Here is a 55514-nt window from a genome sequence, read left to right as displayed (position 1 = left end):
TATCGCGTTCGGAGTTTTTTTGGTATAACCTTCGACGCGCACCCGCATAGCGGGTGGTTTTTTGTCTCACACCTAACGGAGCGAGACGGACTAATAGTCACATAATAAAATAATCCCATCTAGCATGAGCTGGATGGGATTATGAGAAATTATGGGAGTAATCTCCTAAATCAACTGTTTTTGATTTACTTCTTTAACTACTTGATAAAAGTTATAGAAGTAGACCAAACTTGAGATGATGGTTACGACTAGGAATATTGGAAATTTCCATTGGATGGAGTTTCTTGATGGTCTTGATTTAAGACTGAAAAATCGTATAGTGTAGTCATTGATTGCTTTTCTCCTTCTGTTTGGTATTTTTAGGAGTCTTCTCCTCTTGTAGTGATAGAAATCCGTAGGTCAGGGTTCCAAAAATGCTGCCGATAATCAGGCCATACATCAGGAAAGGAACACTTTTGTCGAATTGCGTGAGTAACTTCACAAAATCTGAAAAGGACATCTGCTGAACGAAGACCTTATGAAAGAGGAGTAGGGTAAAGAGGACAATCTGAAGACCGATAAACACAACCCAGCTTCGAAATTTGATTTGGCCTTTGCTGTAGGTTTTGAGGATGATTTCTGACTTGTCATCTTTTTCCAGATGGAGTTCTTTGACGGCTCTTTGAGTTTTTAAAGTAATGAAAAAAATGAGTCCAGAGTAAACGTAGGGCATGGCATAGCGAACGGCCTCTATGAAGCGTCCAAATAACAGATAAAACAAGAAGAGGAAGAAGGAAGAATAAACGATTTGGACCATGGAACGGGCACAGGCTTTGTAGATAATTTCTTGCCGGCATTCATCAAAAGGGCCTTGGATATGAAAGAGATTTCGAAGTAGGCGAGTGGTTAAGTCATCTTTTTTCATACTAGTAACCTCCTAAATGAGCAGTTTTACTGATTTTCTTTTACGAATTGATAGAGATAATAAAGATAAGTGATAGAAGAAAGGATAGCGATAGTGAACAGTAAATAATATTTCCAACCGCTTGAGGCGAGCATCAGTTGTGGAAAAGATAGAATTATAAAGTATAGTGCTAAGTTAAGTGTGCGCGTTTTTGGGGAGTTAATCTTTAGATAAGTTAGTACTTTATTAAGTGCTGGAAAAAAGACTAGCACGAGGAATATCTCTCTGATTGGTAAGTCCCCTGAAATGATGATGAAGATGAGCAGAGAACTGAACAAAAGATGATAGGTCAGTAAAGTTAGTAATGATTTCATAAGGCACCTCCTAATCCTGGTCTTTTTTAGCTCTTGCAATACGAAGTGAGTCGACAATATGTATCATCACTCCGAAAAAGAAAGCTCCCAGTATAGTTTTAAAAATATGTTTTGTATTTAGAAGAGAACTGATAAAATTTGGATTTTCACTTGTTAGTGGAATTATAAAAAATATCACTGTTCCATAAATCGAACCTGCTTTCAGACCAGGATAACGTGACTGTTTCTTTTCTTTTTTCATGAGTTTTCTCCTAATCATTATCCTGATCTTTCTTGGCTTTTGCAATGCGACGGGAGATGATAATTTGTATAATCACTCCGAAGAAGAAAGACTGGAGAATACTTGAAAAAATATTTTCAAAAGCGAGAAGTGACTGAAGATAATCCTGACTCTCACCTAGCAGTATATGGAGAAGAGGGGTTGAAAAAAAACTCATTAATCCATAGAGTAGACCTGCTTTCATACCAGGGTAGTGTAGTTGCTTACTTTCTTTCTCGCTCAGCATATCTGGATCAATAGCTGTAATCCCTGTTTTTTTGGTTTGGGAGAGCACATAGAGAGCAGAAATCATCGAAATGCCGAATACCACAAGAGGATAGCCGATAGCGACAATTTGTGGGTATTTATAAGCGAGGACGACGGGGATGAGATTTCCAAATGTCATCAGATAAAAGAGGATGATAAAGACTTGATTACCAATACGATCAGCCTCGCGTCGTTTGTGTTCGTCAAGTGGTCCTGAAATGCCATAAATGCGTTTGATCAGTTTTTCCGTGAAGGTTTCTTTTTTCATAAGTTTGCTCCTTTTTTAAAAATTATCCTCCCAAAAGAGACTGTTGAGGTCAGTTTGGAGGCTGCGGGCGAGATTGAGACAGAGTTCCAGGGTTGGATTGTACTTGTCGTTCTCAATCATATTGATGGTCTGTCTCGAGACACCGATATCCTTGGCGAGTTCGAGCTGGGAAATACCCAATTCCTTGCGAAATTCTTTCACACGATTCATCTGGTCTCCTTTCTGATTTGTGTCGTATATATTTGACTATATTATATTCTTTTAAACATAAAGTGTCAAGTATTTTTGACATATTTTTTGAAGAAATAGTAGTCCTCTTGTATGATTTGTCTGACTAGTGCAAGCTTGTCGGATTTGTGGTAAAATAGATAAGATATGACAAAAGAATTTCATCATGTAACGGTCTTACTCCACGAAACGATTGATATGCTTGACGTAAAGCCCGACGGTATCTACGTTGATGCGACTTTGGGTGGAGCAGGCCATAGCGAGTATTTATTAAGTAAATTAAGTGAAAAAGGTCATCTCTATGCCTTTGACCAGGACCAGAATGCCATTGACAATGCGCAAAAACGCTTGGCACCTTACATTGAAAAGGGAATGGTGACCTTTATCAAGGATAATTTCCGTCATTTACAGGCACGTTTGCGCGAAGCTGGTGTTCAGGAAATTGATGGAATTTGTTATGACTTGGGAGTGTCTAGTCCTCAATTGGACCAGCGTGAGCGTGGTTTTTCTTATAAAAAGGATGCGCCACTGGACATGCGCATGAATCAGGATGCTAGTCTGACAGCCTATGAAGTGGTTAACAGTTATGACTATCATGACTTGGTTCGTATTTTCTTCAAGTATGGAGAGGACAAATTCTCTAAACAGATTGCGCGTAAGATTGAACAAACTCGGGAAGTCAAGCCAATCGAGACAACGACTGAGCTGGCAGAAATTATCAAGTCGGCCAAACCTGCCAAGGAGCTCAAGAAGAAGGGCCATCCTGCCAAGCAGATTTTCCAGGCTATTCGAATTGAAGTCAATGATGAACTGGGAGCGGCAGATGAGTCCGTCCAGCAGGCTATGGATATGTTGGCTCTGGATGGTAGAATTTCAGTGATTACCTTTCATTCCTTAGAAGACCGCTTGACCAAGCAATTGTTCAAGGAAGCTTCAACGGTTGAAGTTCCCAAAGGTTTGCCCTTCATCCCAGATGATCTCAAGCCTAAGATGGAATTGGTGTCCCGTAAGCCAATCTTGCCAAGTGCAGAAGAATTAGAAGCCAATAACCGCTCGCACTCAGCCAAGTTGCGCGTGGCCAGAAAAATTCACAAGTAAGAGGAAAAAAGATGGCAGAAAGAATGGAAAAAACAGGTCAAATACTACAGATGCAACTTAAACGGTTTTCGCGTGTGGAAAAAGCTTTTTACTTTTCCATTGCTGTAACCACTCTTATTGTAGCCATTAGTATTATTTTTATGCAGACCAAGCTCTTGCAAGTGCAGAATGATTTGACAAAAATCAATGCGCAGATAGAGGAAAAGAAGACCGAATTGGACGATGCCAAGCAAGAGGTCAATGAACTATTACGTGCAGAACGTTTGAAAGAGATTGCCAATTCACACGATTTGCAATTAAACAATGAAAATATTCGAATAGCGGAGTAAGATATGAAGTGGACAAAAAGAGTAATCCGTTATGCGACGAAAAATCGGAAATCGCCGGCTGAAAACAGACGCAGAGTTGGAAAAAGTCTGAGTTTATTATCTGTCTTTGTTTTTGCCGTTTTTTTAGTCAATTTTGCGGTCATTATTGGGACGGGCACTCGCTTTGGAACAGATTTAGCGAAGGAAGCTAAGAAGGTTCATCAAACCACCCGTACAGTTCCTGCCAAACGTGGGACTATTTATGACCGAAATGGAGTCCCAATTGCTGAGGATGCAACCTCCTATAATGTCTATGCGGTTATTGATGAGAACTATAAGTCAGCAACGGGTAAGATTCTTTACGTAGAAAAAACACAATTTAACAAAGTTGCAGAGGTCTTTCATAAGTATCTGGACATGGAAGAATCCTATGTAAGAGAGCAACTCTCGCAACCTAATCTCAAGCAAGTTTCCTTTGGTTCGAAGGGCAATGGAATTACCTATGCCAATATGATGTCTATCAAAAAAGAGTTGGAAACTGCAGAGGTCAAGGGGATTGATTTTACAACCAGTCCTAATCGTAGTTACCCAAACGGACAATTTGCTTCTAGTTTTATCGGTCTAGCTCAGCTCCATGAAAATGAAGATGGCAGCAAGAGCTTGCTGGGAACTTCTGGAATGGAGAGTTCCTTGAACAGTATTCTTGCAGGGACAGACGGCATTATTACCTATGAAAAGGATCGTCTGGGCAATATTGTACCCGGAACAGAACTGGTATCGCAACAAACTGTGGATGGCAAGGATGTTTATACAACATTGTCTAGTCCGCTACAATCTTTCATGGAAACTCAGATGGATGCCTTTCTAGAAAAAGTAAAAGGTAAGTATATGACCGCGACCTTGGTCAGTGCAAAGACCGGTGAAATTCTCGCTACCACCCAACGACCTACCTTTAATGCGGATACTAAAGAAGGAATCACTGAGGACTTTGTTTGGCGTGATATTCTTTATCAAAGTAACTATGAACCAGGATCAACCATGAAGGTTATGACGTTAGCTTCTTCTATTGATAATAATACCTTCCCAAGTGGAGAATACTTCAATAGCAGTGAATTAAAAATAGCGGATGTGACGATTCGAGATTGGGATGTTAATGATGGTTTGACTACTGGTAGGATGATGACTTTCTTACAAGGTTTCGCTCTCTCCAGTAATGTTGGAATGAGTCTTCTTGAACAAAAAATGGGAGATACTACTTGGTTGGATTATCTAAACCGCTTTAAATTTGGGGTTCCAACTCGTTTTGGTTTGACAGATGAATATGCAGGCCAACTTCCAGCTGACAATATTGTTAATATTGCTCAGAGTTCATTTGGACAAGGGATTTCAGTAACTCAGACGCAAATGATTCGTGCCTTTACAGCCATTGCCAATGATGGCGTCATGCTAGAGCCTAAATTTATTAGTGCCATTTATGATCCAAATGATCAAACTGCTCGGAAATCTCAAAAAGAAATTGTGGGAAATCCTGTTTCTAAAGATGCAGCTAGTCTAACTCGGACTAATATGATTTTGGTAGGGACAGATCCGGTTTATGGAACCATGTATAACCACAGCACAGGTAAGCCAACTGTAACTGTTCCTGGGCAAAATGTAGCCCTCAAGTCTGGTACGGCTCAGATTGCTGACGAGAAAAATGGTGGTTATCTAGTCGGGTTAACCAACTATATTTTCTCGGCTGTATCGATGAATCCGGCTGAAAATCCTGATTTTATCTTGTATGTGACGGTCCAACAACCTGAACATTATTCAGGTATTCAGTTGGGAGAATTTGCCAATCCTATCTTGGAGCGGGCTTCAGCTATGAAAGACTCTCTCAATCTTCAAACAACAGCTAAAGCTTTGGAGCAAGTAAGTCAACAAAGTCCTTATCCTATGCCTAGTGTCAAGGATATTTCACCTGGTGATTTAGCAGAAGAATTGCGTCGCAATCTTGTACAACCTATCGTTGTGGGAACAGGAACGAAGATTAAAAACAGTTCTGCTGAAGAAGGGAAGAATCTTGCCCCGAACCAGCAAGTCCTGATCTTATCTGATAAAGCAGAGGAAGTGCCAGACATGTATGGTTGGACAAAAGCGACTGCTGAGACCTTTGCTAAGTGGCTCAATATAGAACTTGAATTTGAAGGTTCGGGCTCTACTGTGCAGAAGCAAGATGTTCGTGCTAACACAGCTATCAAGGACATTAAAAAAATTACATTAACTTTAGGAGACTAATATGTTTATTTCCATCAGTGCTGGAATTGTGACATTTTTACTAACTGTAGTAGGAATTCCGGCCTTTATCCAATTTTATAGAAAGGCGCAAATTACAGGCCAGCAGATGCATGAGGATGTCAAACAGCATCAGGCAAAAGCTGGGACGCCAACTATGGGGGGACTTGTTTTCCTCATTGCTGCAGTTGTGGTAAGTTTCCTTGTTGCTCTTTTTTCAAAACAATTGACCAATAATGTGGGAATGATTTTGTTTATCTTGGTCTTGTATGGCTTGGTCGGATTTTTAGATGACTTTCTCAAGGTCTTCCGTAAGATCAATGAGGGGCTAAATCCCAAGCAAAAATTAGCTCTTCAGCTTCTAGGTGGAGTTATCTTCTATCTTTTCTATGAGCGTGGGGGCGATATCCTGTCTGTATTTGCTTATCCAGTTCATTTGGGATTTTTCTATATTTTCTTCGCTCTTTTCTGGCTAGTCGGTTTTTCAAATGCAGTCAACTTGACAGACGGAATTGACGGTCTGGCTAGTATTTCAGTGGTGATTAGTTTGTCAGCTTATGGAGTTATTGCCTATGTGCAAGGTCAGATGGATATTCTTCTGGTGATTCTCGCTATGATTGGTGGTTTACTTGGTTTCTTCGTCTTTAACCATAAGCCTGCCAAGGTCTTTATGGGTGATGTAGGAAGTTTGGCTCTCGGTGGAATGCTGGCAGCTATCTCTATGGCCCTCCACCAAGAATGGACTCTCTTGATTATCGGAATTGTGTATGTCTTTGAAACAACTTCGGTCATGATGCAAGTCAGTTATTTCAAACTGACAGGTGGTAAACGTATTTTCCGTATGACGCCTGTGCATCACCATTTTGAGCTTGGAGGATTGTCTGGTAAAGGAAATCCTTGGAGCGAGTGGAAGGTTGACTTCTTCTTTTGGGGAGTGGGGCTTCTAGCAAGTCTCCTGACCCTAGCAATTTTATATTTGATGTAAGAATGGCACCCTGATGTTTCAGGGTGTTTTTGCTTTTTAAAAAATATTAGTCAATTAAAGTCAAAGTTCTTGACCTTTTCTGACTAATGTAGTATATTATGAACGTAAGGTAAATGAAAGCCTTACTAGAACGCTTATTTAAAGTAAAGTAGAAAGAGGTGTGTCTATGTTTAATTTAGAAATCTTCAGAAGTAAAGATAGTCTACTCCTGCTTGAAAAAGAAAAACCAGAAATAGTACCTAGAGTAGCGATTTAGCTAGTCTAAATTTTTTAAAACAAAGGTCAAAGATAGTCAATGTCAGTAATCATAACTAAGTAAACAAAAAGAGGTAAAGAATATGAATAACAACTTTAATAATTTTAATAACATGGATGATTTATTTAACCAATTGATGGGTGGTATGCGAGGATACAGTTCTGAAAATCGCCGTTACTTGATTAATGGACGTGAAGTCACACCTGAGGAATTTGCTCACTATCGTGCAACGGGTCAATTGCCAGGAAATGTAGAAGTTGATGGCCAAATGCCACAACAGGCATCAGGTATGAAACAAGACGGTGTCCTTGCTAAACTAGGTCGAAACTTGACAGCAGAAGCTCGTGAAGGCAAGTTGGATCCTGTTATCGGCCGAAACAAGGAAATTCAAGAAGCATCTGAAATCCTCTCACGCCGTACTAAAAACAATCCTGTACTTGTCGGAGATGCAGGTGTTGGTAAGACAGCCGTTGTCGAAGGTTTAGCACAAGCTATTGTGAATGGTGATGTTCCTGCTGCTATCAAGAACAAGGAAATTATTTCCATTGACATCTCAGGTCTTGAGGCTGGGACTCAATATCGTGGTAGCTTTGAAGAAAATGTCCAAAACCTAGTCAATGAAGTGAAAGAAGCAGGGAATATCATTCTCTTCTTTGATGAAATTCACCAAATCCTCGGTGCAGGTAGTACGGGTGGAGACAGTGGTTCTAAAGGGCTTGCGGATATTCTCAAGCCAGCCCTCTCTCGTGGAGAATTGACAGTGATTGGGGCAACGACTCAAGATGAATACCGTAACACCATCTTGAAGAATGCAGCTCTTGCTCGTCGTTTCAACGAAGTCAAGGTTAATGCTCCTTCTGCAGAGGATACCTTTAAAATTCTTCAAGGAATTCGTGACCTCTATCAACAACACCACAATGTCATCTTGCCAGACGAAGTCTTGAAAGCAGCGGTGGATTATTCTGTTCAGTATATTCCTCAACGTAGCTTGCCAGATAAGGCTATCGACCTTGTCGATGTAACGGCGGCTCACTTGGCAGCTCAGCATCCTGTAACAGATGTGCATGCTGTTGAACGTGAAATTGAGGTAGAAAAAGACAAGCAAGAAAAAGCTGTTGAGTCAGAAGATTTTGAAGCAGCTCTAAACTATAAAACACGCATCGCAGAATTGGAAAAGAAAATCGAAAACCACACAGAAGATATGAAAGTGACTGCAAGTGTCAACGATGTGGCTGAATCTGTAGAACGAATGACCGGTATTCCAGTATCTCAAATGGGGGCTACGGACATCGAACGTTTGAAAGATATGGGTCATCGTTTGCAGACGAAAGTTATTGGTCAAGATAAGGCGGTAGAAGCAGTAGCAAAAGCTATCCGTCGTAACCGTGCTGGTTTTGATGAAGGCAATCGCCCAATCGGTAGCTTCCTATTTGTAGGTCCAACTGGAGTTGGTAAGACGGAGCTTGCTAAGCAATTGGCGCTCGATATGTTTGGAACGAAAGATGCTATCATCCGTTTGGACATGTCAGAATACAGCGACCGCACAGCCGTATCTAAATTGATTGGTACAACTGCAGGTTATGTTGGTTACGATGACAACAACAATACCTTGACAGAACGCGTCCGTCGCAATCCATACTCAATCGTCCTTCTCGACGAAATTGAAAAGGCTGACTCTCAAGTCATCACCCTTCTCCTTCAAGTTTTGGATGATGGTCGTTTGACAGATGGTCAAGGAAATACAGTAAACTTCAAGAACACTGTCATTATTGCGACATCAAATGCTGGATTTGGCTATGAAGCCAACTTGACAGAAGATGCGGACAAACCAGAATTGATGGACCGTTTGAAACCATTCTTCCGTCCAGAATTCCTCAACCGCTTTAACGCAGTCATCGAGTTCTCGCACTTGACTAAGGAAGACCTTTCTAAGATTGTGGATTTGATGTTAGCTGAAGTCAACCAAACCTTGGCCAAGAAAGACATTGATTTGGTAGTCAGTCAAGCAGCTAAGGACTATATCACAGAAGAAGGTTATGACGAAGTCATGGGTGTTCGTCCTCTTCGTCGCGTGGTTGAACAAGAAATTCGGGATAAGGTGACAGACTTCCATTTGGATCACCTAGATGCTAAACATCTGGAAGCAGATATGGAAGATGGCGTTTTAGTCATTCGTGAAAAAGCCTAATACTCTTCGAAAATCAAATTCAAACCACGTCAACGTCGCCTTGCCGTACTCAAGTACAGCCTGCGGCTAGTTTCCTAGTTTGCTCTTTGATTTTCATTGACTATAAGACAAAATTTTGAGAATAAAAAAAGAAGGAGCCAGCTGAAAAAAACTGGTTCCTTTTTTTACGTTTAAATCACATGACGTTCAAAGGCATCATCTGAAATCCCTTGTTCTAGGATGAGTTTTGCCCATTCTTTAGCAGAGAAGAGGCTGTGGTCCTTGTAGTTTCCGCAAGATTCGATGGTTGTTCCAGGGACGTCTTCCCAAGTGGTAGTTTCAGCGATTTCTTTGAGCGAATCCTTGATAACTGCTGCAATCTCAGCGCTAGTATGACGTCCCCACATAATCATGTGGAAGCCTGTGCGGCAGCCAAATGGTGAACAGTCAATCATACCGTCGATGCGGGTACGGATGAGTTTGGCTAAGAGGTGCTCGATAGTGTGAAGGCCAGCGGTAGGGATCGAATCTTCATTGGGTTGCACTAAACGAATATCATAATTGGAGATGATGTCTCCCTTTGGCCCTATTTCTTCCCCAATCAAGCGAACATAGGGTGCTTTAACAATGGTGTGGTCAAGTTCAAAACTTTCGACAATAACTTCTTTTGACATGGTAAATCCTTTCAGTTTTCTTTTTTTATTATATCATAAAGCTAGCTCCTGAGACAGAGAGAAAACCTCTCCGAGAGTGGAGAGGTTCAAATCGTTACTTACGATACAAGCGGTCGTATTGGTAGTAAGGGTCAAAGGTTACATTGATACCCAATTTACGAAGGACATTCTTGTCTTCATCGGTCAAGATGATGGTTGAGTGGGCTTCGCTTCCTTTGAGGTTGCCAAGTTCTTCCATAGCACGAGCAGCATCAGGATTTTCTGTAGCTGTGATAGCAAGTGCAATCAGGATTTCATTTGAATGCAGGCGTGGATTGCGGCTACCCAGATGATCAATTTTAAGACCTTGGATTGGCTTAACAACTTCAGGTTCGATTAGTTTTACTTCTTTAGCGATGTCAGCTGATTTCTTGATGGCGTTGATCAAGGCAGCGGCTGTAGGACCAAAGAGTTCTGAGTTCTTACCTGTGACAATTTCCCCAGTTGGCAATTCAAGGGCTAGGGCTGGTCCGCCAGTTTCTTCTGCTTTTTGACGTGCAGTAACAGCAACCTTACGGTCTGCTGGTGTGATACCGAGGTCATTCATAAGCAACTCAATTTTCTTGACAGCAGATTCGCCCACTTTTTCGGCTTTGAAATCAAGAACAGTCTGATAGTAACGACGGATGATTTCTTGTTTAGAGGCTTCGATAGCAGCCTCATTATCTGTAATAGCGAAACCAACCATGTTGACACCCATGTCTGTTGGAGAAGCGTATGGAGACTCTCCTAGAATGCGTTCCAACATGCGTTTGAGAACTGGGAAAATTTCAATATCACGGTTGTAGTTGACAGTGGTTTCTCCGTAAGTTTGGAGATGGAAGGGGTCAATCATGTTGACATCATCAAGGTCTGCTGTAGCAGCCTCGTAGGCCAAGTTGACTGGGTGATGAAGGGGGAGATTCCAAACAGGGAAGGTTTCAAACTTAGCGTAGCCAGACTTGATGCCATTGATTTGGTCGTGGTACATATTGGACATACAGGTTGCCAATTTTCCAGAACCAGGTCCAGGAGCGGTTACGACAATCAAGTTACGACTGGTTTTGATGTAGTCATTTTTCCCCATGCCTTCTGGAGAAATGATGTGATCCATATCCGTCGGATATCCTTTGATTGGATAATGAAGATAAGAATCAATTCCGTTTTTCTCAAGTTGGTTGCGGAAGGCATCTGCAGCTGGTTGGCCAGCGTACTGTGTGATGACAACGGGACCAACAAAAATCCCTAATTCATTGAATTTATCAATCAAACGAAGAACTTCTTGGTCATAAGAAATGCCCAAGTCACCACGTGCTTTAGAATGCTCGATGTTGCTAGCATTAATAGCAATCACAACCTCAACCTGTTCTTTCAATTCTTGTAAGAGCTTGATTTTGTTGTCAGGCTCATAACCAGGAAGGACACGAGCAGCATGGAAATCTTCTAACATTTTACCACCAAACTCCAAGTAGAGCTTGCCGTCAAATTGATTAATGCGCTCCAAGATGTGGTCGCGTTGTAGATTCAAATATTGTTCAGAACTAAAAGCTTGTTTTTTCATTTTTTTACCTCTGACCTCTATTATAATAAAAAATTGGCAGTTAGGAAACTATGGAGTTAAAAAAGGAATCAAAAAGATTAGGCAAACGCTTGCACAAAATTCTGAAAAGCGCTATCATAGATTGTAGATTATTAAAATAATGAGGTAAGAAGATGCAAGAAAAATGGTGGCACAATGCTGTAGTTTATCAAGTCTATCCTAAGAGCTTTATGGATAGCAACGGAGATGGAATTGGTGATTTGCCAGGTATTACCAGTAAGTTAGACTATCTAGCTAAGTTAGGAATCACAGCGATTTGGCTTTCTCCCGTTTATGACAGCCCTATGGATGATAATGGCTATGATATTGCTGATTATCAAGCGATTGCGGCTATTTTCGGGACCATGGAGGATATGGACCAACTGATTGCAGAAGCTAAGAAGCGTGATATTCGTATCATCATGGACTTGGTGGTCAATCATACCTCAGATGAACATGCTTGGTTTGTCGAAGCCTGTGAAAATCCTGATAGCCCTGAGAGAGACTACTATATCTGGCGTGATGAACCCAATGATTTGGAGTCTATCTTTAGTGGGTCTGCTTGGGAATACGATGAAAAGTCGGGTCAATACTATCTTCACTTTTTCAGTAAGAAACAGCCGGATCTCAACTGGGAAAATGAAAAACTTCGCCAGAAAATTTATGAGATGATGAACTTCTGGATTGATAAAGGGATTGGTGGTTTCCGCATGGATGTCATTGACATGATTGGGAAAATTCCTGACGAGAAAGTAGTCAATAATGGACCTATGCTCCATCCCTATCTCAAGGAGATGAATCAAGCGACCTTTGGAGATAAAGATCTCTTGACGGTGGGAGAAACTTGGGGGGCAACGCCAGAGATTGCCAAGCTCTACTCTGATCCAAAGGGACAAGAATTGTCTATGGTCTTCCAGTTTGAACATATCGGTCTTCAGTATCAGGAAGGTCAGCCTAAATGGCACTATCAAAAAGAACTGAATATTGCTAAGTTAAAAGAGATTTTCAACAAATGGCAGACAGAGTTAGGAGTTGAGGACGGTTGGAATTCCCTCTTCTGGAACAACCATGACCTTCCTCGCATCGTCTCAATCTGGGGAAATGACCAAGAATACCGCGAAAAATCTGCCAAAGCCTTTGCCATTTTGCTTCATCTCATGAGAGGAACTCCTTATATCTACCAAGGTGAGGAAATTGGCATGACCAACTATCCCTTTGAAACACTGGACCAAGTAGAAGATATTGAATCCCTCAACTATGCGCGTGAGTCTCTTGAAAAAGGCGTTCCGATGGAAGAAATCATGGACAGTATCCGTGTTATCGGACGTGATAATGCCCGTACTCCAATGCAATGGGATGAGAGCAAAAACGCTGGTTTCTCGACAGGTCAGCCTTGGTTGGCAGTCAATCCAAACTATCAAACAATCAACGTTCAAGAAGCGCTGGCAAATCCAGATTCTATTTTCTACACTTATCAGAAGTTGGTCCAAATTCGTAAGGAAAATAGCTGGCTGATTCGAGCTGATTTTGAACTTTTGGAAACAACTGACAAGGTCTTTGCCTATATCCGTAAAGATGGCGACCGTCGTTTTCTAGTTGTGGCCAACTTGTCCAATGAAGAGCAAGAAGTAACAGTAGAAGGAAAAGTTAAATCTGTCTTGATTGAAAACACCACGGCTCAAGAAGCCTTTGAAAAACAAGTCTTAGCTCCATGGGATGCTTTCTGTGTGGAATTACTATAAATATTTTTTACAGAAAAATCTAAAATTGAAATCGTATAAAAACAAGGGAGGACTGTATGAAAGGCAGGAATCCTTTGTTTTTTTATGGTCAATATTTATAAACTTTCATTCTGGAAATTCAATTAACTTTACAAATTCCCACTATTTTGGTAAAATAAATATATGTTATAAAAACTAACATAAAGGAGAAAGAAGATGACTACAAAAAAGCGTGTCCTTAGTGCAGGCCTGACTTTTGCGGCTGCTTTGCTTTTAGCTGCTTGCGGACAATCAGGTTCAGATACAAAAACTTACTCATCAACCTTTAGTGGAAATCCAACTACATTTAACTATCTATTAGACTATTACGCTGATAATACAGCCATCATTACCAACCTAGTTGATGGTTTGCTTGAAAATGACAACCACGGAAACCTAGTTCCATCTTTGGCAGAAGACTGGTCTGTTTCAAGCGACGGTCTGACTTATACCTATAAACTGAGAAAAGATGCCAAATGGTTCACGGCTGACGGTGAAGAGTACGCCCCAGTCAAGGCTCAGGATTTTGTGACAGGTATCAAGTATGCAGTGGATAATAAATCACAGGCCATTGACTTGATTCAAAACTCGATCAAGGGATTGAATGATTATATTACAGGAGCGGATTCTGACTTTTCTAAGGTTGGGGTGAAGGCAATCGACGACCAGACTGTTGAGTATACTTTGGTACGCCCAGAACCTTACTGGAACTCAAAAACAACCAACAGTATTCTTTTCCCGGTAAACGAAGAGTTTCTAAATTCAAAAGGGAAAGATTTTGGGACCCTATCTCCAGGTAGCATTCTCTACAGCGGACCTTATTTGTTAAAAGATTTCACATCGAAATCATCGATCGAGTATGTGAAAAATCCACATTACTACGATCATGACAAAGTATCAATTGAACATGTGAAATTGGCTTACTTTGATGGTTCAGACCAAGAATTGACTATCCGTAACTTTGAAAGTGGAGCTTATTCTATCGCTGGGGTTTATCCAAATAGTTCAAACTTTGCTAAGACCAAGGAAAAATATAAGGATAATATCGTCTATAGCTTGCAGGACAAGACTTCTTGGTATTTCAATTTCAACGTCAACCGTAAGGCTTACAACCACACTGCTAAAACGACAGATGAGCAGAAGAAGTCAACTGAGACAGCTGTCTTGAACAAAAACTTCCGCCAAGCGGTGAACTTTGCCTTGGACCGCACAGCCTATTCTGCTCAGTCAAATGGGGAAGAAGCGGCTAGCAAGACCCTTCGTAACACCCTAGTGCCTCCAACATTTGTCCAAGTTGGAGACAAGACCTTTGGAGAAGTAGTTGCTTCTAAATTGGTCAACTATGGAACAGAATGGTCAGGTATTAACTTGGCAGATGCTCAGGATGCCTATTTCAACAAAGAAAAAGCCCAAGCAAAATTTGCGGAAGCTAAAAAAGAATTGGCAAGTCAAGGTGTGACTTTCCCTATTCACTTGGATGTGGCTGTTGATCAGACAAGTAAAAATGCTGTGACAGGCATGAACTCAGTTAAGCAGACCCTTGAGTCAGTTTTAGGTGCCGATAACATTGTCATTGATGTTCAGCAACTTTCAACAGATGATTTTAATAACGTAGCCTTCTTAGCGCCAACAGCAGCTGATCGAGACTACGATTTGAACTTTGATGGTTGGGTGGGTGACTACCAAGATCCATCAACTTATCTCAATCCTTTCAATGCAGAGGATGGATTCTACCTTAAGATTTTTGGACTAGATGCCAAGGAAGACAAGGAAAAAATCACTAGTCTAGGTCTGGATACCTATACTAAGATGCTCAAAGATGCAGATAGTGAAAATAAAGATGTAGCCAAACGTTACGAAAAATATGCTGGAGCACAGGCTTGGATGATTGACAATTCTCTGATTATGTCAGCTATGTCAAGTGGTGGAACAGCATCTGTAACCAAAGTGACGCCATTTACAAGAGGCTATTCACTGGTCGGCATCAAGGGTGATGGCAATAACTACAAGTACATGAAACTTCAAAAAGATACTGTGACAACCAAACAGTTTGAAGAAGCTAAGACCAAATGGGAGCAAGAAAGCAAAAAAGCAATCGAGAAAGCTCAAAAAGAAGCAGAAAATCATGTTAAATAATGAGAAATAGCTTTTTAAGGAGAATCATAAAGACAAACATCAGTTTTGGTGCTTGTCTTTTTAAATCACTCGGCTATTGAAAACTGAGAAATGATTTGTTTTGTGCTAAAATAGATTGAAACGAATACTTAATAAAAATCAAAGAGTAAATGGGAAGTTAGCTCAAAGTACAGCTTTGAGGTGGTAGATAGAACTGACGAAGTCAGCTCAAAATACTGTTTTGAGGTTGCAGATGGACGCTGACGTGGTTTGAAGAGATTTTCGAAGAGTATAAGATTCTCTCTTTTACTATAATTAAGGAGATGTAAAGATAAATGATAAGGGAGAGACTATGTACGACTATCTAATCGTTGGTGCTGGTTTGTCGGGAGCAATTTTTGCTTATGAAGCAACCAAGCGTGGGAAAAAAGTAAAAGTTATTGATAAACGTGACCACATTGGTGGAAATATCTACTGTGAGAATGTAGAAGGGGTTAATGTTCATAAATACGGTGCTCATATCTTCCATACTTCTAATAAAAAAGTTTGGGATTATGTGAATCAATTTGCTGAATTTAACAACTACATCAACTCGCCTGTAGCTAATTACAAGGGTAGCCTTTATAATCTACCTTTCAATATGAATACTTTCTATGCTATGTGGGGTACAAAAACTCCTCAAGAGGTCAAAGATAAGATTGCTGAGCAAACGGCACATATGAAGGCTGTTGAACCTAAAAACTTGGAAGAACAGGCTATCAAGTTAATCGGTCCAGATATTTATGAAAAGTTGATTAAAGGATATACTGAAAAGCAATGGGGACGTTCTGCGACTGACCTTCCACCCTTTATTATTAAACGTCTACCAGTTCGTTTGACTTTTGATAATAACTACTTTAATGACCGTTACCAAGGAATTCCAATCGGTGGCTATAATGTCATTATCGAAAATATGCTCAAGGATGTGGAAGTAGAACTTGGTCTTGATTTTTTTGCCAATCGTCAGGAATTAGAAGCTTCTGCTGAAAAGGTTGTCTTTACAGGGATGATTGACCAATACTTTGATTATAAACATGGTGAGTTAGAATACCGTAGTCTTCGTTTTGAGCATGAAGTTCTTGATGAAGAAAACTATCAAGGAAATGCAGTTGTCAACTATACAGAACGTGAAATTCCTTATACTCGCATTATTGAGCATAAACATTTTGAGTACGGAGCACAAGATAAAACGGTTATTACTCGTGAATACCCAGCTGATTGGAAACGTGGAGATGAACCTTATTATCCAATCAATGATGAGAGAAACAATGCTATATTTGCCAAATATCAGGAAGAAGCGGCAACAAATGATAAGGTTATTTTCTGTGGTCGTTTAGCAGATTATAAATACTATGACATGCATGTGGTCATTGAACGGGCTTTGGAAGTGGTCGAGGAAGAGTTGGGACAATAATGCAAGGATTCTGTCATTTTAGAATCTTTGCTACTTAAGATTTTTAGAAGTAAGGCCAACAAGATTCTTTTCTGCTTATCAGAAGAGAACCTATGTTGGCTTTTTTGGCATAAATGAACAATTTTATTTTTCAGAATATATCAAATATAACAAATAACTCTTAAAATTCTGAAAATTCTATTGACAGGACTTGAAAAAGAGTCTATAATGAATAAAAAAACAAAGGAGAATACTATGAAAACAAGAAAAGTATTGGCTCTTGCGGGAGTAACCTTATTAGCAGCTGGTGTTTTAGCTGCTTGTTCTGGTGGGGGTTCAGGCGCTAAAGGTGAACAGACCTTTGCCTTTACCTACGAGACACATCCGGATAATCTCAACTATTTGACAACTGGTAAGGCAGCAACTTCTGAGATTACTAGTAATGTGATTGATGGATTGCTTGAAAATGATAAATACGGGAACCTTGTTCCTTCATTGGCAGAAGACTGGTCTGTCTCTAAGGATGGCTTGACTTATACTTATAAGATTCGTCAGGATGCCAAGTGGTATACATCTGAGGGAGAAGAGTATGCTCCTGTTAAGGCTCAGGACTTTGTAACAGGACTTAAATATGCAACAGATAAGAAAGCAGAAGCCCTTTACTTGGTACAGGATTCAATCAAAGGTCTGGATGCCTATGCCAAAGGTGAAATCACAGACTTTGCTCAAGTCGGGATTAAAGCGCTTGACGACCAAACAATCCAATACACCTTGAACAAACCTGAAACTTTTTGGAACTCAAAAACAACCATGGGTGTGCTTGCGCCAGTCAATGAAGAGTTTTTGAACTCAAAAGGGGATGATTTTGCCAAAGCGACGGATCCAAGTAGTCTCTTGTATAACGGCCCTTATTTGTTGAAATCCATTGTGACCAAATCCTCTGTTGAATTTGCGAAAAATCCGAACTATTGGGATAAGGACAATGTGCATATTGACAAGGTCAAATTGTCATTCTGGGATGGGCAAGATACCAGCAAACCAGCAGAAAACTTTAAAGATGGTAGCCTTACAGCAGCTCGTCTCTATCCAACAAGTGCAAGTTTCGCAGAGCTTGAGAAGAGTATGAAAGACAATATCGTCTATACTCAACAAGACTCTACGACTTATCTAGTAGGGACAAATATTGACCGTCAATCTTATAAACACACATCTAAGACTAGCGAAGAACAAAAGACATCTACTAAAAAGGCTCTCTTAAACAAGGATTTCCGTCAGGCTATTGCCTTTGGTTTTGACCGTACAGCCTATGCCTCTCAGTTGAATGGAGAAACTGGAGCAAGCAAAATCTTGCGTAATCTCTTTGTGCCACCAACATTTGTTCAAGCAGATGGGAAGAACTTTGGCGATATAGTCAAAGAAAAATTAGTGACTTATGGGGATGAATGGAAGGATGTCAATCTTGCAGATTCACAAGATGGTCTTTACAATCCAGAAAAAGCTAAAGCAGAATTTGCCAAAGCCAAATCAGCCCTACAAGCTGAGGGAGTACAATTCCCAATTCACCTAGATATGCCTGTTGACCAGACAGCAACTACAAAAGTTCAACGTGTCCAATCTATGAAACAATCCTTGGAAGCAACTTTAGGAACTGATAATGTCGTTATTGATATCCAACAATTGCAAAAAGATGAATTGCTTAATGTAACTCTATTTGCCGAAAATGCTGCTGGCGAAGACTGGGATTTATCAGATAATGTCGGTTGGGGTCCAGACTTTGCCGATCCATCAACCTACCTTGATATTATCAAACCTTCTGTAGGAGAAAGTACTAAAACATATTTAGGATTTGACTCAGGGGAAGATAATGTAGCTGCTAAAAAAGTAGGTCTATATGACTACGAAAAATTGGTTACTGAAGCTGGTGATGAGACTACAGATGTTGCTAAACGATATGATAAATACGCAGCAGCCCAAGCTTGGTTGACAGATAGTGCCTTGATCATCCCAACAACTTCTAAAACTGGTCGTCCAATCTTGTCTAAGATGGTACCATTTACAATACCATTTGCATTGTCAGGAAATAAAGGTACAAGTGACCCAGTCTTGTATAAATACCTTGAAATTCAAGACAAGGCAGTTACTGCAGATGAATACCAAAAAGCTCAAGAAAAATGGATGAAAGAAAAAGCAGAATCCAATAAAAAAGCGCAAGAAGAACTTGCCAAACATGTCAAATAAAACAAAAAGAGACTGAGCAAAAAGTCCTTAAAAGAAAAACGCATATTGTCAGGTGATGAAGCCTTGATAGTATGCGTTTTATTGTGAAATGAGGAATGGTAGACTATAGCTGGTTGACACTGAACCGGTACACTCTTGTTTCAAATATTACAGTGTATTGAATCAAGACCGGCATATTGTAGCTCATAAAATATTTTTAGAAATTGATACTCTTAGAAAATCTCTTCAAACCACGTCAGCGTCCATCTGCAATCTCAGAACAGTGTTTTGAGCAAGATGCAGCTAGCTTCCTAGTTTGCTTTTTGCTTTTCATTGAGTATGATTTGAATTTTCTAATCAATTTGCTTAGTTTTTATAGTAGATTGAAGCTAGATTAGTACATCTTGATTTCTAAAACATTGTTAGAAATTGATTTGACTATACTGATTGATTTGTCCTGTTTTTATTTCACTTCACTATATTTCAATCTACTTTACTTGATTTCTGTATTTTATTTTGAAAATGAAAAAATCCTGAGTTTAGAGTTCTCAGGATTTTCTTCATCTTACTGTTGTGGTTGTTGTTGGACTTGAGGAGTCTGTGGAGCTGGATTTTGATTGGCTCCTGGTGCATTTGGTGCTTGATTTTGACCATTAGTACTAGCATCAGGACTTGTTACTGGTGCTTGACTAGTAGAGCTTTCTGCACTTGTTGATGAGCTTTCGGTTGAAGATGATTGGGATGTCGTTTCAGTCCAAGTCGGTCTTGCTCCATTTTGGAAAACAAACTGCCCATTTCGATAGATGCCATCTGGCATATTCCAGTCCTCTGGATTGCTTCCTTCAGACAGGTAGGTCATCATAGAGCGGTAAACTTTAGCAGCGACCGTAAGGCCATCGCCTACAAGTGGTGTCAGACGGTTAGAATAGCCTGTCCATACAGCCATTGCATATTTGCGGGTATACCCTACAAACATTTCATCTGGAGCTACGTAACCAGTGTTCTTGATATACTTTTCAATTTCTTCGTCAGTATAGTTAGAAGTACCTGTTTTACCTGCTTGTGGAAGCCAAGGTAGGTAGGCTCCACGTCCGATTCCGTATACTAAGACAGTTTTCATCATGTCGGTCATCATATAGGCTGTCGTTTCCTTCATGGCACGAGTTCCGACATTAGAGAACTCTTTTTCACTCCCATCACTAAAGACGACTTTATGGATATACATTGGTTTATAGTAAGTTCCACCATTTGCAAAGGCAGCGTAAGCAGCAGCCATCTTTTCACTACTTGCTCCATATTTTTTGTCTGACTCGGTTGTGTTACTTGAAATGGCATTTGAGTAGTGAAGACTTGGGTAGTCGATTCCGAGACCGTTTAGGAAAGTCTTGGCGCGGTTGAGACCAACCTTGTTTAGAGTTTCTACGGCTGGGACGTTTCGCGATTGTTGCAGGGCGTATTGCAAGGTGATATTGCCAAAGTAGCCCCTATCCCAGTTATAGACAGGGATATCTGTCCCAGGATAGTTATAGGGCTCATCGTGAACGATAGTAGCAGTTGAATCGTAGACACCGTACTCCAAGGCAGGAGCATAGTCTGTGATCGGTTTCATAGTTGATCCCCAGTCGCGGTTTGTTTCCACTGCTTGGTTAATTCCGAAGGAAACATTACTTGACTGATGGCGTGCTCCTAGCTGGGCAATGACTTTACCGTTAGAAACATCAACAATGGTAGAAGCAACTTGCAATTCATCGTCTGGATAGGCAACGTATTCGTCTGTATTGTAAATATCCCACAGATGTTTTTGAGCTTCTTGGTCTACATTTGTGTAGACGTCCATCCCAGTTGTGAGCAGGTTATAGCCTGTTTCTTCTTCAACTTGATTGATGACTTCCTTGAGGTAATTATCCATGTAAGCAGGGTAATTACTTGCTGATTTGAGACTTTGTAGTCCATCAGTAATTGGTGTGTTGACTGCTTTCTCATACTGTTCAGCAGAGATGTAGCCTTGATTTTTCATTTCAGATAAGACCAAGTTTCGGCGGTCTTGGGCTGCTTCTGGATGTGAATAGGGGTCATATTGGTTTGGTGCCTGAGGCATTCCAGCCAGCAAGGCTAACTGAGGTAAACTTAAATTATTGAGGTCTTTACCATAGTAGTTTTGAGCTGCTGTCTGCATTCCATAGTTGCCATTAGACATGTAGACCTTATTTATGTAGTAGGTCAAGATTTCCTGTTTAGTTGCTTTTTGTTCTAACTGAATCGCTAACCAAGCTTCCTGAGCCTTACGAGAAATAGTCTGGTCGGAAGTCGAGGTTGAAAAGTAAGTCAACTTAATCAACTGTTGGGTGAGAGTTGATCCACCTTGGAGGGAATTGCTTTGCAGATTGCGCAAGAAAGCTCCCAGGATACGGATGGTATCAATCCCCCTGTGGTCGAAGAAGCGATGGTCTTCGATAGAAACGATTGCCTTAACCAAATCTGTGGGAATATCATTAGCTTGGGCATTGACGCGGCGTTCAGAACCCAAGTCAGCAATGAGTTGATTTTTATTGTCGTAGATTTTACTAGAGGTTGTTGCAACTAGTTTACTCTCGGATAGGCTAGGAGCCTTGCTAACGTAGTAGAAAAAAACTCCTCCGCCTAAGACAATGGCTGCGATAACCAAGCTTAAGAAGCTAATGCTCAGATACTTGATTAGGCGCAGAATCGTTGGTTTGTTCATCTTGTTTTACCACCTAATAAATGTTCTTTGATAACATTGAGATAAGGAATTTGAGGGAAGGCACCAGCCTTGATTTCATATCCATATTCTCGAATATATCCAAGTGGCATTGATTTTTGTCCCTTATCTTGATGATAGAAGCGAATCAAATCGAATGCCGGCAATAAGTAGGTTTCTTGCTGAGAAGAAAAGTGAAGAAGGACAAAGCAGATTCCTTGTTGGGCAAGGACTTGTTCCATATGCTGAATCTGATGTGGATGAAAATTTTTCATCGGAATCGCACGTTTTTGTTTTGTTTCCTTGGCTTCAAAGTCGATGTAATATCCATTATAAACGCCAGAATAGTCCGTCGTTGAAGCTTGTCGAAAATAGGCTTCAACAATCTTGGCACGACTTCGTTGTGGATAGTCCACTCGTACAATTTGAATAGGAGTTGGTTTCTTGTGTATAACAGCCAAGCCCTGAGACAAATAGTAGTCGTTGGTAGCATTGATCATCTTTTCAAAAGACATTCCTCGATTTGCGAAATTTTTGGGTTGAGAAAGAGATGTTTGTCTTTTTTGTGATGAAAGTTTATGTGGATAGTTGACCATAATTCTCCTTATTGGTACAATAATATCACTCTATTATACCATAAATTTGCACAGAAAGGGTTAAAAATGACTACAGCTTTGGTTTTAGGCTATTCTGCTTTTGATTTGGGTTTATTTTCTGACAAGGATCCTCGTCTTAAATTGATTAAAAAAGCGATACGTAAAGATTTAGAGGCTATGGCAGCAGATGGGGTGTCTTGGCTTGTATTTACAGGAAGTTTGGGCTTTGAATATTGGGTTTTAGAGGTTGCTCAGGAGATGAAAACCGAGTACGGTTTCCAGTTGGCCACCATTTTTGCTTTTGAAACCCATGGAGAAAATTGGAATGAAGGCAATCAGATGAAACTGAGTCGTTTTAAGCAGGTAGACTTTGTCAAATATGCCTATCCTCGCTATGAACACAAGGGGCAGTTAAGAGATTACCAGCAGTTTTTACTGGAAAATACGACTAGTTCTTATCTTTTTTATGATGAAGAAAATGAAACGAAACTAGCTTATTTTTACCAAAAGATGAAAAATCAAGAGGACTATTTTATAAAGAGATTAACATTTGATCAATTAAATGAACTTGCTGAAAATTTTTCCGAAAATTGAAGCTTTGACCTTGATTTTTGTTTGCCTTTTTTTATATAATAATACTAGCAAGTGAGAATGGAGAGAGACATGGCAAGTATTATTTTTTCAGCGAAAGATATTTTTGAACAAGAGTTTGGACGTGAAGTCCGTGGCTATAGCAAGGTAGAAGTTGATGAGTTTTTAGACGATGTCATCAAGGACTATGAAACCTATGCTGCCTTGGTCAAGTCACTTCGTCAGGAGATTGCGGATTTGAAGGAAGAATTAACTCGTAAACCGCAAGTGAGTTCGGCTCCAAGTCCTAGTCACCCAGATCCAATTGATGTGGCTGCTTCATCTTCTATGACGAATTTTGATATTTTAAAACGCTTGAATCGTCTTGAAAAAGAAGTATTCGGTAAACAAATTTTAGACAATACTGATTTGTAATTCAGGTCTTGTTACATGCAATTTTTGGATAATCGCGTGAGGAGAATTGCTTCTCATGAGGAAAGTCCATGCTAGCACAGGCTGTGATGCCTGTAGTGTTTGTGCTAGGCGAAACCATAAGCCTAGGGACGAGAAATCGTTACGGCAGTTGAAATGGCTAAGTCCTTGGATAGGCCAGAGTAGGCTTGAAAGTGCCACAGTGACGGAGTCTTTCTGGAAACAGAGAGAGTGGAACGCGGTAAACCCCTCAAGCTAGCAACCCAAATTTTGGTCGGGGCATGGAGTACGCGGAAACGAACGTAGTATTCTGACTGCTATCAGCTAGAGCTGCTAGTGGTAGACAGATGATTATCGAAGGAAGTGGTCCTAGTCACTTCTGGAACAAAACATGGCTTATAGAAAATTGCATATAGGTTGGGGCTGAGAAATTTTCTCAACCTCATTTTTTAAAGTGGACATATAGAAAGGTCTTGCAAGACTGTAACATGAAAAAAGAATTTAATTTAATTGCAACTGTGGCAGCAGGTCTTGAAGCTGTTGTGGGACGAGAAGTGCGAGAGTTGGGCTACGATTGTCAGGTTGAAAATGGACGTGTTCGTTTTCAAGGAGACGTGAGAGCGATTATCGAAACCAACCTTTGGCTTCGGGCAGCAGATCGTATCAAAATCATCGTAGGAACGTTCCCAGCTAAGACTTTTGAAGAGCTGTTTCAGGGAGTTTTCGCCCTAGATTGGGAAAATTATTTACCACTTGGAGCTCGGTTTCCGATTTCAAAAGCCAAATGTGTTAAGTCCAAACTACACAATGAACCGAGTGTTCAGGCTATTTCTAAGAAAGCTGTTGTCAAGAAATTGCAGAAACACTATGCTCGCCCAGAAGGGGTTCCTTTGATGGAGAATGGCCCAGAGTTTAAGATTGAGGTCTCTATTCTCAAAGATGTGGCAACTGTCATGATTGATACGACAGGGTCTAGCCTCTTTAAACGTGGTTATCGTACCGAAAAAGGGGGAGCCCCTATCAAGGAAAACATGGCGGCAGCCATTTTACAACTTTCTAACTGGTATCCAGACAAGCCTTTGATTGATCCGACCTGTGGTTCGGGGACTTTCTGTATCGAGGCTGTCATGATTGCTCGAAAGATGGCACCAGGACTTCGTCGCTCTTTTGCCTTTGAGGAATGGAATTGGGTCAGCGATCGCTTGATTCAGGAAGTGCGTACAGAAGCGGCTAAAAAAGTAGACCGTGAGCTGGAGCTGGATATCATGGGCTGTGATATCGATGCGCGTATGGTGGAAATTGCTAAGGCCAATGCCCAGGCAGCTGGTGTTGCAGGAGACATTACTTTTAAGCAGATGCGCGTGCAGGATTTGCGTTCCGATAAAATCAATGGTGTGATTATTTCCAATCCGCCTTATGGTGAACGCTTGTCAGATGATGCAGGGGTGACCAAGCTCTATGCTGAGATGGGGCAAGTATTTGCACCACTGAAAACTTGGAGCAAATTTATCCTGACTAGTGATGAAGCTTTTGAAAGCAAGTATGGTAGCCAAGCAGATAAGAAGCGTAAGTTATACAACGGAACCTTGAAAGTGGATCTGTATCAATATTTTGGTCAGCGTGTCAAACGGCAAGAGGTAAAATAGAAAGGGATACTCATGAGTAAAAAAAGACGAAATCGTCATAAAAAAGAAGGTCAAGAACCGCAATTTGATTTTGATGAAGCAAAAGAGCTAACAGTTGGTCAAGCTATTCGTAAAAATGAAGAAGTGGAAGCAGGAGTCTTGCCTGAGGATTCCATTTTGGACAAGTATGTTAAGCAACACAGAGATGAAATTGAGGCGGATAAGTTTGCGACTCGTCAATACAAAAAAGAGGAGCTAGTTGAAACTCAGAGTCTGGATGATTTAATCCAAGAAGTGCGTGAGGCTGTAGAAGAGTCAGAAGCTTCTTCGGAGGAAGTTCCATCTTCTGAAGACATCTTACCACCCTTGCCTCTGGACGATGAGGAGCAAGACTTGGATCCTCTATTGCTAGAGGATGAAAATCCAACAGAAATGACTGAAGAAGTGGAAGAGGAGCAGAGTCTTTCTCGTCTGGAACAAGAAGACTCAGAAAAGAAAAGCAAAAAAGGCTTTGTTTTAACCGCTTTGGCGCTTGTATCAATAATTATCTGTGTCAGTGCTTATTATGTCTATCGTCAAGTGAATCGCTCGACCAAGGAGATTGAAACTTCTCAATCAACTACAGCCAATCAATCGGATGTGGATGATTTTAATACACTTTATGACGCCTTCTACACAGACAGCAATAAAACGGCTTTGAAAAATAGCCAGTTTGATAAGTTGAGTCAACTCAAGACCTTACTTGATAAACTGGAAGGTAGTCGTGAACATACGCTTGCCAAATCTAAATATGATAGTCTAGCAACGCAAATCAAGGCCATTCAAGACGTCAATGCACAATTTGAAAAACCAGCTATTGTGGATGGTGTCTTGGATACCAATGCCAAAGCCAAATCGGATGCTAAATTTACAGATATTAAAACTGGAAATACGGAGCTTGATAAAGTGCTAGATAAGGCTATCAGCCTTGGTAAGAGCCAGCAAACAAGTACTTCTAGCTCAAGTTCAAGTGAAACTAGTAGCTCAAGCTCTAGTCAAGCAAGCTCAAATACGACTAGTGAGACAAGCCCAAGTAGTTCAAATACGGCATCAAATGAAACTAGAAGTTCTCATAGTGAAGTCAATATGGGTCTCTCGAGTGCAGGAGTTGCTGTTCAAAGAAGTGCCAGTCGTGTTGCCTATAACCAGTCTGCTATTGATGATAGTAACAACTCTGCCTGGGATTTCGCGGATGGTGTCTTGGAACAAATTCTAGCGACTTCACGTTCACGTGGCTATATCACTGGAGACCAATATATCCTTGAACGTGTCAATATCGTTAACGGCAATGGTTATTACAACCTCTACAAGCCAGATGGAACCTATCTCTTTACCCTTAACTGTAAGACAGGATACTTTGTTGGAAATGGTTCTGGACATGCGGATGCCTTGGACTTCTAAGTAGCCGTTACAAAATTCTTTCTTTTCAAAAGTAAAAATGATAAAATAAAACAAATTAAACAAGAGGAGTGTCAAATGACAAAAGCTAACTTTGGTGTCGTAGGTATGGCCGTAATGGGTCGTAACCTTGCCCTTAATATTGAATCTCGTGGTTACACAGTTGCTATTTACAACCGTAGTAAAGAAAAAACTGAAGATGTAATTGCTTGCCATCCTGAAAAGAACTTTGTACCAAGCTATGACGTTGAAAGTTTTGTAAACTCAATCGAAAAACCTCGTCGTATCATGCTCATGGTTCAAGCTGGACCTGGTACGGATGCTACTATCCAAGCCCTTCTTCCACACCTTGACAAGGGTGATATCTTGATTGACGGTGGAAACACTTTCTACAAAGATACAATCCGTCGTAATGAAGAATTGGCAAACTCAGGTATCAACTTTATCGGTACTGGGGTTTCTGGTGGTGAAAAAGGTGCCCTTGAAGGTCCTTCTATCATGCCTGGTGGACAAAAAGAGGCCTACGAATTGGTTGCGGATGTTCTTGAAGAAATCTCAGCTAAAGCACCAGAAGATGGCAAACCATGTGTGACTTACATCGGTCCTGATGGAGCTGGTCACTATGTGAAAATGGTTCACAACGGTATCGAGTACGGTGATATGCAATTGATCGCAGAAAGCTATGACTTGATGCAACACTTGTTAGGCCTTTCTGCAGAAGACATGGCTGAAATCTTTACTGAGTGGAACAAGGGTGAATTGGACAGCTACTTGATTGAAATCACAGCTGATATCTTGAGCCGTAAAGACGACGAAGGTCAAGATGGACCAATCGTAGACTACATCCTTGATGCCGCAGGTAACAAGGGAACTGGTAAATGGACTAGTCAATCATCACTTGACCTTGGTGTGCCATTGTCACTAATCACTGAGTCAGTATTTGCACGTTACATTTCTACTTACAAAGAAGAACGTGTACATGCTAGCAAGGTTCTTCCAAAACCAGCTGACTTCAAATTTGAAGGAGACAAGGCTGAGTTGATTGAAAAGATTCGTCAAGCCCTTTACTTCTCAAAAATCATTTCATACGCACAAGGTTTTGCTCAATTGCGTGTAGCTTCTAAAGAAAACAACTGGAACTTGCCATTTGCAGACATCGCATCTATCTGGCGTGATGGCTGTATCATCCGTTCTCGTTTCTTGCAAAAGATTACAGATGCTTACAACCGTGATGCAGACCTTGCCAACCTTCTTTTGGATGAGTACTTCTTGGATGTTACTGCTAAGTATCAACAAGCAGTGCGTGATATCGTAGCTCTTGCTGTTCAAGCTGGTGTACCAGTCCCAACTTTCTCAGCAGCTATTACTTACTTTGATAGCTACCGTTCAGCTGACCTTCCAGCTAACTTGATCCAAGCGCAACGTGACTACTTTGGTGCCCACACTTACCAACGTAAAGACAAAGAAGGAACCTTCCACTACTCTTGGTATGACGAAAAATAAGTAGGTCTGCCATGGGGAAACGGATTTTATTACTTGAGAAAGAACGAAATCTAGCTCATTTTTTAAGTTTGGAACTCCAAAAAGAGCAATACCGAGTTGATCAGGTTGAGGAGGGGCAAAAAGCCCTCTCCATGGCTCTTCAGACAGACTATGACTTGATTTTATTGAATGCTCGTCTGGGGGATATGACAGCCCAGGATTTTGCAGATAAGCTGAGTCAGACTAAGCCAGCTTCAGTCATCATGGTCTTGGACCATCGCGAAGAATTGCAAGATCAGATTGAGACAATCCAACGCTTTGCCGTTTCTTACATCTATAAGCCGGTTATTATTGACAATTTGGTAGCTCGTATTTCAGCGATTTTCCGAGGTCGGGACTTCATCGATCAACACTGTAGTCAGATGAAGGTTCCAACGTCTTACCGCAATCTGCGTATGGATGTAGAACATCATACCGTTTATCGTGGCGAGGAGATGATTGCTCTGACCCGTCGTGAGTATGACCTTTTGGCTACTCTCATGGGAAGCAAGAAAGTTCTGACTCGTGAGCAGTTGTTGGAAAGTGTCTGGAAGTATGAAAGTGCGACAGAGACCAATATCGTGGATGTCTATATCCGTTATCTACGTAGCAAGCTTGATGTAAAAGGTCAAAAAAGCTACATTAAAACAGTACGTGGTGTTGGTTACACCATGCAAGAATAGAAAAGCAGTTGCAGTTATGTAACTGCTTTTTTTGAAAGATTTCTATATATTGACATGCAGTCGGGTCTTTGCTACAATCAGTTATGGAGGATAGGTCTAATGAAAATAATAAAAAAATTGATGCCAATCGCATTAGCAGTCTTTTTCTTTGGTTTGCTAGCGACAAGTGCAGTATTGGCGGATACTACAGGTGGACAGTTTGTTGATAAGGATAATAGAAAATATTATATAAAAGATGACCATAAAGCAATCTATTGGCATAAAATAGACGGTAAAACCTACTATTTTGGTGATAGTGGAGAAATGGTAGTCGGTTGGCAATACTTAGAAATCCCTGGGACAGGTTATCGTGATGATTTATTTGATAATCGACCAGTTTTCGAAATTGCCCTTCAACCGAAGTGGTACTACTTTGGACAAGATGGGGTGCTACAAGAATTTGTTGGATGGAAACAATTAGAAGTTAAGGATTCGTTAAATGTTGGCAAAAAATATGGTGAAGGCTTTGAAGGCTCAGAAGTTCTTAAATTAGCAAATTATTACTTTGATCAAGACCATTCTTTAAAAACAGGTTGGCTTTATGATCAGTCTAACTGGTATTACTTAGCAAAAATAGGTTATTCAGGGAAAGACTACCTTGGGGGTGAAAGACGTGCAGGTTGGATCAATGATAATTCAACTTGGTACTATCTAAATCCAGAAACTGGTATCATGCAAACTGGATGGAAACAACTTGGCAATAAGTGGTACTACCTCCGTTCATCAGGAGCCATGGCAACTGGCTGGTATCAGGAAGGCTCAACTTGGTATTATTTAGAGCAGTCAAATGGTGATATGAAAACGGGCTGGCAAAATCTTGCTAACAAATGGTACTATCTCCGTTCATCAGGAGCCATGGCAACTGGTTGGTATCAAGATGGTTCAACTTGGTCCTACCTAAATGCAAGTAATGGAGATATGAAGACAGGTTGGTTCCAGGTTAATGGCAAATGGTACTACGCTTATAGCTCAGGTACTTTGGCAGTAAATACGACTGTAGATGGCTATTCTGTCAATTATAATGGTGAATGGGTTCGATAAATAATGATAGTATTTTGTAATTTGAGATAAATTTTAAGTAAGAGTGCAGCTTCACGAAGTGATACTGGATAAAAAGTTTTTAAAATCAGAAAACCGCATATTATCAGGCGTCAAAAAATTGGCAAAAACTTGATAATATGCGGTTTATTGTGGAAAGATTTACTTATTTACTTATTTTTAACAAAATTGAGTTTTTGCCCAGTTTTACATGACATGTTTTAGAAAAAGGTATATAATGTTAGTGTAATATCAAGTGTTTTTTTGAAAGCATCACAATAATTACAATTTTAGGCTTAAAAATCGAACCTTCTTTAAATACTTAAATATTTAAGGGGGGGGGTGTAAGTACCCATTTGTAAAAAAGAAATGAGGATGAAAATGAACTTTAAGTCAAGAAAATGTGAAGAAAACGGGAAAAAAGTTTTACGCTATTCTATTAGAAAACATCATTTGGGAGTAGCCAGTGTGGCAGTGGCTTCCGTATTATTTTTTGTAACTGGTGTGGCGACTGTTCAAGCGGATGGACCAGGAGCAGACGAACCAGTATCAGGCACACCAGCCCCACCAAGTACACCAGGTTCAGCAAGTACAACAAGCACACTAGGCACTTCTGGTGCTAATACTGGTGACACAGAAATAGAAAATACAAATACAAATACAAATACAGCTGCATCAACTGAGAGTAATGGAAACTCTCTTCAAGGAGTACCTCGTGCAGCGGAAGTAAGAAATGGAAATGATGTGCCTAGTACAACGCTAGGTAGTGATAGAGCTGTACCAACAGATATTAAGCCAGAGGATAGCGATGGAGCAAGAAATAATGAGGAAAAACCTAGAGGGCTTGAAAGAGCAACAGAACCAGCAAATTATGATGGTAAAGTAAGTCTTATTGGTCAATGGACAAGTGAATCACACGAAAAAAAAGATACTGAAAATACATATAAGAATGCTACAGATAAATTAGGGAGTCCCTTATCTAATCCAGGTCTTTTCCGTGGCGCTGCAAAAACTTTTCTTGGTTGGTCTGATATGCCGCCAGTAAATGGGAAAATTGCAGATGGTGCAAGACTGTTCTCGGCAGAAGACACTATAGCTACAGCCTTTCCGAATGGCTTGTCAGCTGATTCTAAGCTATATGGTGTTTATGCCAGTCTAAATGACCAAGATACACCTTTCCCTGCTGATAAATTTTCTATGGGATTTGCGATTATAGGTGGAATGAATAAATTTGCCATTAATGATAATAAGGTTCATATTGATACGAATGTAGAATCAGAAGAAGTATTACCTAATACTAATTTAAATAAAGAAATAAAAGACAAAGAAAAAAATACCCGCCGTATCATTGATGAGTATAAACCGGACAATAATGATACTACAAAAGTGAATGAAGTGGTTTTAAAAGCTGAGTTTGAAATGGATAAAACTACAGCGATGACTGTGTATAGAAATCCTCATGTAGGATATGTTGGTCCGGTTTTATCCAACACATACAAGGATAATAATTTTAAATTAGATGAAAAGAAAAAAACTTACACCTATGTAGACTTAAATGTGAATTTAGACAAAGATTTAGTTGTTCCGGAAAAATTATATGCAGAGTTTAATGGTTACTCATGGAGACCATTGTATGCTCTTGGAATTAAGGAAGATGGAACGAAGGAAATCCTAAATGTGTATTCAAAAGAAGGGACAGCCTTAGGAAATACAAAAGATAGCTTTAATTCAATCGTTAGTAATACGGACCCTAGAGTCACATTTGGTGTTGAAACTAAAGGTAACCATAATATAACATTTAGAATGATTCTTAGATCTTTAAACGGATATGATAGTAATAGATCGGAAAATGAACGAAATGAGCGTATAGCTGAGAGTGTAGTAAAACCGGATGAAGGTAAGTCTATTGCTGAAACAATTCTGCGAAATATGACACTTCGATCTCTTACATCAACAGAACTTAAAGCTTTATTCCCTAATAAGAGTGATGAAGAAATCAATCAGATGGTTGTTCGTATTAATCAAGATAAAGCCAAAGAGTTAGCAGATACAAATGGAAATACAGTACTAAAAGTAACAGGTTCTGTTGAGGGTAATGTTCATCCAAGTGCAGGTAGAATCGGTAGTGGCTGGTTAAGCCTGGATTCAGCTACAAATTTACCTATTAACAAAGTAGAAGCTAACGTTTTAGAACTAGGTTATGTTACATTTTATAATGTATCCTACCGATTCCAAAGTGGAACAGAGGGAAAAGTATTACCAGCAGTAATCGAAAACTATAAGCCAAAAGATACAGCTACTTACGAAAATGAAGCGAATGTAACACCAACACAACCGACAACTACAGAGTATATAGATGCAGAAAACGATGGAAAATGGGTCTTCAAAGGTTATGATGAAGCTAAAAAACAAGTAAACAAAGCAGATGTGGAGTTCATTGGAACATGGGTATTCGAAGCTAATAAATACGGTGTAACATACAAATTCGTTAGTGGAACAGAAGGTAAAGCATTACCAGCAGCAATAGAAGGCTATAAACCAACAGACCAAAACCGTTATGTAGATAAAGCAAATGTAGTTGCGATTAAACCAACTACAACAGAGTACAAAGTTGAAGCAGAGGATGGTAAATGGGTATTTAAAGGCTACGATAAAGATATTAAAGCAGTAAATGAAACAGATATAGAGTTTATAGGAACATGGGTATTCGAAGCTAATAAATACGGTGTAACATACAAATTTGAAAGTGGGACACCAGGTAAGACATTGCCAGCAGCAATAGAAGGCTATAAACCAACAGACCAAAACCGTTATGTAGATAAATCAAATGTAACAACAATTCAGCCAACAAAAACAGAGTATGTTGATACAGAAAATGATGGAAAATGGGTATTTAAAAAATACGATGCAGAAAGTAAAGCAGTAAATAAAGCAGATGTAGAATTTATAGGAACATGGGTATTTACAGCTAACGCACCGAAGCCGGAACCTAAGCCAGAGCCTAAGCCTGAACCGAAACCAGAGCCTAAGCCAGAACCAAAACCGGAGCCTAAGCCAGAACCAAAACCGGAGCCTAAGCCGGAGCCAAAACCAGAGCTTAAGCCAGAACCTAAGCCAGAACCGCAACCAACCCCAACTCCAACTCCTTCAGAGAATTGGAATCAAGGAAGTACTGAAGTGCATAAGCGGGATGAACTACCTCAGACAGGTAGTCAACAAGATGAATGGTTGGTAGCTCTAGGTGGTTTATCTATCCTAGGTGCTTTGACGGTATTTCCTAAAAAACGAGAAGAATAGGATATGCTAGAAATCGTTTAAATAATGAAATGATGGAAATATATCCCTATAATGGGAAAAGCGATTGTGAATGGAAACAATCGCTTTTTTTGTGAAAATATAATAAAATAGATAGGAAAGAATAAACACTTGTATGAAAAAATGAGACGGCTTTTTCGTCTAGTAAAAGGATAACATGACAAAAAAGGTTGGTGTCGGTCAGGCACATAGTAAGATTATTTTAATAGGGGAGCATGCGGTCGTTTACGGTTATCCGGCCATTTCCCTGCCTCTTTTGGAGGTGGAGGTGACTTGTAAGGTAGTTCCTGCAGCGAGTCCTTGGCGTCTCTATGAGGAAGATACCTTGTCTATGGCAGTTTATGCTTCTCTGGAGTATTTGGATATCAAGGAAGCCTGCATTCGCTGTGAGATTGACTCGGCTATCCCTGAGAAGCGGGGAATGGGTTCGTCGGCTGCTATCAGCATAGCGGCCATTCGTGCGGTATTTGACTACTATGAGGCTGATCTGCCTCATGATGTATTGGAAATCTTGGTCAATAGGGCGGAGATGATTGCCCATATGAATCCTAGTGGTTTGGATGCCAAGACCTGTCTCAGTGACCAGCCTATTCGTTTTATTAAGAATGTAGGATTTACAGAGCTTGAGATGGATTTATCCGCCTATTTGGTGATTGCAGATACAGGCGTTTATGGTCACACTCGTGAAGCCATCCAAGTGGTTCAAAGTAAGGGAAAGGATGCCCTACCGTTTTTGCATGCTTTGGGAGAATTGACCCAGCAGGCAGAAGAAGCGATTACAAGAAAAGATGCTGAAGGACTGGGGCAAATCCTCAGTAAAGCACACTTGCATTTAAAAGCAATTGGTGTTAGTAGCCCAGAGGCGGATTCTCTAGTTGAAACGGCTCTTAGTCATGGTGCTCTGGGTGCTAAGATGAGCGGTGGTGGGCTTGGAGGCTGTATCATAGCCTTGGCAATCAATTTGACACACGCACAAGAACTAGCAGAAAGATTAGAAGAGAAAGGAGCTGTTAAGACATGGATAGAGAGCCTGTAACAGTACGTTCCTACGCAAATATTGCTATTATCAAATATTGGGGAAAGAAAAAAGAAAAAGAAATGGTGCCTGCTACTAGCAGTATTTCTTTGACTTTAGAAAATATGTACACGGAGACGACTTTGTCATCTCTATCGACGGATGCGACAGCTGATGCATTTTATATCAATGGTCAGCTACAAAATGAAGCGGAGCATGCCAAGATGAGTAAGATTATCGACCGTTACCGTCCAGAAGGTGAGGACTTTGTCCGTATCGATACTCAAAACAATATGCCTACCGCAGCGGGCCTGTCCTCAAGTTCTAGTGGTTTGTCCGCCTTGGTCAAGGCTTGCAACGCTTATTTCAAGCTTGGTTTGAATCGGAGTCAGTTGGCGCAGGAGGCTAAGTTTGCCTCAGGCTCTTCTTCTCGGAGTTTTTATGGACCGCTAGGTGCCTGGGACAAGGATAGCGGAGAGATTTACCCTGTAGAGACAGACCTGAAACTAGCTATGATTATGTTGGTGCTAGAAGACAAGAAAAAACCAATCTCTAGCCGTGACGGGATGAAACTTTGTGTGGAAACCTCGACGACTTTTGACGACTGGGTTCGTCAGTCTGAGAAGGATTATCAGGATATGCTGATTTATCTCAAGGAAAATGATTTTGCCAAGATTGGAGAATTAACGGAGAAAAATGCCCTGGCTATGCATGCTACGACAAAGACTGCTAGTCCAGCCTTTTCTTATCTGACGGATGCCTCTTATGAGGCTATGGACTTTGTTCGCCAGCTTCGTGAGCAAGGAGAGGCCTGCTACTTTACCATGGATGCTGGTCCCAATGTTAAGGTCCTCTGTCAGGAGAAAGACTTGGAGCATTTATCAGAAATCTTCGGTCAACGTTATCGCTTGATTGTGTCAAAAACAAAGGATTTGAGCCAAGATGATTGCTGTTAAAACTTGCGGAAAGCTCTATTGGGCAGGTGAATATGCTATTTTAGAGCCAGGGCAGTTGGCCTTGATAAAGGCTATCTCCATCTATATGAAGGGCGAGATTGCTTTTTCAGATAGTTATCGTATCTATTCGGATATGTTTGATTTCGCAGTGGATTTGACGCCAAATCCTGACTATAGCTTGATTCAAGAAACGATTGCTTTAGTGGAAGATTTCCTTGTTTATCGTGGGCAAACCTTGCGACCTTTTTCTCTAGAAATTCGTGGAAAAATGGAACGAGAAGGGAAAAAGTTTGGTCTAGGTTCTAGCGGTAGCATCGTTGTCTTGGTTATCAAGGCTCTGCTTGCTCTATATGATCTTTCGGTTAATCAAGATCTCTTGTTTAAGCTGGCTAGTGCTGTCTTGCTCAAGCGAGGAGACAATGGTTCCATGGGCGACCTTGCCTGTATTGTAGCAGAGGATTTGGTTCTCTACCAGTCATTTAATCGCCAGAAGGTGGCTGCTTGGTTGGAAGAAGAAAACTTGACGACAGTTTTGGAGCGTGAGTGGGGCTTTTCCATCTTACAAGTGAAACCTGCCCTAGAATGTGATTTCCTAGTGGGATGGACCAAGGAAGTAGCTGTGTCTAGTAACATGGTTCAGCAAATCAAGCAAAATATCAATCAGAATTTTTTAAGTTCCTCAAAAGAAACGGTGGCTTCTTTGGTAGAAGCCTTGGAGCAAGGGAATGCAGAAAAAATCATTGAGCAGGTGGAAACAGCCAGTCAGCTTTTAGAAGGTTTGAGTACAGATATTTACACGCCTTCGCTTAGACAGTTGAAAGAAGCCAGTCAAGATTTGCAGGCTGTTGCTAAGAGTAGCGGCGCTGGTGGTGGTGATTGTGGTATTGCCTTGAGTTTTGATGAGCAATCAACTGAAACCCTAAAAAACCGTTGGGCCGATCTGGGGATTGAGCTTTTATACCAAGAAAGGATAGGACATGACGACAAATCGTAAGGATGAGCACATCCGCTATGCCCTTGAGCAGAAAAGTTCCTATAATAGCTTTGATGAGGTGGAGTTGATTCATTCTTCCTTGCCTCTTTACGACCTGGATGAAGTCAATCTGTCGACAGAGTTCGCTGGTCGAAAGTGGGCTTTTCCTTTTTATATCAATGCCATGACAGGTGGGAGTGAAAAAGGTAAAGAAATCAATCAAAAACTAGCTCAGGTGGCGGAAGCCTGTGGTATTTTATTTGTGACAGGCTCTTATAGTGCGGCTCTCAAAGATCCATCAGATGCCTCTTTTTCTGTCAAGTCTAGTCATCCAAATCTCCTTCTTGGAACCAATATTGGATTAGACAAGCCTGTCGAGTTAGGACTTCAGACGGTAGAAGAAATGAATCCTCTTCTCCTACAAGTGCATGTCAATGTCATGCAGGAATTACTCATGCCTGAGGGAGAAAGGAAGTTCAGAAGCTGGCAATCGAATCTAGCAGACTATAGCAAGCAAATCCCTGTTCCGATTGCCCTCAAGGAAGTGGGCTTTGGAATGGATGCCAAGACCATCGAAAGAGCCTATGAACTAGGCGTTCGAACTGTTGATCTATCAGGTCGTGGTGGCACCAGCTTTGCTTATATCGAAAACCGTCGCAGTGGTCAGCGTGATTATCTTAATCAATGGGGCCAGTCCACCATGCAGGCCCTTCTCAATGCCCAAGAATGGAAAGACAAGGTCGAACTCTTAGTTAGTGGAGGGGTTCGGAATCCGCTGGATATGATTAAGTGCTTGGTCTTTGGTGCTAAGGCTGTAGGACTGTCTCGAACAGTTCTAGAATTGGTTGAAAGCTACACAGTCGAAGAAGTGATTGGCATTGTCCAAGGCTGGAAAGCAGATCTACGCTTGATTATGTGTGCTCTTAATTGTGCCACCATAGCAGATCTGCAAAAAGTAGACTATCTTCTTTATGGAAAATTAAAAGAAGCAAAGGATCAGATGAAAAAGGCGTAACCACCGCCTTTTTTCCATCTTTAGACTGAGGTGACTTTTTTGAATTGTGATAAAATAGAAAGCAGAGGATGAACTTATGAGAAAATTTAAAATCTTTTTATTTATCGAAACCTGTCTTTTGACAGGAGCTCTGATTTTGATGGTTTCAGAGCATTTTTCGCGTTTTCTGCTGATTTTATTCCTCTTTTTGCTTTTGATTCGTTATTACACTGGTAAAGAGGGCAATAATCTTCTTTTAGTGGTGGCAACCATTCTTTTCTTTTTCATCGTCATGCTCAATCCTTTTGTGATTTTAGCTATTTTTGTTGCGGTCATCTACAGCCTCTTTCTTCTTTATCCGATGATGAACCAGGAAAAAGAGCAGACCAATTTGGTTTTTGAAGAGGTGGTAACGGTTAAGAAGGAGAAAAATCGTTGGTTTGGAAATCTCCATCATTTTTCAAGCTACCAGACTTGCCAGTTTGATGATATCAATCTCTTTCGCCTCATGGGCAAGGACACTATTCATCTGGAGAGGGTCATCCTAACCAATCATGACAATGTCATTATCCTCAGAAAGATGGTAGGAACGACCAAAATCATTGTACCTGTAGATGTGGAAGTCAGCCTTAGCGTTAACTGTCTCTATGGTGATTTGACTTTTTTCAACCAGCCCAAGCGAGCCCTCCGCAATGAACACTATCATCAAGAAACAAGAGACTATCTCAAGAGTAACAAGAGTGTCAAGATTTTCTTGACTACTATGATTGGGGATGTGGAGGTGGTCAGAGGATGAAAAAACAAGCTTATGTAATCATTGTCCTCACCTCCTTCCTGTTTGTCTTATTTCTGTCCCACAGCTTGCTGGAAATCCTTGACTTTGACTGGTCTATCTTTCTGCACGATGTCGAAAAAACAGAAAAATTTATCTTTTTGTTGTTGGTATTCAGCATGTCCATGACCTGTCTCTTAGCCCTGTTTTGGAGAGGTATCGAAGAGCTTTCTCTAAGAAAAATGCAGACTAATCTCAAGCGTTTATTGGCAGGGCAAGAAGTGGTTCAGGTTGCAGATCCAGATTTGGATGCCAGTTTCAAGTCCTTGTCAGGTAAACTTAACCTTTTGACAGAGGCTCTTCAAAAAGCTGAAAATCATAGCCTTGCTCAGGAAGAGGAAATCATCGAGAAGGAACGGAAGCGAATTGCTCGGGATTTGCACGATACAGTCAGTCAGGAGTTGTTTGCGGCCCACATGATTTTATCGGGTATCAGTCAGCAGGCTTTGAAATTGGATAGAGAAAAGATGCAGCCCCAGTTGCAGAGTGTCACAGCTATTTTAGAAACAGCCCAGAAGGATTTGCGGGTCTTGCTCTTGCATTTGCGACCAGTTGAGCTGGAGCAGAAGAATCTGGTTGAGGGAATCCAAATCCTCTTAAAAGAGCTTGAGGACAAGAGTGATCTCAAGGTTGGTTTCAAGCATAATGTAACGAAATTGCCCAAGAAAATTGAGGAGCATATTTTCCGTATCCTGCAAGAGTTGATCAGCAATACCCTTCGCCATGCCCAGGCCTCTTGTTTAGATGTCTATCTCTATCAGACAGATGTTGAATTGCAACTGAAGGTGGTGGACAATGGAATTGGTTTTCAGTTAGGGAGTTTAGACGACTTGAGTTATGGACTGCGAAATATCAAGGAGCGGGTTGAAGATATGGCAGGGACGGTTCAGTTATTAACAGCTCCCAAGCAAGGGATGGCAATTGATATTCGTATTCCCCTGCTAGATAAGGAATGATAAAGGAGTAAAGATGAAAATTTTACTAGTAGATGACCATGAAATGGTCCGCTTGGGCTTGAAAAGCTACTTTGACCTCCAAGATGATGTAGAAGTTGTGGGCGAGGCGTCCAACGGGTCTCAAGGAATTGACTTGGCCTTGGAACTGCGTCCAGATGTCATTGTCATGGATATTGTCATGCCTGAGATGAATGGAATTGACGCGACCTTGGCTATCCTCAAAGAATGGCCTGAAGCCAAGATTTTGATTGTGACTTCTTACTTGGACAATGAAAAAATCATGCCTGTCTTAAATGCAGGTGCTAGGGGCTATATGCTCAAGACTTCTAGTGCTGACGAACTTCTCCATGCCGTCCGTAAGGTGGCTGCTGGTGAGCTGGCCATTGAGCAAGAGGTCAGCAAGAAGGTTGAATACCACCGCAATCACATGGAACTACATGAGGATTTGACTGCGCGTGAGCGAGATGTTCTCCAACTGATTGCCAAGGGCTACGAAAATCAGCGTATCGCAGACGAACTTTTTATCTCTCTCAAGACGGTCAAGACCCATGTGTCCAATATCCTTGCCAAACTTGAAGTCAGTGATCGTACCCAGGCGGCAGTCTATGCCTTTCAGCATCGTTTGGTAGGGCGTGAGGAGTTTTAGTAGTTATATAAAATAATATCGGAGAAATGACTTAATTTAGTATCAAAGAAGCGAGCAAGTACCTCTAGCATCATTGAAAAGCGCATTCGTTACTTGAAAAAAGTCGCTCATTTATGTTATAATAGACTGTATTTAAAAAATTTTAAGGAGAAATGACAGAATGTCTGTATCATTTGAAAACAAAGAAACAAACCGTGGTGTCTTGACTTTCACTATCTCTCAAGACCAAATCAAACCAGAATTGGACCGTGTCTTCAACTCAGTGAAGAAATCTCTTAATGTTCCAGGTTTCCGTAAAGGTCACCTTCCACGTCCTATCTTCGACAAAAAGTTTGGTGAAGAATCACTTTACCAAGACGTTATGAACGCTCTTTTGCCAAACGCTTATGAAGCAGCTGTAAAAGAAGCTGGTCTTGAAGTGGTTGCTCAACCAAAAATTGACGTGACTTCAATGGAAAAAGGTCAAGACTGGGTTATCACAGCTGAAGTCGTGACAAAACCTGAAGTTAAATTGGGTGACTACAAAAACCTTGAAGTATCAGTAGATGTAGAAAAAGAAGTAACTGACGCTGACGTTGAAGAGCGTATCGAACGCGAACGCAACAACTTGGCTGAATTGGTTATCAAAGAAGCTGCTGCTGAAAACGGTGACACTGTTGTCATCGACTTCGTTGGTTCTATCGACGGTGTTGAATTTGATGGTGGAAAAGGTGAAAACTTCTCACTTGGACTTGGTTCAGGTCAATTCATCCCTGGCTTTGAAGACCAATTGGTAGGTCACTCAGCTGGCGAAACTGTTGATGTTATCGTAACATTCCCAGAAGACTATCAAGCAGAAGACCTTGCAGGTAAAGAAGCTAAATTCGTGACAACTATCCACGAAGTTAAAGCTAAAGAAGTTCCAGCTCTTGATGATGAACTTGCAAAAGACATCGACGAAGAAGTTGAAACACTTGCTGAATTGAAAGAAAAATACCGCAACGAATTGGCTGCTGCTAAAGAAGAAGCTTACAAAGATGCAGTTGAAGGTGCAGCAATTGATAAAGCTGTAGAAAACGCTGAAATCGTAGAACTTCCAGAAGAAATGATTCACGAAGAAGTTCACCGCTCAGTAAACGAATTCCTTGGGAACTTGCAACGTCAAGGTATCAACCCTGACATGTACTTCCAAATCACTGGAACTACTCAAGAAGACCTTCACAACCAATACCAAGCAGAAGCTGAGTCACGTACTAGAACTAACCTTGTTATCGAAGCAGTTGCCAAAGCTGAAGGATTTGACGCTTCAGAAGAAGAAATCCAAAAAGAAGTTGAGCAATTGGCAGCAGACTACAACATGGAAGTTGCTCAAGTACAAAGCTTGCTTTCAGCTGATATGTTGAAACACGATATCACAATCAAAAAAGCTGTTGAGTTGATCACAAGCACAGCAACAGTAAAATAATCTTAATAAACAAAAAGCCCACCTGAATTGGTGGGTTTTCTTATACACTATTTTCCAAAAATCTCTTTGAGGTCTGCGTCTGTAATCCCAATCATGGCTGGGATGCTGTCCCAGTTTTCTTCGGTTAGGATGTAGGATTGTTCAGAGATACTTGATGTTACTGTTTCAGAGACCGCTTGTTGCTTTTCTTCAACATTCTCCAATAAATCACTGAAGCGTTCAATCAGATAGGTTTTTCGGGCAGTTCCGATATGTTGAGTAGCATAATCGAAGGCCTGTAATTCTCCTAGTAAGATAAGCTTGCTTTTGGCGCGAGTAATGGCTGTGTAGATGAGATTGCGCTCCAGCATACGCCTACTAGCACTAGTGATAGGCAGGATGACAACAGGGAACTCACTTCCCTGTGACTTATGGATACTCATAGCATAGGCCAGGCGAATCTTGTACCATTCGTTACGTGGGTAAGAGACCTCGTTGCCATCAAAATCAATGACAATCTCATCTTGTTTCGACTCGGTGTATTTGCCAGGAATCAGGTCTGTGATGACTCCTAAATCTCCATTAAAGACATTGATTTCAGCATCGTTGACCAAGTGAATGACCTTGTCGCCCTTACGATAGTGACACTGGGGAGCTTCAAAACTGAGTTGGTCTTTTTGTGGTGGATTCAGGAGGTCTTGCATGAGCTGGTTGATGGCATCAATCCCTGCCGTCCCTCGGTACATGGGAGCTAGAACCTGAATATCACGAGCAGGGATACCACTTCTGAGGGCAGCGCCTAAGATTTTCTCAATAGTAGCAGGAATATGGCCACTAGCAATTTCAAAGTAGGAACGGTCTGCTTTTTTCTGGGTGAAATCAGCTGGCAAGATGCCCTGTCGAATCTGACTTGCTAAGGTTACTATGGTTGATTCTTCGCTTTGTCGATAAATTTTTTCCAAACGAGTCTGAGGAATCAAGGGAATATGGAGTAGATCCGCTAGAACCTGTCCAGGGCTGACAGACGGTAGCTGGTCGCTGTCACCCACGATGAGGATTTTACTGTTAGAAGAGATGTTGGAGAAGAGTTGATTGGCCAGCCAAGTATCCACCATGGAGAATTCATCTACGATGATAAAGTCGGCATCCAGATAATCTTCCAGATGACTGGTATCATCGTCACCTGTCATTCCTAAATGACGGTGTATGGTCGCGCTAGGCAAGCCTGTCAATTCATTCATACGTCGAGCGGCTCGTCCAGTTGGAGCAGCAAGAAGAATCGGCAGATTGCTTTTTTTCCTGAGGTTAAGTCCTTCTAAGAGGGCATAAACAGCGATAATCCCATTGATCACAGTTGTCTTACCAGTACCAGGTCCACCTGTTAGGATAAAGACCTTGTTCTGGATAGCATCACAGATAGCTTGTTTTTGAATGCTATCATACTCAATCCCCAGCTCTTCCTCGACAGTAGCGATATGTTTTTGAATGGTTTCTAAATCATGACTCTTCTGTTTTCCTTTTTCAAGAATACGAACCAAGTGACTGCGGATGCCTTCCTCAGCGAAAAAGAGGCTGTTGTCAAAAATTTTGGTATCAACCTGCTGGACCTTGTCTTCTTCAATCAGGTAGGAGAGTTCTTGGGCCACTTGGCTGGGATCCAGTTCCACTGGGCGAGAAGATTCAAGGAGAGTAAGGGTTTGTTCTAGCAAATCCCGAGCTTCAACATAGGTGTCCCCTGTTTCCATACAGGCCTGAAAAAGACTGTGAACTAGACCGGCGCGGAAGCGTTCAGGAGCCTGACTTTCGATGCCTAGCTCCTCCGCTAATTGGTCAGCAATGGTAAATCCCAAGCCCTTGATATCCTCAACCAATTGGTAGGGATAATTTTCAACCACATCAAGGGTTTCTTCCTTGTAAAAGTCTTGAATTTGAAATGCTAGTTTATTGGGAATGCCGTAGTTGGCTAGTTTGGCCAAGACCATCTCGGTTCCGTAGTTGAGACGGAGAGTGGAGACGAAAGCCTCACGATTTTTGGCAGAGAGCCCTGAGATGCCTTCTAGCTTTTCTGGGTGTTGCAGAATTTCGTCAATGGTATTGTCGCCATAGGTGTCGACGATTTTCTGAGCAGTCTTGAGACCAATCCCCTTGAAATGGCTACTTGAAAAGTACTTGACCAAGCCCTTGCTAGTTGGTTTTGCGCGTTCATATCGGCTGATTTGCAGTTGTTCCCCATACTTGGAGTGCTGGACAATTTGTCCCCAAAAAGTATAGTCTTCTCCCTCAATCACATCAGCCATGGTGCCCGTGACAATGATTTCAAAATCATCAAAGCTTTCTGCGTCTGTATCGTCGATTTCTAGGAGGAGGATACGATAAAAATTGCTGGGATTTTCAAAAATAATCCGTTCAATGGTTCCTGAAAAATAAACTTCCATAAAATTCCTTTGCATGAATAGGTGAGAGTTGGGATTGTTTTTATTTTATACTCAATGAAAATCAAAGAGCAAACCAGAAAGCTAGCCGCAGGTTGCTCAAAACAGTGTTTTGAGGTTGCAGATGGAAGCTGACGTGTTTTGAAGAGTATTAGTCAATAAACAATCACTTCTCACGATAGAAGAAGAGGCTGAGATTCTTGACTCTCGGCCTCTTAGATCTCTTAAAATGTTCCGATACGGGTGATTGGCCAGAAGCGGAATTTAGCTTCCCCTGTGATATCTTTTGCTTTAAAGGTACCTACGTGGCGGCTGTCGCTCGAAACCAGGCGGTCGTCTCCGAGGAGAAGGTATTCTCCTTCTGGGACAGTAAAGCTAAAGTTGGTGTTATAGTTGACATCAACTGTGAAGGCTTGGGCTTTTTGAGCGATACTTCTAAAGAAAGTGCCTTTATTTCCTTCAAATCCCTTGCCGGAGTAAGTGCTTTGGAGTTTGTCATCCTTGAAGCGTTTGATGTAGTCAGCTAGGTAATGCTCATCCGTCTCTTTGTCATTGATGTAAAGTTTATCGTTTTCGTAACGGATAGTGTCGCCAGGCATTCCAATCACGCGCTTGACAATGTCCTTATTACCGTCTTCCTCATGGGCTACCACGATATCAAAACGGTCAATAGGGAGGTGTTTGACAACAAAGAGAATTTCGCCATCCGCTAGGGTAGGATCCATGGAGTGTCCTTCTACGCGGACATTACTCCAAAAAAAGATACGGCTTAAAGCTAATAATGACAGAATCAGGAGGAACAATCCCCACTCTTTTAAGAAATTTTTAAATGAATTCATAATTTACCTTTCTAAGCGTTTTTTCGCTTTTTCAGTATTTTTAAAGTGCAGTTTGGCGCAGAAGTTAAGTCCCTGCATACCATAGGCTTGTAAAATCTGGCTAGCCACCTTGTCAGAAGCCGTTCCAGCCCCACTTGGGAGTTGATAACTCAGTTCTCGTCCCAGATTTTCAAGATTTTCCAGAAAGAGATCACGCGCAATGATAGAAGAAACTGCGACAGCCAAGTATTTGCCCTCAGCCTTTTCTTCTAAGTTGATAGGATTGCTGAAACGATTGGCCTCTTGTGCCAAGTACTTGTCATAATTTTTAGCACTGGTAAAGGCATCAATCACAATTTTCTCAGGCTGAACGCCTTTTTGAAGGAGGAGATAGATAGCCTGATTATGGAGGGCAACCTTAACCGAAACAGCATTGTAGCGGTCTCCGATGACTTCGTTGTACTTGCTTGGTGAGAGAAGCAGTGCCTGATGCTGGATTTTTTCCTTGAGAATAGGAGCAATAAGCCGAATCTTTTGGTCGGTCAGAGTCTTGGAATCCCCCACACCGAGTTTTCGCAAGAAGTCATGCTGGTCAGGTGTGACAAAAGAAGCCACAACTGCAAGTCCACCAAAGTAGGAACCATTTCCCACCTCATCTGTCCCAATCAAAGGGAGATTTTGTCCGCTGGTTTCCTCTAAAACCTGATAGCCAAAGAAACGAGCATATTTCTCAGCCCCTTCACCCTGAAGTAAGATCTTTCCAGAAGTATAGATAGAAACCGTTGCTTGAGGTAGTCGCAAAAAGTAGCGAATATAGGGATTCTTGCTGGGAGCCAGACTGGTCTGATAGTGTTCAAGAAAAGCCTGAATCTCCTTTTCGCTTGGTGTGAGTGTTATACTTGCCATAGTTTCTATTGTACCATAAAAGCAGGCAAATTTGTAAAAACTGACAAAATTAGCGAATTTTGGTATAATATCGTGAGGTGAATTTTATGGCAAATCTAAATCGATTCAAATTTACATTCGGGAAAAAATCATTAACCTTGACAAGCGAACATGATAACCTTTTTATGGAGGAAATCGCCAAGGTTGCGACAGAAAAATACCAAGCAATTAAAGAACAAATGCCTAGCGCAGATGATGAAACAATCGCTCTTTTGTTGGCAGTCAACTGTTTATCAACTCAGCTCAGCCGTGAGATTGAATTTGATGATAAGGAGCAAGAATTAGAAGAACTCCGTCACAAGCTTGTGACTTGCAAGCAAGAACAGAGCAAGATTGAGGATTCCTTATGATTTCACTCCTTCTTCTATTGGTCTTGGCTTGGGGATTTTATATCGGCTATCGGAGAGGTCTGCTCTTACAGATTTATTACCTGATTTCAGCCCTGGCATCGGCTTTTGTGGCTGGCCAGTTTTACAAGGGGCTTGGAGAACAATTCCATTTATTACTCCCTTATGCAAATCCGCAGGAAGGTCAGGGAACTTTCTTTTTCCCATCGGATCAACTCTTTCAGTTGGATAAGGTCTTTTACGCAGGGATCGGCTACTTGTTGGTTTTCGGGGTTGTCTATAGCATAGGTCGTTTGCTTGGTCTCCTCTTACACTTGATTCCTAGTAAAAAACTGGGTGGTAAGTTGTTCCAAGTTTCAGCAGGGATCTTGTCCATGTTGGTGACCTTATTTGTCTTGCAAATGGCCTTGACCATACTAGCAACCATTCCCATGGCAGCTATACAAAATCCTCTTGAAAAGAGTATCGTCGCAAAACACATCATCCAGAGCATACCGGTAACAACCAGTTGGCTCAAACAAATCTGGGTGACAAATTTAATCGGATAAAAAGGGCAGGAGTTTTCCTAGCCCTTTGTTTACAGATTTGATTCGAATCTATCAGAATATAAAAAGCTACCACACCTAGACATTCAAAGATAAGGAAATAAAGATGAATAAGAAAATATTAGAAACATTAGAGTTCAATAAGGTCAAGGCCTTGTTTGAACCCCATTTGTTGACCGAGCAGGGCTTGGAGCAATTGAGACAGCTAGCTCCGACTGCCAAAGCAGATAAAATCAAACAGGCTTTTGCTGAGATGAAGGAAATGCAGGCTCTTTTTGTTGAGCAACCGCATTTTACCATTCTCGCAACCAAGGAAATTGCAGGAGTCTGCAAGCGGTTGGAGATGGGGGCGGACCTCAATATCGAGGAGTTCCTACTCTTGAAGCGCGTGCTTCTTGCCAGCCGAGAACTGCAAAGTTTTTACGCCAATCTGGAAAATGTCAGTTTGGAAGAATTAGCCCTTTGGTTTGAGAAATTACATGATTTTCCGCAATTACAAGGAAATCTCCAAGCCTTTAATGATGCAGGTTTCATTGAAAATTTTGCCAGTGAAGAATTGGCGCGCATCCGTAGAAAAATCCATGATAGCGAGAGTCAGGTACGCGATGTCTTGCAAGACTTGCTCAAGCAAAAAGCGCAGATGTTGACAGAAGGGATTGTTGCCAGCAGAAATGGCCGTCAGGTTTTACCAGTCAAAAACACCTACCGCAATAAAATTGCAGGTGTCGTTCATGATATTTCTGCTAGTGGAAATACCGTCTATATCGAACCTCGTGAGGTGGTCAAACTGAGCGAAGAAATCGCTAGTCTGCGAGCAGATGAGCGCTATGAAATGCTTCGCATTCTCCAAGAAATCTCGGAGCGTGTCCGTCCTCATGCGGCTGAGATTGCTAATGATGCTTGGATTATCGGCCATCTGGACTTGATTCGTGCCAAGGTCCGCTTTATCCAAGAAAGGCAAGCAGTCGTTCCTCAGCTGTCAGAAAATCAGGAAATTCAATTGCTCCATGTCTGCCATCCTTTGGTCAAAAATGCCGTCGCAAATGATGTCCATTTTGGTCAAGATTTAACAGCCATTGTTATTACAGGTCCCAATACAGGTGGGAAGACCATCATGCTTAAAACTCTGGGCTTGACGCAGGTTATGGCTCAGTCTGGTTTGCCGATTTTAGCAGATAAGGGAAGTCGTGTTGGTATTTTTGAAGAAATTTTTGCTGATATTGGCGATGAGCAGTCTATTGAGCAGAGCTTGTCTACCTTCTCTAGCCATATGACCAATATTGTGGATATTCTTGGTAAGGTCAATCAACATTCACTCTTACTCTTGGATGAGTTGGGGGCTGGTACGGATCCTCAAGAAGGAGCTGCCCTTGCTATGGCTATTCTGGAGGACCTTCGCCTGCGTCAAGTTAAGACTATGGCGACCACCCACTATCCGGAACTCAAGGCCTATGGTATTGAGACATCCTTTGTGCAAAATGCCAGCATGGAGTTTGATACTGCAACTCTTCGCCCGACCTATCGCTTTATGCAGGGTGTTCCTGGCCGAAGCAATGCCTTTGAAATTGCCAAACGTCTAGGTCTATCTGAGGTTATCGTAGGGGATGCCAGTCAGCAGGTTGATCAGGACAATGATGTCAACCGGATTATTGAGCAATTGGAAGAGCAGACGCTAGAGAGTCGCAAACGCTTGGACAATATCCGTGAGGTGGAGCAAGAAAATCTCAAGATGAACCGTGCTCTTAAAAAACTTTACAACGAGCTCAATCGTGAAAAGGAAACTGAGCTTAACAAAGCGCGTGAACAAGCTGCTGAGATTGTGGACATGGCCCTAAGTGAAAGTGACCAGATTCTCAAAAATCTTCACAGTAAATCTCAACTCAAACCCCATGAAATCATTGAAGCCAAGGCCAAGCTGAAAAAATTGGCTCCTGAAAAAGTGGACTTGTCTAAAAACAAGGTTCTTCAAAAGGCCAAGAAAAAACGAGCTCCAAAGGTGGGAGATGATATCGTGGTTCTCAGTTATGGCCAGCGTGGTACCTTGACCAGTCAACTCAAGGACGGCCGCTGGGAAGCCCAAGTTGGCTTGATTAAGATGACCTTGGAAGAGAAAGAATTTGACCTTGTTCAAGCCCAGCAAGAAAAGCAAGTCAAGAAGAAACAAGTCAATGTTGTGAAACGAACTTCTGGTCGTGGTCCACAAGCCAGACTGGACCTTCGAGGCAAGCGCTATGAAGAGGCTATGAATGAGCTAGATGCCTTTATCGATCAAGCCCTGCTTAACAATATGGCGCAAGTCGATATCATCCATGGTATCGGAACAGGTGTCATCCGTGAAGGAGTTACCAAATACCTAAAAAGAAACAAACATGTCAAGAGTTTCGGCTATGCCCCACAAAATGCTGGAGGCAGCGGTGCAACTATTGTGACTTTTAAAGGATAACAGTATTCTGGACTTTATAAAGTAAAAACTGTTGAACTAATTTTTACTAATAAACACATTGACAAAAGCCAACATTTTTTGTAAAATAAGAATCAATTAAATACCAACACCGAATGAAGTTTAATAGAAGTGGAGAATCGTTTGATTTTCCATGACTGTAAATGGACGGAACTCTGGAGAGACCGTAAAGGCACCGAAGGGGCAAGGCAGGTAACTGCTCAAACTCTCAGGTAAAAGGACAGAGCTAGGATAGACCGCTTTTTAGCATTTATCTAAGCATTCCAGAGTACATGTATCTTGCATGTGCTCTTTCTTTTGGGGTTGAAAAGATAGGAGAAGGAAATGTTAGAATTGCTTAAATCAATCGATGCTTTTGCTTGGGGACCGCCCCTCTTGATTTTATTGGTCGGAACAGGGATTTACCTAACTATTCGGCTAGGGCTCTTGCAGGTTTTGCGTCTGCCCAAGGCCTTTCAGCTTATTTTTATCCAGGATAAGGGACATGGTGATGTATCCAGTTTTGCAGCTCTGTGTACAGCCTTGGCATCAACCGTTGGAACAGGGAATATTATAGGAGTTGCGACGGCTATCAAGGTTGGTGGACCAGGAGCCCTCTTTTGGATGTGGATGGCGGCTTTCTTTGGAATGGCTACCAAGTATGCGGAAGGACTCTTGGCCATCAAATACCGCACCAAGGACGACCATGGTGAAGTAGCGGGAGGTCCCATGCACTATATTCTTCTAGGAATGGGAGAAAAGTGGCGACCACTTGCTGTTTTGTTTGCAGTAGCAGGAGTATTGGTTGCTCTCTTGGGAATCGGAACCTTCACCCAAGTCAACTCGATTACAGAATCCATCCAAAATACAACGGCTATTTCGCCAGCCATCACAGCTCTCGTCTTGTCTGTCTTTGTAGCGATTGCAGTCTTTGGTGGACTCAAGTCTATTTCTAAGGTCTCTACTACCGTAGTTCCTTTTATGGCGATCATTTATATTGTGGGAACCCTTACAGTTATTTTCTTTAATATTGGGAAAATCCCTGCCACAATCGCTTTAGTCTTTACCTCAGCTTTTAGTCCCCTTGCTGCGGTAGGTGGTTTTGCTGGTGCTAGCATTCGAATGGCTATTCAAAATGGTGTGGCGCGTGGTGTGTTCTCAAACGAATCTGGTCTGGGTTCTGCTCCCATTGCAGCTGCTGCGGCTAAGACAAATGAACCGGTAGAGCAAGGTTTGATTTCCATGACAGGAACCTTTATTGACACCCTCATTATCTGTACTCTGACTGGTTTGACCATCTTGGTAACTGGTGTTTGGAGTGGTGATTTGAATGGGGTTGCCTTGACTCAGTCAGCCTTCTCAACAGTCTTTTCACACTTTGGACCTGCCCTCTTAACCATCTTCCTTGTTCTCTTTGCCTTTACAACGATTCTAGGTTGGAACTACTATGGAGAACGCTGTTTTGAGTTTCTCTTTGGTGTTCGTTTGATCTGGCTCTACCGTGTGGTCTTTGTACTCATGGTCTTATTGGGAGGATTTATCGAGTTGGATATGGTCTGGATTATTGCAGATATTGTCAATGCCTTGATGGCTCTGCCAAACTTGATTGCCCTCTTGGTTTTATCACCAGTCGTCATTTCTGAGACTAAAAAGTATTTTGATAAATAATGAAATCACACAGTTCGTGTGATTTTTTTGCCTATAAATGATTTTTATCAAGCTGATATATAATATATATTATGCAAATGATTGGAAGTGTGATAAACTAATACTCAATGAAAATCAAAGAGCAAACTAGGAAGCTAGCCGCAAGCTGTACTTGAGTACGGTAAGGCGACGCTGACGCGGTTTGAATTTGATTTTCGAAGAGTATAATATACAACGAAAATCTTATGAGAGAATAAAGCTTTATCCTAAATAAACTTAGGAATCAGGATTTTATAAGATTTTCCAATAATATTAGTGTTAATAACAAGAAAAGAGGTATCTTATGACAACATTTACAATCCATACAGTAGAATCAGCACCAGCAGAAGTGAAAGAGGTTCTTGAAACAGTAGAAAAAGACAACAATGGCTATATTCCCAACCTAATCGGTCTCTTGGCCAATGCACCGACTGCTTTAGAAGCCTACCGAACTGTCGCATCTATCAACCGTCGCAACAGTCTGACACCTGTTGAGCGTGAAGTGGTGCAAATCACGGCAGCCGTGACCAATGGTTGTGCCTTCTGTGTCGCAGGTCACACAGCCTTTTCCATCAAACAAATCCAGATGAATGATGACTTGATTCAAGCTCTTCGCAATCGTACTCCAATTGAAACAGATCCTAAATTAGACACTCTAGCTAAGTTTACCTTGGCAGTTATCAATACCAAGGGTCGTGTAGGAGATGAAGCCTTAGCTGAGTTTTTAGAAGCTGGCTACACGCAACAAAATGCCTTGGATGTGGTTCTGGGTGTCAGCCTAGCAAGCCTCTGTAACTATGCCAACAACCTAGCCAATACCCCAATTAATCCAGAATTGCAACCTTATGCTTAATTCATATCTGAGCAAAAAATGAAGTCTGAAATAATCGGACTTCGTTTTTTATCCCCTCATTTAAGCGCTTTTATGATATACTGAAACTAACATGATTATTGGAGGTTAGGATGAAAAAACTCCCCTTAGTATTTTCAGGTTGTTTGCTAGGTTTGGCAGGAGCTGGAAATCTTATTTTAGATACGTTGCCGGTTCTGTCCCATCTGTTGAGTCTGACAGGTTTGATTTTGTGGATTTACTTTCTGATTCTGCATCTCTTTAATTGGAAGGAAACCAAGCAAGAATTGACCAAGCCTCCTCTTTTGTCAGGGATGGCCACTTTTCCTATGGCTGGGATGATTTTATCGACCTATGTCTTTCGTGTGTTTCCTCATCTTCCTTTAGTAGCGCAAGGGCTCTGGTGGTTTTCATTTCTCTTGGATTTGGCCTTGATTGCTGGTTTTACCATCAAGTTTGCTTGTCCTGGTCGGAGGGTTCATGCTACTCCAAGCTGGACGGTTCTCTATGTGGGGATAGCAGTGGCAGCCTTGACCTATCCTCTTGTAGGCATCATCGAAATTGCCTATGCGACCTTGAGTTTTGGGTTTCTCCTAACCTTCTATCTCTATCCCCTTATTTATAGCGATTTAAAGAAACATCCACTCCCACTAGCCTTGCTTGGACAAGAAGGAATCTACTGTGCTCCTTTCTCTCTGCTCTTGGCTTCTCTAGTTCGAGTTGGAGGAGCCAGCCTACCAACTTGGCTCTTAATCGTTATGATTTTGGCTTCTCAATCCTTCTTTTTCTTTGTTTTGACTCGCCTACCCAATATTTTAAAACAAGGTTTTCAACCAGCCTTCTCAGCCCTCACCTTCCCGACTATTATCACAGCTACTTCGCTTAAGATGACTCAGGGAATCTTGAAACTTCCATTTCTGGATTATCTGGTACTGGCTGAAACCGCTATTTGCTTAATTATTTTAGTCTTTGTATTAGGCGCTTATCTGATTTGGTTACGAAAAAAGGTCTAGCTAGAAATAGCTAAACCTTATTTTTTATGGTTTGATGACTTCAGCTCCACCCATGTATGGACGAAGAACTTCTGGGATGGTCACAGAACCATCTTCATTTTGGTAGTTTTCAAGAATAGCAGCCACTGTACGTCCAACTGCAAGTCCAGAACCGTTCAAGGTATGAAGGAGTTTCACCTTGCCATCTGCTTCATCACGGTAACGGATTTGGGCACGACGGGCTTGGAAATCTTCTGTGTTTGAACAGCTTGAAATTTCACGGTAAGTATTTTGGGCTGGAATCCACACTTCCAAGTCGTAAGTTTTAGCAGCTGAGAAGCCCATATCTCCTGTAGAGAGAGCAACGACACGGTATGGAAGGTTGAGTTTTTGAAGAATGTTTTCAGCGTTGGCTGTCATTTTTTCCAATTCTTCGTAAGATTCTTCTGGCTTGGCAAATTTAACCATTTCAACCTTGTGGAATTGGTGCAAACGAATCAAGCCACGAGTATCACGACCAGCTGAACCAGCCTCAGAACGGAATGATGGACTCATAGCAGTGAAGTAGATTGGCAGGTCTTTACCATCCAGGATTTCATCACGGTAGTAGTTTGTTAGAGGAACCTCAGCTGTAGGAATAAGGACATAATTGCTATCGCTGAGTTCAAAAGTATCTTCCTTGAATTTTGGATATTGACCAGTCCCAAACATAGAATCATGGTTAACCATGTAAGGCGTGATGACTTCCGTATAGCCTTCTTTTCCATGTTCATCCAACATAAAGTTGTAGATGGCACGTTCCAAACGAGCACCGAGGCCTTTATAGAAGAGGAAGCGAGCGCCTGTTACCTTACCACCGCGTTCCCAGTCAAGGATACCAAGCTCTTCACCAAGATCCCAGTGAGCTTTTGGCTCGAAGTCAAACTCGCGTGGAGTCCCCCAACGGCGAACTTCCACATTGTCGTCTTCGTCAGCCCCAACAGGAACGCTATCAGCTGGAATATTTGGAAGAGTAGTAGTAAATTCTGTCAATTTAGCATCGATTTCTGCCAATTCAGCATCCAAGGCTTTGACCTCAGCAGATAGAGTTTGCATGGCAGCAATCTTGTCATCTGCATTTTCCTTGTTGCGCTTAGCTTGGGCAATCTCAGCTGAAACTGTGTTACGTTCAGCCTTGAGAGTTTCAACCTTGACTAAAATGTCACGACGTTTAGCATCGATTTCTTTCATCTCATTCAAGACAGCAGCATCTACACCACGTGTAGCCAATTTTTCTGCGACAGCATCAAAGTCTGTACGAATACGTTTGATATCTAACATAAGAACTCCTTTATGAAAAAAGCACACCTGACAAAGCGTTGGAGTGGCAGGGCCACGGTTCCATCCAACTTCACAGGTGTGCACTTGATTGTGTATGCAATTGTTACTAACGGTAGAATTTCACCTATCCCTCCTATCTGCTCGCAGCACCCGCAGACTTTCTGAAAGAAGAAGATAACCTACTTATCCGTTGCTATGATTATACTAAAGTTTCTACTTTTTTGCAAATAGATTTTTAAATTTTTGACCAATGGTCTGAATCAGGGTTGGAAGTTTGACGACCTTGTCGTTACCCAGTTTTTCGCGAGCAATTTTGAGAATAGCACCTGAGTCTTTTGATGCAAAGAGGAATTTTCCTCTGTCTGTGAAGACCTCGAAGTGGCGACTAATTTTCCGACCAGTGACATTGGCTCCAATCTGGTTGATATGGTCCCAAGGAATCTGGATAAATTGTTCGACATTGACATCTGGGTAAAATTCCAAAGCCTGATCTCCGATCAGGAATTTCCCAACTTTCCCAGCGATAGAGAGGTAGGAAGTGCCTGTCGTGCTGAGAAGCACTGTTTTATTAAGCGATTGGGCCATGCTTAGTCTTCCTTACTTTCGCCGAAAAAGGCATTGTAGAGGGCTTTGATTGCTGCTTTCTCTTGGTCTTTATTGACAACAAACATGATAGAAACTTCACTAGAACCTTGAGACATCATCTGGATGTTAATCTTGTTTTCAGATAGAGCACGTGTCGCAGTAGCAGTCACTCCGATATGGCTCTTCATCTTTTCTCCAACAATCATAATGATTGAAAGGTCATGTTCGATTTCTGCATGGTCTACTTCAGCCTTTTGAACCAACTGACGAAGGATTTCTTCTTCCTTGATAGGAGTTAGTTCGCGAGAACGGAGGATAATCGAAAGATCGTCGATACCTGTTGGCATATGTTCCCAACCGATGTTAAGGTCTTCAAGGATTTGCAGAACCTTGCGGCCGAATCCAACCTCGCGGTTCATGAGGTATTTCGACATGTTAATGCTGACAAAGCCTGAGTCACCAGCAATTCCCACAACTGGAAATTCATCACTACTGTGTTTTAGAACGATACGAGTACCTGGATGGTCAGGGTTGTTGGTATTTTTGATAACCAGAGGGATTTTTCCACGGTAGGCAGGAAGAAGGGCTTCGTCATGAAGGACTGAGAAGCCTGCATAGGCCAACTCACGCATTTCACGGTAGGTCAACTCAGGAATCGAGTGTGGTTGGTGGATAATGCCTGGGTGGGCTGCAAAGATACCATCAACGTCCGTAAAGTTTTCATAGAGATCAGCTTTAACCCCTGCAGCAATGATAGAACCTGTAATGTCTGATCCTCCACGTGAGAAGGTACAGATTTGATTTTCCTTGGTAACTCCAAAGAAACCAGGAATGACAAGGACTTCATTTGCATTTGTCAATTCTTCAATCTTGTCATAACTTGATGGAATGATGCGAGCGTGACCAGGTTCACTTGTGACCACAATACCAGCTTCTCTAGGGTGCACATAGCGTGCATCGATCCCGTTTTGATTAAAGTAGGCAGCAATCAATTTAGCATTGTTATTTTCACCAGCTGCTAGGAAAGTATCGTAGAGAAATTCATTTTCATCAATAGGAAGACTTGCCAAGGCACGAATGCTTTTTGAAATTTTCTCTAGCACAGCTGGTTTCAGTCCTAATTCACTAACCATAGCGGCATAGCGGTCGATAATCCAGTTTTGACTCTTACTAATATCGTTACCAGCAACATAGTCGCGGTAGTATTTAATTAAGGCATCCGTAACCTTAGTATCTTCAGCATTGCGTTTACCAGGCGCAGAAACAACTACAAAACGACGCTCTGGATCGCTTTTAACGATGTTTAAAACTTTTTCTAATTGACCAGCAGAGGCAAGAGAGCTACCTCCAAATTTAACAACCTTCATAAGAACTCCTAAAGTAAGTATTTTATACGATTATAGCAGAAAGAAAGGCTTTTTTCAATGAAGAAAATAAGATGCTTTCTAGGATAAAGCGAGCCTTTCCAATCGGCTGAGACACTTTCAGTTGATTTTTCCTTGCTTTCTGTTCCTAAAAAAGATATACTTTGAAAATAAAATGATTTAACAATCAATGAAAATCAAAGAGCAAACTAGGAAGCTAGCCGCAGGTTGCTCAAAGAACTGCTTTGAGGTTGTAGA

The 55514-nt window shown here is 41.4% G+C and carries 46 protein-coding genes, 1 other RNA gene and 1 riboswitch; of the genes, 32 read left to right on the top strand and 15 right to left on the bottom strand.

The genetic code is table 11. From position 1 onward, the window contains the following. Positions 1-325: 325 nt before the first annotated feature. Genes HT711_RS03470 through HT711_RS03455 form a run of 5 tightly spaced genes read right to left on the bottom strand, consistent with a single transcriptional unit; the run spans position 326 to position 2261 of the window. The gene (locus tag HT711_RS03470; RefSeq protein WP_050971690.1) at positions 326-904 is read right to left on the bottom strand and encodes a DUF3278 domain-containing protein; all 579 of its coding nucleotides are present in this window, start codon (positions 902-904) and stop codon (positions 326-328) included. Positions 905-930: 26 nt separating this feature from the next. After that, positions 931-1257 (bottom strand): hypothetical protein, encoded by a 327-nt coding sequence (locus HT711_RS11220; protein ID WP_000838779.1) that lies wholly within the window; start codon positions 1255-1257, stop codon positions 931-933. 10 nt (positions 1258-1267) lie between these two features. Then, entirely contained in the window at positions 1268-1498 is a 231-nt protein-coding gene (locus HT711_RS03465) for a hypothetical protein (protein ID WP_050216135.1), read from the bottom strand. Between the two features lie 10 nt (positions 1499-1508). Continuing rightward, entirely contained in the window at positions 1509-2051 is a 543-nt protein-coding gene (locus tag HT711_RS03460; RefSeq protein WP_173233428.1) for a DUF3278 domain-containing protein, read from the bottom strand. Positions 2052-2066: 15 nt separating this feature from the next. After that, a complete protein-coding gene (locus tag HT711_RS03455) occupies positions 2067-2261 on the bottom strand; it encodes a helix-turn-helix transcriptional regulator (protein WP_001082471.1) in 195 nt (64 codons plus the stop codon). Positions 2262-2426: 165 nt separating this feature from the next. On the opposite strand from HT711_RS03455, the gene rsmH reads away from it, so the two are divergent. From rsmH to HT711_RS03430, 5 genes are all read left to right on the top strand, one after another. Beyond that, on the top strand, positions 2427-3377 hold the full coding sequence (rsmH, locus tag HT711_RS03450; protein WP_050105838.1) for a 16S rRNA (cytosine(1402)-N(4))-methyltransferase RsmH: 951 nt from the start codon (positions 2427-2429) through the stop codon (positions 3375-3377). A gap of 11 nt (positions 3378-3388) precedes the next feature. Then, on the top strand, positions 3389-3706 hold the full coding sequence (gene ftsL, locus HT711_RS03445) for a cell division protein FtsL (protein ID WP_000840840.1): 318 nt from the start codon (positions 3389-3391) through the stop codon (positions 3704-3706). A gap of 3 nt (positions 3707-3709) precedes the next feature. After that, the gene (gene pbp2X / locus HT711_RS03440; RefSeq protein WP_173249740.1) at positions 3710-5962 is read left to right on the top strand and encodes a penicillin-binding protein 2X; all 2253 of its coding nucleotides are present in this window, start codon (positions 3710-3712) and stop codon (positions 5960-5962) included. A gap of 1 nt (position 5963) precedes the next feature. Beyond that, positions 5964-6944, top strand: coding sequence for a phospho-N-acetylmuramoyl-pentapeptide-transferase (gene mraY, locus HT711_RS03435; RefSeq protein WP_173249739.1), 981 nt, complete (start codon positions 5964-5966; stop codon positions 6942-6944). Positions 6945-7282: 338 nt separating this feature from the next. Then, positions 7283-9388, top strand: coding sequence for an ATP-dependent Clp protease ATP-binding subunit (locus HT711_RS03430; protein ID WP_173249738.1), 2106 nt, complete (start codon positions 7283-7285; stop codon positions 9386-9388). Positions 9389-9558: 170 nt separating this feature from the next. Here HT711_RS03430 and HT711_RS03425 read toward each other — a convergent pair whose 3' ends face one another. After that, positions 9559-10041, bottom strand: coding sequence for an S-ribosylhomocysteine lyase (locus HT711_RS03425; RefSeq protein WP_050389404.1), 483 nt, complete (start codon positions 10039-10041; stop codon positions 9559-9561). Between the two features lie 94 nt (positions 10042-10135). After that, a complete protein-coding gene (locus HT711_RS03420; protein ID WP_173249737.1) occupies positions 10136-11620 on the bottom strand; it encodes a DUF1846 domain-containing protein in 1485 nt (494 codons plus the stop codon). Between the two features lie 152 nt (positions 11621-11772). On the opposite strand from HT711_RS03420, the gene HT711_RS03415 reads away from it, so the two are divergent. From HT711_RS03415 to HT711_RS03400, 4 genes are all read left to right on the top strand, one after another. Continuing rightward, positions 11773-13380 (top strand): alpha-glucosidase, encoded by a 1608-nt coding sequence (locus HT711_RS03415; protein WP_173249736.1) that lies wholly within the window; start codon positions 11773-11775, stop codon positions 13378-13380. Positions 13381-13575: 195 nt separating this feature from the next. After that, a complete protein-coding gene (locus HT711_RS03410) occupies positions 13576-15534 on the top strand; it encodes a peptide ABC transporter substrate-binding protein (RefSeq protein WP_173249735.1) in 1959 nt (652 codons plus the stop codon). A gap of 331 nt (positions 15535-15865) precedes the next feature. After that, a complete protein-coding gene (gene glf / locus HT711_RS03405; RefSeq protein WP_173249734.1) occupies positions 15866-16966 on the top strand; it encodes a UDP-galactopyranose mutase in 1101 nt (366 codons plus the stop codon). 234 nt (positions 16967-17200) lie between these two features. Continuing rightward, positions 17201-19183 carry a peptide ABC transporter substrate-binding protein gene (locus HT711_RS03400; RefSeq protein WP_173249733.1) on the top strand — a complete coding sequence of 661 codons (1983 nt, stop codon included), beginning with the start codon at positions 17201-17203 and terminating at the stop codon, positions 19181-19183. 544 nt (positions 19184-19727) lie between these two features. On the opposite strand, the gene pbp1a is transcribed toward HT711_RS03400, so the two are convergent. Together pbp1a and recU are read right to left on the bottom strand one after the other, a co-directional pair. Beyond that, complete coding sequence (gene pbp1a, locus HT711_RS03395) at positions 19728-21884, bottom strand: penicillin-binding protein PBP1A (protein ID WP_173249732.1); 2157 nt, start codon at positions 21882-21884, stop codon at positions 19728-19730. Then, the gene (gene recU, locus HT711_RS03390; RefSeq protein ID WP_000248777.1) at positions 21881-22477 is read right to left on the bottom strand and encodes a Holliday junction resolvase RecU; all 597 of its coding nucleotides are present in this window, start codon (positions 22475-22477) and stop codon (positions 21881-21883) included. Before recU ends, pbp1a begins: the two co-directional genes overlap by 4 nt. Before the next feature lie 66 nt (positions 22478-22543). Here recU and HT711_RS03385 point away from each other — a divergent pair, with 66 nt between their 5' ends. The 17 genes from HT711_RS03385 to tig all read left to right on the top strand — a co-directional run bounded on the left by HT711_RS03385 (position 22544) and on the right by tig (position 40953). Then, positions 22544-23071, top strand: coding sequence for a DUF1273 domain-containing protein (locus HT711_RS03385; protein WP_061366962.1), 528 nt, complete (start codon positions 22544-22546; stop codon positions 23069-23071). Between the two features lie 69 nt (positions 23072-23140). Beyond that, a complete protein-coding gene (gene gpsB, locus HT711_RS03380; protein ID WP_000146532.1) occupies positions 23141-23482 on the top strand; it encodes a cell division regulator GpsB in 342 nt (113 codons plus the stop codon). 20 nt (positions 23483-23502) lie between these two features. Then, an RNA gene (gene rnpB / locus HT711_RS03375) (RNase P RNA component class B) lies at positions 23503-23883 on the top strand. Between the two features lie 84 nt (positions 23884-23967). Continuing rightward, positions 23968-25125, top strand: a complete 1158-nt coding sequence (locus HT711_RS03370; protein WP_000711397.1) for a class I SAM-dependent RNA methyltransferase — start codon at positions 23968-23970, stop codon at positions 25123-25125. A 12-nt stretch (positions 25126-25137) separates the two neighbouring features. Beyond that, entirely contained in the window at positions 25138-26544 is a 1407-nt protein-coding gene (mapZ, locus tag HT711_RS03365) for a mid-cell-anchored protein MapZ (protein WP_173249731.1), read from the top strand. A 75-nt stretch (positions 26545-26619) separates the two neighbouring features. Next, a complete protein-coding gene (gndA, locus tag HT711_RS03360) occupies positions 26620-28044 on the top strand; it encodes an NADP-dependent phosphogluconate dehydrogenase (RefSeq protein WP_000158785.1) in 1425 nt (474 codons plus the stop codon). Between the two features lie 11 nt (positions 28045-28055). After that, positions 28056-28745: a response regulator transcription factor gene (locus HT711_RS03355; protein WP_173233452.1), complete on the top strand. Its 690-nt coding sequence runs from the start codon at positions 28056-28058 to the stop codon at positions 28743-28745. Positions 28746-28844: 99 nt separating this feature from the next. Continuing rightward, positions 28845-29825, top strand: a complete 981-nt coding sequence (locus HT711_RS03350) for an N-acetylmuramoyl-L-alanine amidase family protein (RefSeq protein ID WP_173233453.1) — start codon at positions 28845-28847, stop codon at positions 29823-29825. Between the two features lie 378 nt (positions 29826-30203). Next, on the top strand, positions 30204-33119 hold the full coding sequence (locus HT711_RS03345; protein ID WP_173249730.1) for an SHIRT domain-containing protein: 2916 nt from the start codon (positions 30204-30206) through the stop codon (positions 33117-33119). 175 nt (positions 33120-33294) lie between these two features. Further along, positions 33295-34173: a mevalonate kinase gene (mvk, locus tag HT711_RS03340; RefSeq protein ID WP_173233457.1), complete on the top strand. Its 879-nt coding sequence runs from the start codon at positions 33295-33297 to the stop codon at positions 34171-34173. Next, on the top strand, positions 34155-35108 hold the full coding sequence (gene mvaD / locus HT711_RS03335; RefSeq protein ID WP_173233459.1) for a diphosphomevalonate decarboxylase: 954 nt from the start codon (positions 34155-34157) through the stop codon (positions 35106-35108). Before mvk ends, mvaD begins: the two co-directional genes overlap by 19 nt. Next, entirely contained in the window at positions 35095-36102 is a 1008-nt protein-coding gene (locus tag HT711_RS03330) for a phosphomevalonate kinase (RefSeq protein WP_112444366.1), read from the top strand. Before mvaD ends, HT711_RS03330 begins: the two co-directional genes overlap by 14 nt. Next, positions 36086-37096, top strand: coding sequence for a type 2 isopentenyl-diphosphate Delta-isomerase (gene fni, locus HT711_RS03325; RefSeq protein WP_050141812.1), 1011 nt, complete (start codon positions 36086-36088; stop codon positions 37094-37096). Before HT711_RS03330 ends, fni begins: the two co-directional genes overlap by 17 nt. Positions 37097-37172: 76 nt before the next feature. Beyond that, a complete protein-coding gene (liaF, locus tag HT711_RS03320; RefSeq protein WP_084929911.1) occupies positions 37173-37871 on the top strand; it encodes a cell wall-active antibiotics response protein LiaF in 699 nt (232 codons plus the stop codon). After that, positions 37868-38863, top strand: a complete 996-nt coding sequence (locus HT711_RS03315; protein ID WP_112444368.1) for a sensor histidine kinase — start codon at positions 37868-37870, stop codon at positions 38861-38863. The genes liaF and HT711_RS03315 overlap by 4 nt, the downstream gene beginning before the upstream one ends. A gap of 13 nt (positions 38864-38876) precedes the next feature. Then, positions 38877-39509, top strand: coding sequence for a response regulator transcription factor (locus tag HT711_RS03310; protein ID WP_112444370.1), 633 nt, complete (start codon positions 38877-38879; stop codon positions 39507-39509). Positions 39510-39669: 160 nt separating this feature from the next. Beyond that, positions 39670-40953, top strand: a complete 1284-nt coding sequence (tig, locus tag HT711_RS03305) for a trigger factor (RefSeq protein WP_173233461.1) — start codon at positions 39670-39672, stop codon at positions 40951-40953. Between the two features lie 47 nt (positions 40954-41000). Here the strand turns inward: tig and HT711_RS03300 are convergent, their stop codons facing one another. The 3 genes from HT711_RS03300 to rnhC form a co-directional block, all read right to left on the bottom strand. Further along, positions 41001-43367: an ATP-dependent RecD-like DNA helicase gene (locus tag HT711_RS03300; protein WP_164226782.1), complete on the bottom strand. Its 2367-nt coding sequence runs from the start codon at positions 43365-43367 to the stop codon at positions 41001-41003. Positions 43368-43588: 221 nt separating this feature from the next. Further along, positions 43589-44203, bottom strand: coding sequence for a signal peptidase I (lepB, locus tag HT711_RS03295; protein WP_173249729.1), 615 nt, complete (start codon positions 44201-44203; stop codon positions 43589-43591). A gap of 3 nt (positions 44204-44206) precedes the next feature. Continuing rightward, a complete protein-coding gene (gene rnhC, locus HT711_RS03290; protein ID WP_173233463.1) occupies positions 44207-45088 on the bottom strand; it encodes a ribonuclease HIII in 882 nt (293 codons plus the stop codon). A gap of 86 nt (positions 45089-45174) precedes the next feature. On the opposite strand from rnhC, the gene zapA reads away from it, so the two are divergent. The 6 genes from zapA to HT711_RS03260 all read left to right on the top strand — a co-directional run bounded on the left by zapA (position 45175) and on the right by HT711_RS03260 (position 52008). Beyond that, the gene (zapA, locus tag HT711_RS03285; protein WP_000002019.1) at positions 45175-45477 is read left to right on the top strand and encodes a cell division protein ZapA; all 303 of its coding nucleotides are present in this window, start codon (positions 45175-45177) and stop codon (positions 45475-45477) included. Next, positions 45474-46022 carry a CvpA family protein gene (locus HT711_RS03280; RefSeq protein ID WP_173233465.1) on the top strand — a complete coding sequence of 183 codons (549 nt, stop codon included), beginning with the start codon at positions 45474-45476 and terminating at the stop codon, positions 46020-46022. Before zapA ends, HT711_RS03280 begins: the two co-directional genes overlap by 4 nt. Positions 46023-46125: 103 nt before the next feature. Continuing rightward, positions 46126-48462, top strand: a complete 2337-nt coding sequence (locus HT711_RS03275; RefSeq protein ID WP_173233467.1) for an endonuclease MutS2 — start codon at positions 46126-46128, stop codon at positions 48460-48462. Positions 48463-48625: 163 nt separating this feature from the next. Then, positions 48626-48714, top strand: a riboswitch (glycine riboswitch). A 90-nt stretch (positions 48715-48804) separates the two neighbouring features. Further along, the gene (locus HT711_RS03270; protein WP_173233469.1) at positions 48805-50127 is read left to right on the top strand and encodes a sodium:alanine symporter family protein; all 1323 of its coding nucleotides are present in this window, start codon (positions 48805-48807) and stop codon (positions 50125-50127) included. Positions 50128-50449: 322 nt separating this feature from the next. Beyond that, entirely contained in the window at positions 50450-50998 is a 549-nt protein-coding gene (locus HT711_RS03265; protein WP_050223066.1) for a carboxymuconolactone decarboxylase family protein, read from the top strand. Positions 50999-51108: 110 nt separating this feature from the next. After that, positions 51109-52008, top strand: coding sequence for a TDT family transporter (locus HT711_RS03260; RefSeq protein ID WP_173233472.1), 900 nt, complete (start codon positions 51109-51111; stop codon positions 52006-52008). Between the two features lie 24 nt (positions 52009-52032). On the opposite strand, the gene serS is transcribed toward HT711_RS03260, so the two are convergent. The 3 genes from serS to HT711_RS03245 form a co-directional block, all read right to left on the bottom strand. Next, complete coding sequence (serS, locus tag HT711_RS03255) at positions 52033-53307, bottom strand: serine--tRNA ligase (protein ID WP_173233474.1); 1275 nt, start codon at positions 53305-53307, stop codon at positions 52033-52035. A 213-nt stretch (positions 53308-53520) separates the two neighbouring features. Next, the gene (locus HT711_RS03250; RefSeq protein ID WP_173233476.1) at positions 53521-53892 is read right to left on the bottom strand and encodes a DUF956 family protein; all 372 of its coding nucleotides are present in this window, start codon (positions 53890-53892) and stop codon (positions 53521-53523) included. Positions 53893-53894: 2 nt separating this feature from the next. Beyond that, positions 53895-55259 carry an aspartate kinase gene (locus HT711_RS03245; protein ID WP_173233479.1) on the bottom strand — a complete coding sequence of 455 codons (1365 nt, stop codon included), beginning with the start codon at positions 55257-55259 and terminating at the stop codon, positions 53895-53897. Between the last annotated feature and the right edge of the window lie 255 nt (positions 55260-55514).

Origin of the sequence: Streptococcus sp. 1032 (assembly GCF_013277015.1) — a bacterium.
Lineage (GTDB): Bacteria > Bacillota > Bacilli > Lactobacillales > Streptococcaceae > Streptococcus.
Note: the sequence above shows the minus strand (reverse complement) of the source record. Positions and strands in the feature narration are given on the sequence as shown.

Bases quoted from the DNA above. Each gene is read 5' to 3' on its own strand.
- HT711_RS03470 (WP_050971690.1), bottom strand. From the start codon at position 904: ATGAAAAAAGATGACTTAACCACTCGCCTACTTCGAAATCTCTTTCAT.
- HT711_RS03400 (WP_173249733.1), top strand. From the start codon at position 17,201: ATGAAAACAAGAAAAGTATTGGCTCTTGCGGGAGTAACCTTATTAGCA.
- glf (WP_173249734.1), top strand. From the start codon at position 15,866: ATGTACGACTATCTAATCGTTGGTGCTGGTTTGTCGGGAGCAATTTTT.
- HT711_RS03420 (WP_173249737.1), bottom strand. From the start codon at position 11,620: ATGAAAAAACAAGCTTTTAGTTCTGAACAATATTTGAATCTACAACGC.
- ftsL (WP_000840840.1), top strand. From the start codon at position 3,389: ATGGCAGAAAGAATGGAAAAAACAGGTCAAATACTACAGATGCAACTT.
- liaF (WP_084929911.1), top strand. From the start codon at position 37,173: ATGAGAAAATTTAAAATCTTTTTATTTATCGAAACCTGTCTTTTGACA.
- HT711_RS03270 (WP_173233469.1), top strand. From the start codon at position 48,805: ATGTTAGAATTGCTTAAATCAATCGATGCTTTTGCTTGGGGACCGCCC.
- HT711_RS03300 (WP_164226782.1), bottom strand. From the start codon at position 43,367: ATGGAAGTTTATTTTTCAGGAACCATTGAACGGATTATTTTTGAAAAT.
- HT711_RS03430 (WP_173249738.1), top strand. From the start codon at position 7,283: ATGAATAACAACTTTAATAATTTTAATAACATGGATGATTTATTTAAC.
- serS (WP_173233474.1), bottom strand. From the start codon at position 53,307: ATGTTAGATATCAAACGTATTCGTACAGACTTTGATGCTGTCGCAGAA.
- HT711_RS03410 (WP_173249735.1), top strand. From the start codon at position 13,576: ATGACTACAAAAAAGCGTGTCCTTAGTGCAGGCCTGACTTTTGCGGCT.
- fni (WP_050141812.1), top strand. From the start codon at position 36,086: ATGACGACAAATCGTAAGGATGAGCACATCCGCTATGCCCTTGAGCAG.
- pbp1a (WP_173249732.1), bottom strand. From the start codon at position 21,884: ATGAACAAACCAACGATTCTGCGCCTAATCAAGTATCTGAGCATTAGC.
- HT711_RS03425 (WP_050389404.1), bottom strand. From the start codon at position 10,041: ATGTCAAAAGAAGTTATTGTCGAAAGTTTTGAACTTGACCACACCATT.
- HT711_RS03370 (WP_000711397.1), top strand. From the start codon at position 23,968: ATGAAAAAAGAATTTAATTTAATTGCAACTGTGGCAGCAGGTCTTGAA.
- HT711_RS03280 (WP_173233465.1), top strand. From the start codon at position 45,474: ATGATTTCACTCCTTCTTCTATTGGTCTTGGCTTGGGGATTTTATATC.
- HT711_RS11220 (WP_000838779.1), bottom strand. From the start codon at position 1,257: ATGAAATCATTACTAACTTTACTGACCTATCATCTTTTGTTCAGTTCT.
- zapA (WP_000002019.1), top strand. From the start codon at position 45,175: ATGGCAAATCTAAATCGATTCAAATTTACATTCGGGAAAAAATCATTA.
- lepB (WP_173249729.1), bottom strand. From the start codon at position 44,203: ATGAATTCATTTAAAAATTTCTTAAAAGAGTGGGGATTGTTCCTCCTG.
- mraY (WP_173249739.1), top strand. From the start codon at position 5,964: ATGTTTATTTCCATCAGTGCTGGAATTGTGACATTTTTACTAACTGTA.
- HT711_RS03330 (WP_112444366.1), top strand. From the start codon at position 35,095: ATGATTGCTGTTAAAACTTGCGGAAAGCTCTATTGGGCAGGTGAATAT.
- HT711_RS03315 (WP_112444368.1), top strand. From the start codon at position 37,868: ATGAAAAAACAAGCTTATGTAATCATTGTCCTCACCTCCTTCCTGTTT.
- HT711_RS03250 (WP_173233476.1), bottom strand. From the start codon at position 53,892: ATGGCCCAATCGCTTAATAAAACAGTGCTTCTCAGCACGACAGGCACT.
- HT711_RS03245 (WP_173233479.1), bottom strand. From the start codon at position 55,259: ATGAAGGTTGTTAAATTTGGAGGTAGCTCTCTTGCCTCTGCTGGTCAA.
- HT711_RS03460 (WP_173233428.1), bottom strand. From the start codon at position 2,051: ATGAAAAAAGAAACCTTCACGGAAAAACTGATCAAACGCATTTATGGC.
- gndA (WP_000158785.1), top strand. From the start codon at position 26,620: ATGACAAAAGCTAACTTTGGTGTCGTAGGTATGGCCGTAATGGGTCGT.
- HT711_RS03265 (WP_050223066.1), top strand. From the start codon at position 50,450: ATGACAACATTTACAATCCATACAGTAGAATCAGCACCAGCAGAAGTG.
- tig (WP_173233461.1), top strand. From the start codon at position 39,670: ATGTCTGTATCATTTGAAAACAAAGAAACAAACCGTGGTGTCTTGACT.
- pbp2X (WP_173249740.1), top strand. From the start codon at position 3,710: ATGAAGTGGACAAAAAGAGTAATCCGTTATGCGACGAAAAATCGGAAA.
- rnhC (WP_173233463.1), bottom strand. From the start codon at position 45,088: ATGGCAAGTATAACACTCACACCAAGCGAAAAGGAGATTCAGGCTTTT.
- HT711_RS03415 (WP_173249736.1), top strand. From the start codon at position 11,773: ATGCAAGAAAAATGGTGGCACAATGCTGTAGTTTATCAAGTCTATCCT.
- HT711_RS03465 (WP_050216135.1), bottom strand. From the start codon at position 1,498: ATGAAAAAAGAAAAGAAACAGTCACGTTATCCTGGTCTGAAAGCAGGT.
- mapZ (WP_173249731.1), top strand. From the start codon at position 25,138: ATGAGTAAAAAAAGACGAAATCGTCATAAAAAAGAAGGTCAAGAACCG.
- HT711_RS03275 (WP_173233467.1), top strand. From the start codon at position 46,126: ATGAATAAGAAAATATTAGAAACATTAGAGTTCAATAAGGTCAAGGCC.
- mvaD (WP_173233459.1), top strand. From the start codon at position 34,155: ATGGATAGAGAGCCTGTAACAGTACGTTCCTACGCAAATATTGCTATT.
- gpsB (WP_000146532.1), top strand. From the start codon at position 23,141: ATGGCAAGTATTATTTTTTCAGCGAAAGATATTTTTGAACAAGAGTTT.
- HT711_RS03345 (WP_173249730.1), top strand. From the start codon at position 30,204: ATGAACTTTAAGTCAAGAAAATGTGAAGAAAACGGGAAAAAAGTTTTA.
- HT711_RS03455 (WP_001082471.1), bottom strand. From the start codon at position 2,261: ATGAATCGTGTGAAAGAATTTCGCAAGGAATTGGGTATTTCCCAGCTC.
- HT711_RS03350 (WP_173233453.1), top strand. From the start codon at position 28,845: ATGAAAATAATAAAAAAATTGATGCCAATCGCATTAGCAGTCTTTTTC.
- rsmH (WP_050105838.1), top strand. From the start codon at position 2,427: ATGACAAAAGAATTTCATCATGTAACGGTCTTACTCCACGAAACGATT.
- mvk (WP_173233457.1), top strand. From the start codon at position 33,295: ATGACAAAAAAGGTTGGTGTCGGTCAGGCACATAGTAAGATTATTTTA.
- HT711_RS03260 (WP_173233472.1), top strand. From the start codon at position 51,109: ATGAAAAAACTCCCCTTAGTATTTTCAGGTTGTTTGCTAGGTTTGGCA.
- HT711_RS03385 (WP_061366962.1), top strand. From the start codon at position 22,544: ATGACTACAGCTTTGGTTTTAGGCTATTCTGCTTTTGATTTGGGTTTA.
- recU (WP_000248777.1), bottom strand. From the start codon at position 22,477: ATGGTCAACTATCCACATAAACTTTCATCACAAAAAAGACAAACATCT.
- HT711_RS03310 (WP_112444370.1), top strand. From the start codon at position 38,877: ATGAAAATTTTACTAGTAGATGACCATGAAATGGTCCGCTTGGGCTTG.
- HT711_RS03355 (WP_173233452.1), top strand. From the start codon at position 28,056: ATGGGGAAACGGATTTTATTACTTGAGAAAGAACGAAATCTAGCTCAT.